At 72.0% G+C, this 49,588-nt stretch carries 45 protein-coding genes, 1 pseudogene and 1 riboswitch; of the genes and pseudogenes, 35 read left to right on the top strand and 11 right to left on the bottom strand.

Annotated features, from left to right (window positions below; genetic code table 11):
• Positions 1-184 precede the first annotated feature (184 nt).
• Positions 185-847, bottom strand: a complete 663-nt coding sequence (locus tag ACFV9M_RS36415; RefSeq protein ID WP_385073344.1) for a bifunctional DNA primase/polymerase — start codon at positions 845-847, stop codon at positions 185-187.
• Between the two features lie 449 nt (positions 848-1,296).
• On the opposite strand from ACFV9M_RS36415, the gene ACFV9M_RS36410 reads away from it, so the two are divergent.
• From ACFV9M_RS36410 to ftsH, 6 genes are all read left to right on the top strand, one after another.
• The gene (locus ACFV9M_RS36410) at positions 1,297-2,790 is read left to right on the top strand and encodes a hypothetical protein (protein ID WP_385073347.1); all 1,494 of its coding nucleotides are present in this window, start codon (positions 1,297-1,299) and stop codon (positions 2,788-2,790) included.
• A 325-nt stretch (positions 2,791-3,115) separates the two neighbouring features.
• Positions 3,116-4,459: an ammonium transporter gene (locus tag ACFV9M_RS36405; RefSeq protein ID WP_385073350.1), complete on the top strand. Its 1,344-nt coding sequence runs from the start codon at positions 3,116-3,118 to the stop codon at positions 4,457-4,459.
• Positions 4,456-4,794, top strand: coding sequence for a P-II family nitrogen regulator (locus ACFV9M_RS36400; protein ID WP_003997576.1), 339 nt, complete (start codon positions 4,456-4,458; stop codon positions 4,792-4,794). Before ACFV9M_RS36405 ends, ACFV9M_RS36400 begins: the two co-directional genes overlap by 4 nt.
• 26 nt (positions 4,795-4,820) lie before the next feature.
• Positions 4,821-7,331 carry a [protein-PII] uridylyltransferase gene (locus tag ACFV9M_RS36395; protein WP_385073353.1) on the top strand — a complete coding sequence of 837 codons (2,511 nt, stop codon included), beginning with the start codon at positions 4,821-4,823 and terminating at the stop codon, positions 7,329-7,331.
• Between the two features lie 244 nt (positions 7,332-7,575).
• Positions 7,576-9,138, top strand: a complete 1,563-nt coding sequence (gene ffh / locus ACFV9M_RS36390) for a signal recognition particle protein (RefSeq protein ID WP_385073356.1) — start codon at positions 7,576-7,578, stop codon at positions 9,136-9,138.
• A 95-nt stretch (positions 9,139-9,233) separates the two neighbouring features.
• The gene (gene ftsH, locus ACFV9M_RS36385) at positions 9,234-11,180 is read left to right on the top strand and encodes an ATP-dependent zinc metalloprotease FtsH (protein WP_385073359.1); all 1,947 of its coding nucleotides are present in this window, start codon (positions 9,234-9,236) and stop codon (positions 11,178-11,180) included.
• 19 nt (positions 11,181-11,199) lie between these two features.
• Here the strand turns inward: ftsH and ACFV9M_RS36380 are convergent, their stop codons facing one another.
• A complete protein-coding gene (locus ACFV9M_RS36380) occupies positions 11,200-12,066 on the bottom strand; it encodes an SAM-dependent methyltransferase (RefSeq protein ID WP_385073362.1) in 867 nt (288 codons plus the stop codon).
• Between the two features lie 200 nt (positions 12,067-12,266).
• Here ACFV9M_RS36380 and proS point away from each other — a divergent pair, with 200 nt between their 5' ends.
• The 18 genes from proS to ACFV9M_RS36290 all read left to right on the top strand — a co-directional run bounded on the left by proS (position 12,267) and on the right by ACFV9M_RS36290 (position 27,431).
• Positions 12,267-13,682 carry a proline--tRNA ligase gene (proS, locus tag ACFV9M_RS36375; protein WP_385073365.1) on the top strand — a complete coding sequence of 472 codons (1,416 nt, stop codon included), beginning with the start codon at positions 12,267-12,269 and terminating at the stop codon, positions 13,680-13,682.
• A 315-nt stretch (positions 13,683-13,997) separates the two neighbouring features.
• Positions 13,998-14,594, top strand: coding sequence for a hypothetical protein (locus tag ACFV9M_RS36370; RefSeq protein WP_385073368.1), 597 nt, complete (start codon positions 13,998-14,000; stop codon positions 14,592-14,594).
• A 465-nt stretch (positions 14,595-15,059) separates the two neighbouring features.
• Positions 15,060-15,479, top strand: a complete 420-nt coding sequence (rpsP, locus tag ACFV9M_RS36365) for a 30S ribosomal protein S16 (protein ID WP_272120086.1) — start codon at positions 15,060-15,062, stop codon at positions 15,477-15,479.
• 5 nt (positions 15,480-15,484) lie between these two features.
• Positions 15,485-15,724, top strand: a complete 240-nt coding sequence (locus tag ACFV9M_RS36360; protein WP_252426112.1) for an RNA-binding protein — start codon at positions 15,485-15,487, stop codon at positions 15,722-15,724.
• An 85-nt stretch (positions 15,725-15,809) separates the two neighbouring features.
• Positions 15,810-16,364 carry a ribosome maturation factor RimM gene (gene rimM, locus ACFV9M_RS36355; RefSeq protein WP_385073372.1) on the top strand — a complete coding sequence of 185 codons (555 nt, stop codon included), beginning with the start codon at positions 15,810-15,812 and terminating at the stop codon, positions 16,362-16,364.
• Positions 16,364-17,197, top strand: coding sequence for a tRNA (guanosine(37)-N1)-methyltransferase TrmD (gene trmD / locus ACFV9M_RS36350; protein ID WP_385073375.1), 834 nt, complete (start codon positions 16,364-16,366; stop codon positions 17,195-17,197). Before rimM ends, trmD begins: the two co-directional genes overlap by 1 nt.
• A 134-nt stretch (positions 17,198-17,331) precedes the next feature.
• Complete coding sequence (gene rplS, locus ACFV9M_RS36345; protein WP_264936867.1) at positions 17,332-17,682, top strand: 50S ribosomal protein L19; 351 nt, start codon at positions 17,332-17,334, stop codon at positions 17,680-17,682.
• Positions 17,683-17,727: 45 nt separating this feature from the next.
• Positions 17,728-18,594, top strand: coding sequence for a signal peptidase I (lepB, locus tag ACFV9M_RS36340; protein WP_385073378.1), 867 nt, complete (start codon positions 17,728-17,730; stop codon positions 18,592-18,594).
• Positions 18,587-19,681 carry a signal peptidase I gene (gene lepB / locus ACFV9M_RS36335; RefSeq protein ID WP_385073381.1) on the top strand — a complete coding sequence of 365 codons (1,095 nt, stop codon included), beginning with the start codon at positions 18,587-18,589 and terminating at the stop codon, positions 19,679-19,681. Before lepB (ACFV9M_RS36340) ends, lepB (ACFV9M_RS36335) begins: the two co-directional genes overlap by 8 nt.
• Complete coding sequence (gene lepB / locus ACFV9M_RS36330; RefSeq protein WP_385073384.1) at positions 19,569-20,549, top strand: signal peptidase I; 981 nt, start codon at positions 19,569-19,571, stop codon at positions 20,547-20,549. Before lepB (ACFV9M_RS36335) ends, lepB (ACFV9M_RS36330) begins: the two co-directional genes overlap by 113 nt.
• A gap of 109 nt (positions 20,550-20,658) precedes the next feature.
• Positions 20,659-21,435 (top strand): signal peptidase I, encoded by a 777-nt coding sequence (lepB, locus tag ACFV9M_RS36325; protein ID WP_385073386.1) that lies wholly within the window; start codon positions 20,659-20,661, stop codon positions 21,433-21,435.
• A complete protein-coding gene (locus ACFV9M_RS36320; RefSeq protein ID WP_385073388.1) occupies positions 21,425-21,949 on the top strand; it encodes an NUDIX hydrolase in 525 nt (174 codons plus the stop codon). Before lepB (ACFV9M_RS36325) ends, ACFV9M_RS36320 begins: the two co-directional genes overlap by 11 nt.
• Positions 21,950-22,005: 56 nt before the next feature.
• The gene (locus ACFV9M_RS36315; protein WP_003965949.1) at positions 22,006-22,314 is read left to right on the top strand and encodes a DUF2469 domain-containing protein; all 309 of its coding nucleotides are present in this window, start codon (positions 22,006-22,008) and stop codon (positions 22,312-22,314) included.
• A 100-nt stretch (positions 22,315-22,414) separates the two neighbouring features.
• Positions 22,415-22,816 (top strand): YraN family protein, encoded by a 402-nt coding sequence (locus tag ACFV9M_RS36310; protein ID WP_385073391.1) that lies wholly within the window; start codon positions 22,415-22,417, stop codon positions 22,814-22,816.
• A gap of 1 nt (position 22,817) precedes the next feature.
• Positions 22,818-24,437: a YifB family Mg chelatase-like AAA ATPase gene (locus ACFV9M_RS36305; RefSeq protein ID WP_385073394.1), complete on the top strand. Its 1,620-nt coding sequence runs from the start codon at positions 22,818-22,820 to the stop codon at positions 24,435-24,437.
• Complete coding sequence (dprA, locus tag ACFV9M_RS36300) at positions 24,434-25,594, top strand: DNA-processing protein DprA (protein WP_385073397.1); 1,161 nt, start codon at positions 24,434-24,436, stop codon at positions 25,592-25,594. Before ACFV9M_RS36305 ends, dprA begins: the two co-directional genes overlap by 4 nt.
• Positions 25,595-25,927: 333 nt before the next feature.
• Positions 25,928-26,770: an RNA polymerase sigma factor WhiG gene (gene whiG / locus ACFV9M_RS36295; protein ID WP_385073400.1), complete on the top strand. Its 843-nt coding sequence runs from the start codon at positions 25,928-25,930 to the stop codon at positions 26,768-26,770.
• Between the two features lie 94 nt (positions 26,771-26,864).
• A complete protein-coding gene (locus tag ACFV9M_RS36290; RefSeq protein WP_385073457.1) occupies positions 26,865-27,431 on the top strand; it encodes a TetR/AcrR family transcriptional regulator in 567 nt (188 codons plus the stop codon).
• A 104-nt stretch (positions 27,432-27,535) separates the two neighbouring features.
• Here the strand turns inward: ACFV9M_RS36290 and ACFV9M_RS36285 are convergent, their stop codons facing one another.
• The gene (locus ACFV9M_RS36285) at positions 27,536-28,102 is read right to left on the bottom strand and encodes a murein hydrolase activator EnvC family protein (RefSeq protein ID WP_385073403.1); all 567 of its coding nucleotides are present in this window, start codon (positions 28,100-28,102) and stop codon (positions 27,536-27,538) included.
• A 279-nt stretch (positions 28,103-28,381) separates the two neighbouring features.
• Between ACFV9M_RS36285 and rpsB the strand changes: the two genes are divergently transcribed.
• From rpsB to ACFV9M_RS36240, 9 genes are all read left to right on the top strand, one after another.
• Entirely contained in the window at positions 28,382-29,290 is a 909-nt protein-coding gene (gene rpsB, locus ACFV9M_RS36280) for a 30S ribosomal protein S2 (RefSeq protein WP_385073405.1), read from the top strand.
• Positions 29,291-29,446: 156 nt separating this feature from the next.
• Complete coding sequence (gene tsf, locus ACFV9M_RS36275; RefSeq protein ID WP_385073408.1) at positions 29,447-30,283, top strand: translation elongation factor Ts; 837 nt, start codon at positions 29,447-29,449, stop codon at positions 30,281-30,283.
• Positions 30,284-30,472: 189 nt separating this feature from the next.
• The gene (pyrH, locus tag ACFV9M_RS36270) at positions 30,473-31,231 is read left to right on the top strand and encodes a UMP kinase (RefSeq protein ID WP_385073410.1); all 759 of its coding nucleotides are present in this window, start codon (positions 30,473-30,475) and stop codon (positions 31,229-31,231) included.
• Between the two features lie 195 nt (positions 31,232-31,426).
• Positions 31,427-31,984, top strand: a complete 558-nt coding sequence (frr, locus tag ACFV9M_RS36265; RefSeq protein ID WP_385073413.1) for a ribosome recycling factor — start codon at positions 31,427-31,429, stop codon at positions 31,982-31,984.
• Complete coding sequence (locus tag ACFV9M_RS36260; RefSeq protein ID WP_385073415.1) at positions 31,984-33,297, top strand: phosphatidate cytidylyltransferase; 1,314 nt, start codon at positions 31,984-31,986, stop codon at positions 33,295-33,297. Before frr ends, ACFV9M_RS36260 begins: the two co-directional genes overlap by 1 nt.
• A gap of 254 nt (positions 33,298-33,551) precedes the next feature.
• Positions 33,552-34,658: a 23S rRNA (adenine(2503)-C(2))-methyltransferase RlmN gene (rlmN, locus tag ACFV9M_RS36255; RefSeq protein WP_385073418.1), complete on the top strand. Its 1,107-nt coding sequence runs from the start codon at positions 33,552-33,554 to the stop codon at positions 34,656-34,658.
• Positions 34,659-34,681: 23 nt separating this feature from the next.
• A riboswitch (TPP riboswitch) is annotated at positions 34,682-34,788 on the top strand.
• Between the two features lie 70 nt (positions 34,789-34,858).
• Positions 34,859-35,935, top strand: coding sequence for a thiamine ABC transporter substrate binding subunit (locus ACFV9M_RS36250; protein WP_385073421.1), 1,077 nt, complete (start codon positions 34,859-34,861; stop codon positions 35,933-35,935).
• 53 nt (positions 35,936-35,988) lie between these two features.
• Positions 35,989-37,590 carry an ABC transporter permease gene (locus tag ACFV9M_RS36245; RefSeq protein WP_385073424.1) on the top strand — a complete coding sequence of 534 codons (1,602 nt, stop codon included), beginning with the start codon at positions 35,989-35,991 and terminating at the stop codon, positions 37,588-37,590.
• Entirely contained in the window at positions 37,591-38,616 is a 1,026-nt protein-coding gene (locus tag ACFV9M_RS36240) for an ABC transporter ATP-binding protein (RefSeq protein WP_385073427.1), read from the top strand.
• A gap of 130 nt (positions 38,617-38,746) precedes the next feature.
• Here ACFV9M_RS36240 and ACFV9M_RS36235 read toward each other — a convergent pair whose 3' ends face one another.
• The 6 genes from ACFV9M_RS36235 to ACFV9M_RS36210 form a co-directional block, all read right to left on the bottom strand.
• Positions 38,747-39,466, bottom strand: a complete 720-nt coding sequence (locus ACFV9M_RS36235) for an LAETG motif-containing sortase-dependent surface protein (RefSeq protein ID WP_385073430.1) — start codon at positions 39,464-39,466, stop codon at positions 38,747-38,749.
• A gap of 258 nt (positions 39,467-39,724) precedes the next feature.
• The gene (locus ACFV9M_RS36230) at positions 39,725-40,144 is read right to left on the bottom strand and encodes a VOC family protein (RefSeq protein WP_385073433.1); all 420 of its coding nucleotides are present in this window, start codon (positions 40,142-40,144) and stop codon (positions 39,725-39,727) included.
• 141 nt (positions 40,145-40,285) lie between these two features.
• A complete protein-coding gene (locus tag ACFV9M_RS36225; protein WP_385073436.1) occupies positions 40,286-41,836 on the bottom strand; it encodes a hypothetical protein in 1,551 nt (516 codons plus the stop codon).
• A complete protein-coding gene (locus ACFV9M_RS36220) occupies positions 41,818-42,561 on the bottom strand; it encodes an ABC transporter ATP-binding protein (RefSeq protein WP_385073438.1) in 744 nt (247 codons plus the stop codon). The genes ACFV9M_RS36225 and ACFV9M_RS36220 overlap by 19 nt, the downstream gene beginning before the upstream one ends.
• A gap of 217 nt (positions 42,562-42,778) precedes the next feature.
• Positions 42,779-44,143, bottom strand: a complete 1,365-nt coding sequence (locus ACFV9M_RS36215) for an aspartate aminotransferase family protein (protein ID WP_385073440.1) — start codon at positions 44,141-44,143, stop codon at positions 42,779-42,781.
• A gap of 19 nt (positions 44,144-44,162) precedes the next feature.
• The gene (locus tag ACFV9M_RS36210; protein WP_385073442.1) at positions 44,163-44,678 is read right to left on the bottom strand and encodes an Lrp/AsnC family transcriptional regulator; all 516 of its coding nucleotides are present in this window, start codon (positions 44,676-44,678) and stop codon (positions 44,163-44,165) included.
• A 169-nt stretch (positions 44,679-44,847) separates the two neighbouring features.
• Here ACFV9M_RS36210 and ACFV9M_RS36205 point away from each other — a divergent pair, with 169 nt between their 5' ends.
• Both ACFV9M_RS36205 and ACFV9M_RS36200 read left to right on the top strand, forming a co-directional pair.
• Entirely contained in the window at positions 44,848-46,296 is a 1,449-nt protein-coding gene (locus ACFV9M_RS36205) for a gamma-aminobutyraldehyde dehydrogenase (protein WP_385073445.1), read from the top strand.
• A gap of 288 nt (positions 46,297-46,584) precedes the next feature.
• A pseudogene (locus ACFV9M_RS36200) lies at positions 46,585-46,773 on the top strand (spermidine/putrescine ABC transporter substrate-binding protein); the annotation flags it as partial.
• Positions 46,774-46,865: 92 nt separating this feature from the next.
• Here ACFV9M_RS36200 and ACFV9M_RS36195 read toward each other — a convergent pair.
• The gene (locus ACFV9M_RS36195; RefSeq protein WP_385073448.1) at positions 46,866-48,083 is read right to left on the bottom strand and encodes an MFS transporter; all 1,218 of its coding nucleotides are present in this window, start codon (positions 48,081-48,083) and stop codon (positions 46,866-46,868) included.
• Positions 48,084-48,360: 277 nt separating this feature from the next.
• Complete coding sequence (locus ACFV9M_RS36190; RefSeq protein ID WP_385073451.1) at positions 48,361-49,248, bottom strand: helix-turn-helix domain-containing protein; 888 nt, start codon at positions 49,246-49,248, stop codon at positions 48,361-48,363.
• Between the last annotated feature and the right edge of the window lie 340 nt (positions 49,249-49,588).

Genomic DNA, 49,588 nt, shown 5'->3' with positions numbered 1-49,588 from the left:
CTTCTCGGCGTACGGCACCCGGAAATCCCAGCGCGACGCACGCGGCGGCAGGCTCATGGCGGCGTTACGCGGCGGCAGATTCAGCGCGGCACACGCGGCGGCAGGCTCAGTACCGCGTACCGGGCGGCAGGCTCAGCGCGGCGCACGCGGCGGCAGGTACAGCGTGCAGTACCGGGCGGCAGGCTCAGTGCGGGGCGCGGGAGCGGTGTGCCACGTACGCCAGCGTCCCCAGCAGCAGCCGGGCCTCCGGCGGGCGGGTCGCCGCGTCCAGGGCGGGCGGACGCAGCCAGCGCACCGGACCGAGCCCGCCCCGGTCGGAGGGCGGAGCCGTGATGTGGGCGCCCGGGCCGAGGCCGCGCAGGTCCAGGGAGGCCGGGTCGTCCCAGCCCATGCGGTAGAGCAGACCGGTGAGGTCGTGGGCGGCGCCGGGAGCGACGAGGAACTGGGCGCGGCCCTCGGGGGTCGCGGTCACCGGACCGACCGGCAGCCCCATCCGCTCCAGCCGGACCAGGGCGCGGTGCCCGGCCGGCTCGGCCACCTCGATCACGTCGAAGGCGCGCCCCACCGGCAGCATCACCGCGGCACCCGGGAACTCCGCCCACGTCCGCATGACGTCGTCGAGCGTGGCGCCCGCCCGGACCCGGGGGGCGAACTGCACGGGGTGCGCGCCCGGCGCGCGGCAGTCGCCGCGTCCGCACGAGCAGGCGCCCGCCGTGGCGCGCGCGCCCGGCACCACGTCCCAGCCCCACAGGCCGGTGAACTCGGCGACGGCGGTGCACTCCGGCGAGCGACCGCGCCTGCGCGCCCCGGAGCGGATGTCGCGAATGCCGCCGATCGTGAAGCCCATGCCCCCTCCAACGGGTCCGACGCACCGGTGGTTACGTAACGGACGCACGCCGTCACTCTGTGTACTGACGCCCTTCCCCGTGTCGCCGAAATCAGGCAGCGCTCTGAAGCGTCGCGGGTGGTGTGGTCGGCTGTGCGCGCCCCTGGGTGCATCGCTCCGCCCGCTCCCAGCCGTCCTCTGTCAAGTGAATCGCGTACGGGCCATCGCGAGTTCATTCGAAGGGGTGGCGAATGGTGGCGATTCCGGGATCGCCATGGCTGCAAGCGTGATCGTGGGACTACGTTGAGTGTGCGAGACCCGGGGGCACATGCCCCTGTGGGTATGCCGGGGGCAAGTCGGCCCTCCGTTCGAAGGGTGGCAACCGACGGACGGCGAGCGGCGATCACCGGCATTCTGATAAGGCTTGGCGCACTCGGGCGACAAGTGGTCTCAGGGATGGGGGCGTTCCAGTGAGCGGCAACGGCGGAAGCGGGACGGGTGCTGGAAGCGCTGCGCACGCTGACAGGCGCCCCAACGAGCTGCTCACCTCCTGGTTCGTGCGCAGCGGCTGGTCCAAGGGCGAGCTCGCCCGTCAAGTGAACCGCCGGGCCCGCCAGTTGGGCGCCAATCACATCTCCACGGACACCTCCCGCGTCCGCCGCTGGCTGGACGGCGAGAACCCCCGCGAACCGATCCCGAAGATCCTGTCCGAGCTGTTCTCCGAGCGGTTCGGCTGCGTCGTCTCCGTCGAGGACCTCGGTCTGCGCACCATGCGGCAGGCACCCGCCGCGACCGGCGTGGACCTGCCCTGGACGGGCCCGCAGACGGTGGCCCAACTCAGCGAGTTCTCGCGCAGCGACCTGATGCTGGCGCGGCGCGGCTTCCTCGGAACCTCGCTGGCCCTGTCCGCGGGCCCGTCCCTCATCGAGCCCATGCAGCGCTGGCTCGTCCCCTCCCCGCCCGCCCCGCAGGAGGACGCGGCCTCCGTCCCGACCAGCCGCGCCCGCGGCCGGCTCTCCCGGCCCGAGCTGGAGCTGCTGGAGTCCACCACCGTGATGTTCCGGCAGTGGGACGCCCAGTGCGGTGGCGGCCTGCGCCGCAAGGCGGTCGTCGGACAGCTGCACGAGGTGACCGACCTCCTTCAGGAGCCCCAGCCCGAGGAGACCGCCCGCAAGCTCTTCAAGGTCGCCGCCGAGCTGGCCGAGCTGGCCGGCTGGATGTCGTACGACGTGGGGCTCCAGCCGACCGCGCAGAAGTACTTCGTGCTCGCCCTGCACGCCGCCAAGGAGGCCGGGGACCGGCCGCTCGGGTCGTACGTCCTGTCCAGCATGAGCCGCCAGATGATCCACCTCGGGCGGCCCGAGGACGCCCTGGAGCTGATCCACCTCGCCCAGTACGGCAGCCGTGACTGCGCGAGCCCGCGCACCCAGTCCATGCTGTATGCGATGGAGGCCCGCGCCTACGCCAACATGGGACAGCCCGGCCGGTGCAAGCGGGCGGTCCGGATGGCCGAGGACACCTTCGCCGACGCGGAGGAGTGGGACGAGCCCGACCCCGACTGGATCCGCTTCTTCTCCGAGGCCGAACTCCACGGCGAGAACTCCCACTCCTACCGCGACCTCGCCTATGTCGCCGGCCGCAGCCCCACCTACGCCTCGCTGGCCCAGCCCCTGATGCAGCGGGCCGTCGACCTGTTCGCCGAGGACCCCGACCACCAGCGGTCGTACGTGCTGAACCTGATCGGCATGGCCACCGTCCACCTGCTGCGGCGCGAGCCCGAGCAGAGCGCGGTCCTCGCGGCGCAGGCGATGAAAGAAGCCAAGAAGGTCCGTTCCGAACGCGTCAACACTCGTATCCGAAAGACCGTCGACACGGCCGTACGCGACTTCGGGGACCTCAGCGAGGTCGTCGATCTCACCGACCGGCTCGCCGTCGAGCTGCCGGAGACCGCGGAGGCGGTCTGACCCGGCGGGCGTCCCCCCGAACCCCGGCCGCGGCCGGCCCTCCCGAACTGCCCGACTCGGCTCCCCCATGCCAGGTCACCGGAAGGCCGACCGCGGCCGGTTCCTTTCCCCCGGGTGAAGGTTGCGCCACGATAACGATCGGCGCGGGCGAAATCCGCCAGTTCATCGACGCGTAACACACACGGCGCCTTCGTCACGGCCGCGAAACAACGAGGGGCTTCGACCGAAACCGCGCTGCGCCAATCTCATGGCGCATAACCGGCCCACCCCTCAATCCGCTCAGGCTTCGCCCGCACGGGGCCGTACCTACGACGAGGAGACGCCGATGGCAGCTGCCATCACGCTTGCGGCGGACGCACCCACGCTGTCGTCCGCCAACACAGGCTTCATGCTCATCTGTTCCGCCCTGGTGATGCTCATGACACCGGCGCTGGCCTTCTTCTACGGAGGCATGGTCCGCGTCAAGAGCACCCTCAACATGCTGATGATGAGCTTCATCAGCCTGGGCATCGTCACCATCCTGTGGGTGCTGTACGGCTTCTCCCTGGCCTTCGGTACGGACTCCGGCAGCCTCATCGGATGGAACTCCGACTGGGTCGGCCTCAGCGACATCGGCCTGACGGAACTGTGGGACGGCTACACCATCCCCGTCTTCGTCTTCCTGGTCTTCCAGCTGATGTTCGCGATCCTGACGCCCGCCCTGATCAGCGGCGCCCTCGCGGACCGGGTGAAGTTCAGCGCCTGGGCGCTGTTCATCACCCTGTGGGCCACCGTCGTCTACTTCCCCGTCGCCCACTGGGTCTGGGGCGCCGGCGGCTGGGCCTTCGAGCTCGGCGTCATCGACTTCGCCGGCGGTACGGCCGTCCACATCAACGCCGGTGCCGCCGCCCTCGGCGTCATCCTGGTCATCGGCAAGCGCGTCGGCTTCAAGAAGGACCCGATGCGCCCGCACAGCCTCCCGCTGGTCATGCTCGGCGCGGGCCTGCTGTGGTTCGGCTGGTTCGGCTTCAACGCCGGCTCGTGGCTCGGCAACGACGACGGCGTCGGCGCGCTGATGTTCGTCAACACGCAGGTCGCCACCGCCGCCGCCATGCTCGCCTGGCTCGTCTACGAGAAGATCCGCCACGGCGCGTTCACCACGCTGGGCGCCGCCTCCGGCGCGGTCGCCGGTCTGGTCGCCATCACCCCCGCGGGCGGCGCGGTCTCCCCGCTCGGCGCGATCGCCGTCGGCGCCATCGCCGGCCTGCTGTGCGCCATGGCCGTCGGCCTCAAGTACAGGTTCGACTACGACGACTCGCTCGACGTCATCGGCGTCCACCTCGTCGGCGGTGTCGTCGGCTCCCTGCTGATCGGCTTCTTCGCCACCGGCAAGGGCCAGTCCGACGTCGCGGGCCTCTTCTACGGCGGCGGCCTCGACCAGTTCTGGAAGCAGTGCGCCGGCGTCTTCGCGGTCCTCGGCTACTCGCTGGTGGTCTCCGCGATCCTCGCCTTCGTCCTCCACAAGACGATCGGGATGCGCGTCTCCGAGGACGAGGAAGTGGCCGGCATCGACCAGGCCGAGCACGCCGAGACCGCATACGACTTCAGCGGTGCCGGCGGCGGAGCCGCCCGCACCACCGCCGTCCCGGCCCCGGTCGCCGACACTGCGAGCAAGAAGGTGGACGCATGAAGCTCATCACCGCCGTCGTCAAGCCCCACCGGCTCGACGAGATCAAGGAGGCCCTTCAGGCCTTCGGCGTCCACGGCCTGACGGTCACGGAGGCCAGCGGTTACGGTCGTCAGCGGGGACACACCGAGGTCTACCGCGGAGCCGAGTACACGGTCGACCTGGTCCCCAAGATCCGCATCGAGGTGCTGGCCGAGGACGACGACGCCGAGCAGCTGATCGACGTCATCGTCAAGGCCGCCCGCACCGGCAAGATCGGCGACGGCAAGGTCTGGTCCCTGCCGGTCGAGACGGCCGTACGCGTCCGCACCGGCGAGCGCGGCCCGGACGCGCTCTGACCGAAGAAGAGAACAGGAGTCGCTGGGTGACGAGTACGGACGTGCGCAACGAAGCAGAGGACTCGGGACCCAGCGGCTACGCGGCGGCCCGGCTGCGCCTCCTCACCGAGGGGGCGCGGTCCGGGCCGCCGCGCCGTGCGGCCCTCGCCGAACTGACCGACGACTGGCTCGCGGGCCTGTTCACCGCCGGTGCCCGGGACGAGGAGGGAACCGACCGGTTCCCCCACAAGGGCGAAGGCGGGCGACGGGAGGTCCCCCAGGGCGTGTCCCTGGTCGCCGTCGGCGGCTACGGCCGCGCCGAGCTGTCCCCGCGCAGCGACCTCGACCTCCTGCTGCTGCACGACGGCACCGACCCCAAGGCGGTCGCCGCCCTCGCCGACCGCCTCTGGTACCCGGTGTGGGACCTCGGCCTCGCACTCGACCACTCCGTGCGCACCCCGGCGGAGGCCCGCAGAACGGCCGGCGAGGACCTCAAGGTCCAGCTCGGTCTGCTGGACGCCCGCCACCTCGCCGGCGACCTCGCACTGACCGCCGGACTGCGTACGGCCGTCCTGGCCGACTGGCGCAACCAGGCGCCCAAGCGCCTGCCCGAACTCCAGGAGCTCTGCGCCGACCGCGCCGAACGCCAGGGCGAACTGCAGTACCTGCTGGAACCCGACCTCAAGGAGGCCCGCGGCGGCCTGCGCGACGCCACCGCCCTGCGCGCCGTCGCCGCCTCCTGGCTCGCCGACGCCCCGCGCGAGGGCCTCGACGACGCCCGCCGCCGGCTGCTCGACGTCCGCGACGCCCTGCACCTGGCCACCGGCCGCGCCACCGACCGCCTGGCCCTCCAGGAGCAGGACCAGGTCGCGGCCGAGCTGGGCCTCCTGGACGCCGACACCCTCCTGCGCCAGGTCTACGAGGCCGCCCGCGTCATCTCCTACGCCAGTGACGTCACCTGGCGCGAGGTGGGGCGGGTGCTCCGCTCGCGCGCCGTGCGGCCGCGACTGCGCGCCATGCTGGGCGGCGGAAAGCCGGTCGCCGAACGCTCCCCGCTGGCCGAAGGCGTGGTGGAGCAGGACGGCGAGGTGGTGCTCGCCCGCGCCGCACGCCCCGAACGCGACCCCGTGCTCCCCCTGCGTGCCGCGGCCGCCGCCGCCCAGGCCGGCCTCCCGCTCTCCCTGTACGCCGTACGGCGCCTCGCGGCCACCGTGCGCCCCCTGCCCACCCCCTGGCCCGCCGAGGCCCGCGAACAACTCGTCACCCTGCTCGGCTCCGGCCGGCCCACCATCGAGGTCTGGGAGGCCCTGGAGGCCGAGGGCCTGATCACCCGGCTGCTGCCCGACTGGGAGCGGGTCCGCTGCCGGCCGCAGCGCAACGCCGTGCACATCTGGACCGTCGACCGGCACCTCATCGAGACCGCCGTGCGCGCCTCCGAGTTCACCCGCCGCGTCAGCCGTCCCGACCTCCTCCTGGTCGCCGCCCTGCTGCACGACATCGGCAAGGGCTGGCCCGGCGACCACTCCGTGGCCGGCGAGATCATCGCCAAGGACGTGGCCGCCCGCATCGGCTTCGACCGCGCGGACGTCGCCGTCCTCGCCACCCTCGTACGCCACCATCTGCTGCTCATCGAGACGGCCACCCGGCGCGACCTGGAGGACCCGGCCACCGTGCGGTCGGTCGCCGAGGCGGTCGGCTCGCAGGGGACGCTGGAGCTGCTGCACGCGCTCACCGAGGCGGACGCCCAGGCCACCGGTCCGGCCGCCTGGTCCTCCTGGCGCGGCTCGCTCGTCGCCGACCTGGTCAGACGGGTCTCGGCGGTGCTCGCCGGGGAGACCCCCGAGGAGCCGGAGGCCGCCGCGGCCACCGCCGAACAGGAGCGGCTGGCGATCGAGGCGGTCGCGACCGGCAGCCCGGTGCTGGCGCTGCGCGCGCAGGCCGAGCCGCCGGCCGACCCCGCGGCGGAGCAGCCGCCCGGCGGCCCCGAGCCGCTCGGCGTGGAACTCCTCATCGCCGTACCCGACCAGGCGGGCGTGCTGCCCGCGGTGGCCGGCGTCCTCGCCATGCACCGGCTGACCGTGCGCACCGCCGAACTGCGGGCCCTGGACCTGCCGGCCGGCGTGGAGGGCTCCGTCCTGCTGCTGAACTGGCGGGTCGCCGCCGAGTACGGCTCACTGCCCCAGGCCGCCCGGCTCCGCGCCGACCTCGTCCGCGCCCTGGACGGCACCCTGGACATCGCGAACCGGCTGGCGGAGCGCGACGCGGCCTATCCGCGGCGCCGCGGCGTGGTCGCGCCCCCGCCCCGCGTGACGGTGGCCCCGGCGGCCTCCCGCCTGGCCACCGTGATCGAGGTCCGCGCCCAGGACGCGCCGGGGCTGCTGTTCCGGATCGGGGCGGCGCTGGAGGACGCGACGGTCCGGGTGCGCAGCATGCACGTCAGCACGCTCGGCGCCAACGCCGTCGACGCCTTCTACGTCACCGGGCCGGAGGGCGCGCCGCTGCCGGGGGACGAGGCCACGGCGGTGGCGCGGAAGCTGGAGGAGATGCTGCGGGCGTGACCGCGCCCCGTGTGACACGTGCCGCAACCGGCTGTCGTCCCCGCGGCAGCGGGGGTGACCCGGCCGCCGGGCGTGCCGTGTCACCGGGCCCGGCCGCTCCCCGGCGACGCGGGGTTCCACCGCGCCCGCCCCGGGTTCCACCGCGCCCGCCCGCCGAAATCAGCAGGCGGGGACGAATGTCTTGCGCGGCCGGATACCCTGGAAGACGCTCAGACTGCTCCCGACCCCGAGGACCGACGCCGCCGTGTTCGATACTCTCTCCGATCGCCTCTCAGCGACTTTCAAGAACCTGCGCGGCAAGGGACGGCTCTCCGAGGCGGACATCGACGCCACCGCGCGCGAGATCCGCATCGCCCTCCTCGAGGCGGACGTCGCCCTGCCGGTCGTGCGGACGTTCATCAAGAACGTCAAGGAACGCGCCCTCGGCGCCGAGGTCTCCCGGGCGCTGAACCCCGCCCAGCAGGTCCTGAAGATCGTCAACGACGAGCTCGTCACGATCCTCGGCGGCGAGACCCGGCGCCTGCGCTTCGCCAAGCAGCCGCCGACCGTGATCATGCTGGCCGGTCTGCAGGGCGCCGGTAAGACCACCCTCGCGGGCAAGCTGGGCCGCTGGCTGAAGGAGCAGGGCCACTCGCCGCTGCTCGTCGCCTGTGACCTCCAGCGCCCCAACGCCGTCAACCAGCTCAGCGTCGTCGCCGAGCGCGCCGGCGTGGCCGTGTACGCGCCGCAGCCGGGCAACGGCGTCGGTGACCCGGTGCAGGTCGCCAAGGACTCCATCGAGTACGCGAAGTCCCGCGTCCACGACATCGTCGTCGTCGACACCGCCGGCCGCCTCGGCATCGACCAGGAGATGATGCAGCAGGCCGCGGACATCAGGGACGCGACCCGGCCCGACGAGATCCTCTTCGTCGTCGACGCGATGATCGGCCAGGACGCGGTCAACACCGCCGAGGCCTTCCGCGACGGCGTCGGCTTCGACGGCGTGGTGCTCTCCAAGCTCGACGGCGACGCCCGCGGTGGCGCGGCCCTGTCGATCCGGCAGATCACCGGCAAGCCGATCATGTTCGCGTCGAACGGCGAGAAGCTCGACGACTTCGACGCCTTCCATCCCGACCGGATGGCCTCCCGCATCCTCGACATGGGTGACCTGCTCACCCTGATCGAGCAGGCGGAGAAGACGTTCAGCCAGGAAGAGGCCGAGAAGATGGCCTCCAAGCTGGCGTCCAAGAAGGGCCAGGACTTCACCCTGGACGACTTCCTGTCCCAGATGGAGCAGGTCAGGAAGATGGGGTCGATCTCCAAGCTGCTCGGCATGCTGCCGGGCATGGGGCAGATCAAGGACCAGATCAACAACCTCGACGAGCGGGACGTCGACCGCACCGCCGCGATCATCAAGTCGATGACCCCGGCCGAGCGCCAGGACCCCACGATCATCAACGGCTCGCGCCGCGCCCGTATCGCCAAGGGCTCCGGTGTCGAGGTCAGCGCGGTCAAGGGTCTGGTCGAGCGGTTCTTCGAGGCCCGCAAGATGATGTCCCGCATGGCCCAGGGCGGCGGCATGCCGGGGATGCCGGGCGTGCCGGGCATGGGCGGCGGCCCCGGCCGCAGCAAGAAGCAGCCGAAGAAGGCCAAGGGCAAGCAGCGCTCCGGCAACCCCATGAAGCGCAAGCAGCAGGAGCAGGAGGAGGCCGCCCGCCGCGCGGCCGCCGCCCAGGGCGGCGCTCCCGGCGGCGCCTTCGGCCTGCCGGGCCAGCAGGCCGGCCAGGACTTCGAGCTGCCGGACGAGTTCAAGAAGTTCATGGGCTGACCCGCTGCGAGCCGTACGGCGCCGAGGGCGCCCACCCGCACGGGTGGGCGCCCTCAGCGCGTGCCGAGGCCCGTGGGGTGCCGTAACGTCCAGATATGAGCGATTCCGCTCCCCGGCGCAGGGCTCCCGACCAGCCGTGGCGCACCGAGGGCACCCCGGACGAGGCGCCACGACCGCCCGGCGGCAGAAGACCGCGCGGCCGATGGTGGGCGCTCGCCGTCACCGCCGTGATCGTCTTCCTGCTGGCCTACGGCGGGCTGCACTTCTACGGCCGGGGCGACGAGCCGACGATCTCGTACACGGAGTTCAGCCGGCAGGTCGACCGGGGCAACGTCGACACCATCTACTCCAAGGGCGACGCCATCCAGGGCCGGCTCAAACAGGCCCGGGACAATCCCGAGGGCGGCGGCGAGTACACCCGGTTCAGGACGCAGCGCCCGGCCTTCGCCGACGACGCCCTCTGGCAGAACCTGAGCAGGCACGACGTCACGGTGACCGCGCGGCCGGTCGTCCAGGAGCGCGGTCTGCTGGCCAACCTGCTGATCTCGCTGGTGCCGATCGTCGTCCTGGTCGCGGTGTGGATCTTCTTCGCCCGGCGGCTGCGCGGCGGCCTGGGCGGCGCGGGCGGCATGCTCGGCCGCAAAGCGCCGCCCCGGCCGGTCGAGCTGCGGACGGGCACCGGGCGCACCACGTTCGCCGACGTGGCCGGCATCGACGAGGTCAAGGGGGAGCTCGACGACGTGGTCGACTTCCTGGAGCACCCGGACGTCTACCGCAGGATGGGCGCGAAGATGCCCCGCGGCGTGCTGCTGGCGGGCTCGCCCGGCACCGGCAAGACGCTGCTGGCGCGCGCGGTGGCGGGCGAGGCGGGCGTGCCGTTCTTCTCGGCCTCCGCCTCCGAGTTCATCGAGATGATCGTCGGCGTCGGCGCGTCCCGGGTCCGCGAGCTGTTCGCCGAGGCCCGCAAGGTCGCGCCGTCGATCATCTTCATCGACGAGATCGACACCATCGGGCGGGCCCGCGGCGCCGGCGCGTCGGTGAGCGGTCACGACGAGCGCGAGCAGACCCTGAACCAGATCCTCACCGAGATGGACGGCTTCACCGGCTCGGAGGGCGTCGTCGTCATCGCGGCGACGAACCGCGCCGACATCCTCGACCCGGCACTGACCCGGCCCGGCCGCTTCGACCGGGTGGTCAACGTCTCCCCGCCGGACCGCGCCGGCCGTGAGGCGATCCTGCGCATCCACACGCGTGACATCCCCCTCGCCCCGGACGTGGACCTGGCCCGGGTGGCCCGCACGACCCCGGGGATGACGGGCGCGGATCTGGCCAACCTCGCCAACGAGGCCGCCCTGCTCGCCGTCAAGCGCAAGCAGGACCGGGTCACCCCGGCGAACCTGTCGGAGGCGCTGGAGAAGGTGCAGCTGGGGGCGGAGCGCACGCTCGTGATGCCCGAGGAGGACCGCCGTCGCACCGCCTACCACGAGAGCGGGCACGCCCTCCTCGGCATGCTGCAACCCGGCGCCGACCCCGTCCGCAAGGTCACCATCGTGCCGCGCGGCCGGGCGCTCGGGGTGACCATGTCGACGCCCGAGGTGGAGCGGTACGCGCTCTCCGAGGAGTACCTGCGCGGCCGCATCATCGGCGCCCTCGGCGGGATGGCGGCCGAGCAGGTGATCTACGGGGTCGTCACGACCGGCGCCGAGAACGACCTCGAACAGGTCACCAACATCGCGCGCGGGATGGTCGCGCGGTGGGGCATGAGCGAGCGCGTGGGCCGCCTCTCCGCGCTGCCCGGCGACGCCCAGCAGGCCTACGGCCTCGCCGCCGCCCCGCGGACCCTCGACGTCATCGACGACGAGATGCGCCGCGTCGTCGAGGAGTGCTACGAGGAGGCGTGCCGCAAACTCCGCGACCACCGCGGACAGTTGGAGGCGCTCGCCGAGGCGCTGCTGGAGCACGAGACCCTGGAGGAGGCGGACGCGTACCGCGTCGCGGGGATCACCCGGCTGACCAAGGGCGAGGCGGGGAAGGAGACGTAGCCCTGCTCAGGGCTCGTACTCAGGGCGTCCGGGCGATCAGGTACCGGAACACGTTCGGCATCCAGACCGTGCCGTCCTCGCGCCGGTACGGGTGCAGCGCCTCGGTCACCTCCTTCTCCACCTGCACCTGGTCGGTCGCGGCGATCGCCGCGTCGAACAGGCCGGTGGACAGCAGGCCCCTGAGGGCGCTGTCGATCCCCGCGTACCCGAAGGGGCAGGCCACCCGTCCGGAACCGTCCGGCCTCAGCCCGGCCCGCTGGGCGACGTCCTCCAGGTCGTCACGCAGGGCGGGGCGCCAACTGCCGCCGGCGCGTGAGGGATCGGCCAGCCTGGTGGCGACCCGCAGCACGGCGGAGGTGGCGCAGCGCTCCGGCGGACCCCAGCCGACCAGCACCACGGGCGCGCCCCGCTCGGCCAGCGGCGTGGCGGTCGCGAGCAGGTCGCCGAGGCCCTCCGCGTCGCCGGCGAGGCAGCCGATGGGTTCGAACGCGGTCACCAGGGTGAACGCGGGTGCCTCCGCGTCGGCCGGGCCGGCCGCGTCCTCGGGCGGGACGTCGACGAGCCGGATCCCGGTGGGCGCGGGTCCGCCCGGTGTCTGCGGCAGCAGCCGCCGGCGGGCGAGGGCCAGCCGCTCGGGGTGGCGGGTCTCGACGCCGGTCAGGGCGGCGCCTCTGGAGGCCGCCATCAGCAGGGCCAGCCCGGAACCGCAGCCGAGGCCCAGCAGCCGTGTGCCCGGGCCCACTTCCAGTCGCTCGTGGACGGCCTCGTAGAGCGGGACCAGCATCCGCTCCTGGATCTCGGACCAGTCACGCGCGCGTGCACCCGGGTCAGCGCGGGGCACCGGCCCCGTGTGAGGAAGGTGCTGCCGCACGAGCGTAGGTGTCATGGAAAAGCGCCCCAATCCGCCGAGAGTTGCCGCTGTGCCCGTTCTTCATGTGGCCCCCGCCAGTCGTCCGCACTCCCCCCGTATGTCAGGTAACTCCCCACTCGACCCCGCGTCCAGGGGGTGCGGCGCCCGGAGTGAGGTCCACCCGTGCGAGTGGCGAGATTTCACATCCCGGCAACCTGGGGCCGTACCATCGCGCCATGGCAAAGGCACCCGTTCTCGCCTCGCGGGCGGACGACTTCCCCCGCTGGTACCAGGATCTGATCGCCAAGGCCGAGCTGGCCGACAACGGGCCGGTGCGCGGCACCATGGTGATCCGACCGTACGGGTACGGGCTGTGGGAGCGGATGCAGGCCGAGATGGACGCCCGCATCAAGGAGACCGGCACCCAGAACGCGTACTTCCCCCTGCTGATCCCGCAGTCCTACCTCACCCGCGAGGCCGACCACGTCGAGGGGTTCGCGCCCGAGCTGGCGGTGGTCACGCACGGCGGCGGCAAGGAGCTGGAGGAGCCGGCGGTGGTCCGCCCCACCTCCGAGATGATCATCAACGCCTCCTTCTCGAAGTGGGTGCAGAGCTACCGCGACCTGCCGCTGCTCATCAACCAGTGGGCGAACGTGGTGCGCTGGGAGCTGCGGCCGCGGCTCTTCCTGCGCACGACCGAGTTCCTCTGGCAGGAGGGCCACACCGCGCACGCCACCCGCGAGGAAGCGCGCGACTTCGCCTCCCGCATCCACCGCCGCGTCTACGAGGACTTCATGGTGAACGTCCTCGCCATGGACGTCGTCGCCGGCCGCAAGACCGCCAGGGAGCGGTTCGCCGGAGCGGTCAACACCCTCACCCTCGAAGGGATGATGGGCGACGGCAAGGCCCTCCAGCTGGCCACCAGCCATGAGCTGGGGCAGAACTTCGCCCGGGCCTTCAACACCTCGTACCTGTCGAAGGACGGCACGCGGGAGCTGGTCTGGCAGACCTCCTGGGGCTCGACCACGCGCATGATCGGCGCGCTGGTGATGATGCACGGCGACGACGACGGCCTGCGGGTGCCGCCGCGGCTGGCGCAGGTCCAGGCCGTCGTCCTCGCGATCAAGGGCGACGAGGCGGTTCGGGCCAAGGTCCACGAGCTGGGCGACGTACTGGAGGCGGCCGGGATCCGCGTACAGGTCGACGACCGCACCGACGTGCCCTTCGGGCGGCGCGCGGTCGACTGGGAGCTCAAGGGCGTGCCCGTCCGTATCGAGATCGGCCCCCGCGACCTGGAGAACGGCACCGCGATGCTGGCGCGCCGGATCCCGGGAGGCAAGGAGCCGGTGGCCCTGGACGCGCTGGCCGATCTGCTGCCCAAGGTCCTCGAGGACGACCAGGCCCTGCTGCTGCGGCAGGCCCGCGAGCGCCGGGAGTCCCGTACGGCGGACGTGTCCACGTTCGAGGAGGCCGTCGAGGCGGCCACCGCCGGCGGCTGGGCGCGCATCCCGTGGGCGACGCTCGGCGAGGAGGGCGAGGCCAGGCTCGCCGACCACGCGGTGACCGTGCGGTGTCTGGTCGCCGAGGACGGGTCGGTGCCCGAGGACGGTGACGCGCCCGGTAACGTCGCGATCGTCGCGCGCGCTTACTGACATGACGGCATTCGGCGGGGCGGCGGCCGAAACACCTCTTGCGTCTCCGTCGCACATCTGTACCCCCCGGCGCGCGGACCTCGTCCACGCGCCGACGCGGGAGGGGCGGACCCAAGGGCGCGGCAGAGGGCGATGCGGGGAGACGGGTGGGCGTATGCGGACTACGCACCACCTTGGCACGAGCTGTGAGGCTTCTCCGCAGATCAGCGCACCCGCCCTCGTCAGGACGCATCAGCGGCAACTGACGGGTACGTGCAAATTATTTGGGATGCCCCGGAATAGGAACACAGGGGCACCCCCGCTCGTTGTCATTACGTGAGCACGACACAGACACCACCTGTTCTCGCCGCAGAGCTGGCGCAGGCGTGGGCCGACATTCAGCGGTACCACCCCGAGCTGCCGGACCTTGCCGCGCCAGAGTCCCTGATCGGGGAGTCGTCGTCCGCCTGCGGTCACGAGCTCTCCTTCGAGCGACTGCTCCATGAGGCAGTCCACGGGATCGCCGCCGCGCGCGGCGTCCGCGACACCTCCCGCGCCGGCCGATACCACAACCGCAGATTCCTCACGATCGCCGAGGAACTGGGCCTGGACCACCCCGAGGAACCGCATCCCAGCAGCGGCTTCTCGCTGGTCACGCTCAATCCCGAGGCCAAGCGACGCTACCGTCCGACGATCGAGCGCCTCCAGCGGGCCCTCAAGGCCCACACCGCGGCCACCTCCGCCGACACCACCCGCTCCTTCCGCGGCCCGGCCGCCCGCCACGGCTCCTCCGGCGGCGGCGTCCGCGTCAAGGCGGTCTGCGACTGCGGCCGCAACGTCCGGGTGGTGCCGTCGGTCCTCGCCCAGGCCCCCATCGTGTGCGGAGGCTGCGGAAAGCCGTTCCGCATCCCCGAGGTGGCCGGCGCGGCATGACCCGAGGGCCGTCGCGGCCCGCCCGTCGTGCACCGGCATCTCGTGGCTGCCGGGTGCGCGGGGCAGAGGGCCGAGACCGGCCGCGGGCGCGCGGGGCAGGGGGCCGAGACCGGCCGCGGGTGCGCGGGGCAGAGGGCCGAGACCGGCCGCGGGTGCGCGGGGCAGAGGGCCGAGACCGGCCGCGGGCGCGCGGGGACTGATCGCACGGTTCCCCGCGCCCCGCCGCCGGGCACGCCTGTGGGGCACCCGAACCGCCGGGTGCCCCACAGGCGTGCCGGGGCGGACCTCCCCGCACCCTCGGCCGGAAGCGGCCCGGAGCGTGTGGCAGAATGGCTGGCTGTACTCGACAGCCGCACAGGACCCCTCTCTCCTCCGGCTGACGCGTCCGTCGGGCACTCGGGTACCGCAACCCCACGCGGCGTTCCGCCGTGCCCAACCCACGTCAATCCAGGAGAACCCACTCCCGTGGCAGTCAAGATCAAGCTGAAGCGTCTGGGCAAGATCCGTTCGCCTCACTACCGCATCGTCGTCGCCGACTCCCGCACCCGTCGTGACGGTCGTGCGATCGAGGAGATCGGCAAGTACCACCCGACGTACAACCCGTCGGTCATCGAGGTCGACGCCGACCGCGTGGCCTACTGGCTCGGCGTCGGCGCCCAGCCGACCGAGCCCGTGCTCGCCATCCTGAAGAAGACCGGCGACTGGCAGAAGTTCAAGGGCGAGCCCGCCCCGGCTCCGCTGCTCGTCGCCGAGCCGAAGAAGGCGCGTCCGTCGTTCGAGGCCCTCGGCGGCGACGACGAGGGCAAGGGTGAGGCCATCACCCAGAAGAAGAAGGCTGAGAAGAAGGACGAGGCCGCTGCCGAGTCCGAGTCGACCGAGGCCTGAGCAGCATGCTCGAAGAGGCGCTTGAGCACCTCGTGAAGGGCATCGTCGACAACCCCGACGATGTGCAGGTCGCCTCGCGCGACCTGCGCCGCGGGCGGGTGCTCGAGGTCCGGGTCCACCCCGACGACCTCGGCAAGGTGATCGGCCGCAACGGCCGCACCGCACGTGCCCTGCGCACCGTCGTGGGCGCCATCGGCGGCCGTGGTGTCCGCGTCGACCTCGTCGACGTCGACCACATCCGCTGACGCAATTCGCAGCACCGGCTCGGGCCGGGGAGGGCCACTGGGCCGTCCCCGGCCCGACGTCGTGACGACAGGAGATCTTCGAACAGTGCAGCTCGTAGTCGCACGGATCGGCCGCGCCCACGGCATCAAGGGCGAGGTCACCGTGGAGGTCCGCACCGACGAGCCGGAACTGCGGCTCGCCCCCGGCGCCGTACTGTCCACGGACCCCGCCACGGCGGGGCCGCTCACGATCGAGACCGGCCGGGTGCACAGCGGCCGCCTCCTCCTGCGCTTCGCCGGCGTCACCGACCGCACCGCGGCCGAGGCCCTGCGCAACACCCTCCTGATCGCCGAGGTGGATCCCGAGGAACTCCCCGAGGACGAGGACGAGTACTACGACCACCAACTCATCGACCTCGACGTGGTGACCGCGGACGGCGTGGAGGTCGGCCGGATCACCGAGATCTCCCACCTGCCCTCCCAGGACCTCTTCATCGTCGAGCGGGCCGACGGCAGCGAGGTGATGATCCCCTTCGTCGCGGAGATCGTCACCGAGATCGACCTGGAGGAGCAGCGCGCGGTCATCGACCCGCCGCCCGGCCTCATCGACGACCGCGCGGAGATCGCCTCGCCGCGCGACACGTCCGGGGACGAGGCCTGATGCGCCTCGACGTCGTCACGATCTTCCCCGAGTACCTCGACCCCCTGCACCTCTCCCTGGTCGGCAAGGCACGCGCGCGCGGACAGCTCGACGTCCACGTGCACGACCTGCGGCAGTGGACGTACGACCGGCACAACACCGTCGACGACACCCCCTACGGCGGCGGCCCCGGCATGGTGATGAAGACCGAGCCGTGGGGCGACGCCCTGGACTCGGTCCTGGCCGACGGCTACGAGACCGGCGCGCACGCCCCCGCGCTCGTCGTCCCCACCCCCAGCGGCCGCCCCTTCACCCAGGAACTCGCCGTCGAACTCTCCGAGCGCCCCTGGCTGATCTTCACACCGGCCCGCTACGAGGGCATCGACCGCCGTGTCGTCGACGAGTACGCCACCCGGATGCCCGTCCACGAGGTCTCCATCGGCGACTACGTCCTCGCCGGCGGCGAGGCGGCCGTCCTGGTCGTCACCGAGGCCGTGGCCCGGCTGCTGCCCGGCGTGCTCGGCAACGCCGAGTCCCACCGCGACGACTCCTTCGCGCCCGGCACCATGGCCAACCTCCTCGAAGGCCCCGTCTACACCAAGCCGCCCGCCTGGCGCGGCCGGGACATCCCCGAGGTGCTGCTCAGCGGCCACCACGGGAAGATCGCCCGCTGGCGCCGCGACGAGGCACTGCGGCGGACCACGGCCCACCGGCCCGACCTGATCGAGCGCTGCGACCCCGGGGCCTTCGACAAGAAGGACCGCGAGATGCTCTCTATCCTGGGCTGGGCACCGGACCCCGAGGGCGCGCCGTACGGCCGATTTTGGCGCAGGACCAAGAGCGTGGAAGAATAGGCCGCTGCTGTGCGCCGTCCGGTATGCGCCCCTGCCACAGGGGGACACGACGCCCGCCCCGACGCGCACACCCCTCATCCAGAACACCTAGTTCCCGTTGATGACCTGTGGCATCAGCGAAGAAAGCAGACGACATGTCCCACCTGCTCGACTCCCTCGACGCCGCGTCGCTGCGCAGCGACGTCCCGGCCTTCCGCCCGGGCGACACCGTCAACGTCCACGTCCGCGTCATCGAGGGCAACCGCTCCCGTGTGCAGCAGTTCAAGGGCGTCGTCATCCGCCGCCAGGGCGCCGGTGTCCGCGAGACCTTCACGGTCCGCAAGGTCTCCTTCTCCGTCGGCGTCGAGCGCACCTTCCCCGTGCACACCCCGATCGTCGAGAAGATCGAGCTCGTGACCCGCGGTGACGTGCGCCGCGCCAAGCTGTACTACCTGCGCGAGCTGCGCGGCAAGGCCGCGAAGATCAAGGAGAAGCGCGACAACTGAGCGCGCTCGGGGGTTCAGAGCGGGGCCGGATAGCATCTGGCCCCGATGGACACCGAAGCACAGCCGACGGAGCGCGACCGCTCCTCCCGCCCTTCCGACACCACGGACGCCTCGCAGCAGGCCGTGGAACCGGACAGGCCGGAGGGACGGTCGCGTTTCGCGTTGGTGGCGCGGATCACGGACCTGCTCCCGGGCGGCCGGATCAGCCTCACCCTGCTGATCTGCCTGCTCTTCCTGCTGCTCCTGAACGCGTTCGTGGTCAAGCCGTTCCAGATACCCAGCGGATCCATGGAGAACGGATTGAGGATCGGCGACCGCGTTCTCGTAAATAGGTTGGCGTACCGTTTCGGTGCGGAGCCGCGCCGCGGTGACGTGGTGGTGTTCGACGGCACCGGGTATTTCGGGGACGCCGACTACGTGAAGCGCGTTGTGGGTGTGGGGGGAGACCACGTGGTCTGCTGCGACGAGGAGGGCAGGATCCGGGTGAACGGCCGGCCGGTCGACGAGTCGACATACCTGTATCCGGGCGACAGCCCGTCCACGGTGCCCTTCGACGTGGAGGTGCCCGACGGCACCCTGTTCGTCCTCGGCGACCACCGCAGCGCCTCCAGCGACTCCCGCGACCACCTGGGCTCACCGGGCGGCGGCATGATCCCCGTCGACGACGTGATCGGCCGCGCCGACTGGATCGTCCGCTCCCTCGCCGACGTCACCCGCCTGCACCGCCCGGACGCCTACGCGCGCGTGCCCGCGGCGGGTGCGGGTGCGTCGACGGACGCGGCGGGGACCCGTTCGACCCGTTCGGGTACAGCGGTCACCACTTCGGGCGCGGTGGGTACTCCTGCGGGCGCGGCGGGCACCGGTACGGTCGTGGCGGGCACGCCGACGGACGTGGCGGGCGCCCATGGGTAACCGCGGCCGCCCCCGCGGCGTCCCCAGCAGCCCCGCGGACAACCTCCTGCCCACCGGAGCGCGGCGCGCCTCCGGCCCCGCACCCGGCCGCACCCGCGCGGAGCGGCGCAAGCTCCAGCGCAAGGTCAAGCGCAAGCGCAGGCGCGGCGCCGTCCGGGAGATCCCGCTCCTCGTCGGGGTCGCCGTCCTCATAGCCCTGGTGCTGAAGACGTTCCTCGTGCAGGCGTTCGTGATCCCGTCCGGCTCGATGGAGCAGACCATCCGGATCGGCGACCGCGTCCTGGTCGACAAGTTCACGCCGTGGTTCGGCTCCAAGCCGGAGCGCGGCGACGTCGTCGTCTTCAAGGACCCCGGCGGCTGGCTCAACGACGAGCAGACCACCACGAAGAAGGACGACCCCGTCGGCGTCAAACAGGTCAAGGAGGCCCTCACCTTCATCGGCCTGCTGCCGTCCGACGACGAGAAGGACCTCATCAAGCGGGTCGTCGGCGTCGGCGGCGACCGCGTCACGTGCTGTGACACGCAAGGACGGGTCACCGTCAACGGCGTTCCCCTGAACGAGGGGGACTACCTCTACCCCGGCAACGCCCCCTCCAGCACCTCGTTCGACATCACCGTCCCCCAGGGACGGCTGTGGGTGATGGGCGACCACCGGGACAACTCCGCGGACTCCCGCGCCCACCAGAACACCGACTACGGCGGCACCGTCTCCGAGGACGAGGTGGTCGGGCGGGCCATGGTCATCGCCTGGCCGCTGGGCCACTGGAACACCCTCAAGGAACCGCAAACCTTTTCTTCGGTGACCGACGCGGTCGCCGGGACGGCCGCGTCCTCCAAGACGTCGCATAGGGTTGATGCCGACGATCCGAACGGAACGATCCGACTCCCGAGCCCTGCGGAACTCCCGCTCGTTATGGGAGTGGTGGGCCTGCGTCGTACCTGGGGCAGGCAGCGGCACAGAGTAAGGAGTTGGCGTGGGGGATGTGGCGGTTGGCGCACGGTCCGGGCACGACGGCGAGGAGCACCGCGGACGTCCCGTGGACGCGGCCGACCCGGCGTCGGACGACATCGTGACCTCAGACAATGACGGCCCGGCGGCCGGCGGCGACGGATCCGGCGACGGGCCGCCCCCCACGACCGGACCGGGGCCGGACGACGGGGCGCCCCAGGCGAAGAAACCGCGCTCCTTCTGGAAGGAACTGCCGATCCTCATCGGCATCGCCCTCGTCCTCGCCCTGCTGATCAAGACGTTCCTGGTCCAGGCGTTCTCCATCCCCTCCGACTCGATGCAGAACACCCTCCAGGAAGGCGACCGCGTCCTCGTCGACAAGCTGACGCCGTGGTTCGGCTCCGAGCCCGAGCGCGGCGAGGTCGTGGTCTTCCACGACCCGGACAACTGGCTGGCGGGCGAGCCCACCCTCGAACCGAACGCCGTGCAGACCTTCCTCAGCTGGATCGGCCTGATGCCGTCCGCGGAGGAGAAGGACCTGATCAAGCGGGTGGTCGGCGTCGGCGGCGACACCGTCTCCTGCACCAAGACCGGCCCGCTGAAGGTCAACGGCAAGGCGCTGGACGAGCCGTACGTGTACCCCGGCAACACGCCGTGCAGCCTGGACGACCAGGGCGGCCAGTTCACGGTGAAGGTCCCGGAGGGCTACATCTGGGTCATGGGCGACCACCGCCAGAACTCGCGGGACTCCCGCTACAACCAGTCCGACGAGCACCACGGCATGGTCCCCGTCGACGAGGTCGTCGGCCGCGCCGTCGTCAAGGCCTGGCCCATCAACCGCTGGGGCACGCTGCCCGTGCCGGACACCTTCGACCAGAGCGGCCTGGACGCCCGGTCGGCCGCCTCCACCGCCCTGACGGTCGCCCCGGAGGGCCTCGCCCTCGCCGGCGTCGTCCCGCTGGCGCTGTGGCGGCGCCGGCGCGCGCAGACGTCCGGGACCCGCTGACCCGCCGCCCCCCGCCGCACCCGCTCGGCAAACCCTTTCCCAAGCTTGCGACCACGGCCGGGGGCGAAGGGCTGACCCGGCTCGGTACCGCCGGGTAGGGTGCGGATCCATGGGCGGCGAGAGCACGACACGTACGGCCCCGCACAGCGGCGGCACCAGCAGTGGCCCGGTGGGCGGCCGGACCGGACAGCGTCTGCGTCTGTCCGGTGCGGCGGTCGCGCTGGGCCTCGTGCTGTTCCTCGCCGGATTCGGCTGGGCCGCGCTGACCTACCGGCCGTACACCGTGCCCACCGGCTCCATGGCCCCCACGATCGACGCCGGGGCCCGGGTGCTGGCCCAGGTGGTGGACGGCGACGAGGTGCGGCGCGGGGACGTCGTGGTCTTCACCGACAAGACGTGGGCGGACAACGCGCCCGTGGTCAAGCGGGTCGTCGCGGTCGGCGGTGACACGGTCTCCTGCTGCACCGACGGCAGGCTGACCGTCAACGGCCGGCAGATCGAGGAGTCCTATCTGCCCGAGGGCAGCCCCGCGGAACTCAAGAACTTCGCCACCGTGGAGGTCCCCGAGGGCCGGCTGTTCCTGCTCGGCGACGAGCGCCAGGGCTCGCTGGACTCCACCGCCCACCTCACCGACGCGGCCGGCGGCACGGTCGCGCTCGGCGCCGTCACGGCCCGCGTCGACGCCGTCGTCTGGCCCATGGAGGGCATGCTCGAGCGCCCGACCGGCTTCGAGCCGCTCGGCGCCCTCTCCCGGCCCGGCCCGCTGAGCACGATCGGCTGGCTGATCGTCGCCGGCGCGGCCCTCGTCCTCGGCGGCGGCGCGTACGGCCCGATCGCCCAGCGCGTCCCCCGTCGTTCCCGCCAGGAGTCCGCCGGTGTCCGCTGAGACGACCCGCGCGAGCACCGACTCGTACGAGGGCGGACTGCGCAGGGTCGCCCGGGTGGTCCTCCTCGACCCCGAGGACCGCATCCTGCTGCTGCACGGCCACGAGCCGGACGATCCGGCCGACGACTGGTGGTTCACGCCCGGCGGTGGCGTGGAGGGCGACGAGACCCGTGAAGAGGCCGCGGTGAGGGAACTCGCCGAGGAGACGGGCATCACCGACGTCGACCTCGGCCCGGTGGTGTGGCGGCGCAGATGCTCCTTCCCGTTCGCGGGCCGCCGCTGGGACCAGGACGAGTGGTACTACCTGGCCCGTACGGCCGTGACGGCGACCGGGGCCACCGCCCTGACCGAACTGGAACGGCGCAGCGTCGCCGGAGCACGCTGGTGGACGTGTCAGGAACTCGCCCGGACACATGAGACGGTGTATCCGACCAGACTCGCCGAGCTGCTGCACCGGCTGCTCGACGAAGGTCCCCCGGCCCGCCCCGAAACCCTCGACACGGAAATCGTCTAGCGGCTCACGGGACTGGCGCACAATGGGGAGATCGCACGGCTGAAGGGGAACATGCCATGAGCGCCGAGGACCTCGAGAAGTACGAGACCGAGATGGAGCTGAAGCTCTACCGGGAGTACCGCGATGTCGTCGGTCTGTTCAAATACGTGATCGAGACCGAACGGCGCTTCTACCTGACCAACGACTACGAGATGCAGGTGCACTCGGTCCAGGGTGAGGTGTTCTTCGAGGTGTCGATGGCGGACGCCTGGGTGTGGGACATGTACCGGCCGGCCCGCTTCGTGAAGCAGGTACGCGTCCTCACGTTCAAGGACGTGAACATCGAGGAGCTGAACAAGAGCGACCTGGAGCTTCCGGGCGGGTGACGGGCTCCCCCGTACGGGTCGGCCGCTCACCCATGTGGGTGACGGAGTTTTCCACAATCCCGGAATTGCGCACCAAGATCCTTCTCGCCGCCGCGGATGCGTGAACGTGGGCACCGGAGGTGGTGCCCACATGACCACGGATCAGGCACGAGGAGCGCTCGGCAGGTACGGCGAGGAACTCGCCGCCCGACGGCTGGCCAAGGCCGGCATGACAGTCCTGGAGCGCAACTGGCGCTCCGGCAGGACCGGAGAGATCGACATCGTCGCACGGGACGGCGACGTCCTGGTCGTCTGCGAGGTCAAGACCCGCAGGGACGGCGGCTTCCAGCACCCCATGGCCGCGGTGACACCCGCGAAGGCCCGGCGCCTGCGCGGCCTCGCCGAACGCTGGATCCAGGCGCACGGAGGAGCGCCGCCGGGCGGCGTCCGCATCGACCTCGTCGGCGTCGTCCTGCCGAGCCGCGGGGCCCCCGTCGTCGAGCACGCCCGGGGGGTGGCCTGACATGGGATTCGCACGGACGTGCTCGGTCGCCCTGGTGGGCGTCGAAGGAGTCGTCGTCGAGGTCCAGGCGGACCTCGAGCCCGGAGTCGCGGCCTTCACCCTGGTCGGGCTGCCGGACAAGAGCCTGAGCGAGAGCCGGGACCGGGTGCGGGCAGCGGTGGTGAACTCGGGCGCCGAATGGCCGCAGAAGAAACTCACCGTCGGACTCAGCCCCGCCTCGGTACCGAAAGCCGGCAGCGGATTCGACCTCGCCATCGCCAGCGCCGTGCTCGGCGCGGCCGAGCGGATCGACCCCCGCGTGCTCGCCGACATCGTGATGATCGGAGAACTCGGTCTCGACGGACGCGTACGACCGGTCCGGGGCGTACTGCCCGCCGTGCTGGCCGCCGCCGAGGCCGGCTACGAGCAGGTGGTCGTGCCCGAGTGCGCCGCCGCCGAAGCATCGCTCGTACCGGGCGTCGCCGTGCTCGGAGTACGCAGCCTGCGGCAACTGATCGCCGTCCTCGCCGACGAGCCCGTGCCGGACGAGGAACGCGACGACCCCGACCGGCCGGACCCGCTCCTGGCCGGCCTGTGGATGCCCGGCACGGCAGCGGCCACCGGCATGCTCGGCACAGGCCGGCACGACCAGGGCCACGACCTCGTCGACGTCGTCGGCCAGCGCTCGGCGCGGACGGCCGTCGAGGTCGCCGCAGCGGGCGGACACCACCTGTTCCTCCAAGGACCCCCCGGCGCCGGCAAGACGATGCTCGCCGAACGCCTCCCCGCCGTCCTGCCCCGGCTCACCCGCGAGGAATCCCTGGAAGTCACGGCGGTCCACTCGGTGGCCGGGCTCCTGCCGCCGGGCAAACCCCTCATCGACGTCGCCCCCTACTGCGCCCCGCACCACTCCGCCACCATGCAGGCCCTCGTCGGGGGTGGCGCGAACATCGCCCGCCCGGGCGCCGTCTCCATGGCACACCGCGGGGTGCTCTTCCTGGACGAGACCCCGGAATTCAGCAGCCGGGCCCTCGACGCCCTGCGCCAGCCCCTCGAGGCGGGCCACGTCGTGATCGCGCGCAGCGCCGGCGTGGTGCGGTTCCCCGCGCGGTTCCTGATGGTCCTCGCGGCCAACCCCTGCCCGTGCGGACGCTTCTCCCAGCGGGACACCCTGTGCGAATGCCCGCCCTCGGCGGTCCGCCGCTACCAGGCCCGGCTCTCCGGACCACTGCTCGACCGGGTCGACCTGCGCGTCGAGGTCGACCCGGTCGGCCGGGCGGAACTCGCCCACCGAGGGCCCGGGGGCGAACCCACGGCGACCGTCGCCGACCGCGTGCGGGCCGCCCGGCAGCGGGCGACGGCCCGGCTCGCCGACACCCCCTGGCGAACCAACAGCGAAGTGCCCGGACGGGAACTGCGCAGCCGGTTCCGCCCCGCGGCCGGGGCGATGGACGAAGCCGAACGCAACCTGGAACGCGGCGTGCTCACCGCCCGCGGCCTCGACCGGGTCCTGCGCGTGGCCTGGACCGTCGCCGACCTCGTCGGCCACGACCGACCCGACGCCTCCGACGTCGCCCTGGCACTGCAACTGCGCACGGGCGTGCCGCGCGGCGTACCGATGGCGCTCGGAGCCCTGACATGACCGGCGCCACCGACCCGGACGAGGAGCGACTCGCCCGGGTCTTCCTGGCCCGGGTCGTCGAACCCGGGGACGCAACCGGCGGGCGGTGGGTGCGAGAGCGCGGAGCCGCCGAGGTGGTCCGACGGCTGCAAGACGGCGGAGAGCCCCTGCCCGGGGTCACGGCACGCAAGTGGGCCGCACTCCTGGCACGGGCCGCGCGGACCGAACCGGAGCGCGACCTGGCCGTCGCACGGGACGCGGGCGTGCGCTTCGTGTGCCCGGGCGACGTCGAGTGGCCCCGCCCCCTGGACGACCTCGGGGACACCCGTCCCCTGGGCCTGTGGGTCCGCGGCGGGCCCAGCCTGCGGATGTGGGCGCTGCGCTCGGTCGCGGTCGTCGGCGCCCGCGCCTGCACCGAGTACGGCGCCCACATGGCGGCCACCCTCGCCGCCGGCCTCGCCGAACGCGGCTGGGTGGTGGTCTCCGGCGGCGCGTACGGCGTCGACGGCGCCGCCCACCGGGGCGCCCTCGGCGCGGGCGGCGCCACCGTGGCCGTCCTCGCCTGCGGAGTCGACCGGCCCTACCCGCGCGGCCACACGGAACTGATCGGCAGAATCGCGGAACAGGGGCTGGTCGTGGGAGAACTGCCGCCGGGCGACCACCCGACACCGAGCAGGTTCGTCCAGCGCAACCGGGTGATCGCCGCGCTCACCCGCGGCACGGTCGTGGTCGAGGCCGCCCACCGCAGCGGCTCGCTGGTCACCGCACGGGCCGCCGTGCGGCTCGGCCGGCACACGATGGGGGTACCCGGCCCCGCCACCAGCGCCCTGTCCGCGGGGGTGCACGAACTCCTGCGGCAGGAAGCGTCGCTGGTCACCGACGCCGCGGAGGTCGTCGAGCTGGTCGGCGACATGGGGGAGCTGGCCCCCGAGCGGCACGGGCCGGTGCTCCCGCGCGACCTCCTGCACCCCGGCGCCCGGCGAGTCCTGGCCGCCCTCCCCGGCCGCCGTGCCGCGGCGGCCGACGAGATCGCCCGCGAGGCCTGGACCACCCCGGACGACGCGATCGCGAGACTGTACGAACTCAGGGCACTCGGCTACGTCGAACGACACGGCGACGGCTGGAAGTTGACACGCCAGGCGATGCTCTCCGTCCGAGAAGGACGACACCCGTGTTGACCGACGGGTTCGGCCGTCCGGGGGAACGTCGAACCCCTTGGAAACGACCGCAGTTGACGCGTCCCGGCCGTCACCCGCCGCGACCGTCCCGCCCCGGCGCGCCGCCCCGGGGGACGCCTTCACGGACAGGTCCGGCCCGGTTCTTCGCGCACCGCGACACTCCAGTCACGCTACGCTCACAAGGATTCCGGTACAGAACGGCACCCACCGCCCCACTCCCCGCAGGACGGCACCTCCCGACACCAGACGGCAGCAGACGGAGCAAGCACGACAGCGCACCCGCACCCCTTCGACCCCCCCCGTACGTCACGGCAGAACGGCACAAGGCGACGAATGCCCCAGCACACCTCCGGGTCCGACCGGGCGGCGATCCCCCCAGCCGCCCGCGACGGTGGCAGCGTGCGGCCGCCCGCTCCCTCGACGCTCGAGGAGCTGTGGCGCTCGTACAAGGCGACGGGGGACGACCGGCTGCGGGAACAGCTGATCCTGCACTACTCGCCACTGGTGAAATACGTCGCCGGCCGGGTCAGCGTGGGCCTGCCGCCCAACGTGGAGCAGGCCGACTTCGTGTCGTCCGGCGTGTTCGGACTGATCGACGCGATCGAGAAGTTCGACATCGACCGGGAGATCAAGTTCGAGACGTACGCGATCACCCGGATCCGGGGCGCGATGATCGACGAGCTGCGGGCACTGGACTGGATCCCGAGGTCCGTGCGGCAGAAGGCCCGCAACGTGGAGCGGGCCTACGCGACGCTGGAGGCCCGGCTGCGGCGGACGCCGACCGAGTGCGAGGTCGCCGCCGAGATGGGCATCGCGGTCGATGAACTGCACACCGTGTTCAGCCAGCTGTCGCTGGCCAACGTGGTGGCGCTGGAGGAACTGCTGCACGTCGGAGGCGAGAGCGGGGACGGGCTCAGCGTCATGGACACGCTGGAGGACACCGCCGCGGACAACCCCGTGGAAGTGGCCGAGGACCGGGAACTGCGCAGATTCCTGGCACGGGCGATCAACACGCTGCCCGACCGTGAGAAGACCGTGGTGACGCTCTACTACTACGAAGGGCTGACCCTGGCCGAGATCGGCAACGTCCTGGGGGTGACCGAGAGCCGGGTCAGCCAGATCCACACCAAATCGGTGTTGCAGCTGCGCGCGAAACTGGCGAGCTTCGGCCGTTGACCTGGCCGGATGACAGAAGTGGGAGCGGAGTCACTCCCGTCGGCGATGCGGCGTCCGTAAAGTGGTCGACGTGCCAAGGATTCGAGCGGCCTCCGTGGCCGAGCACCGGTCGATGCAGCGAGCCGCCCTGCTGGACGCGGCCCGCTCGCTGCTGTCCGAAGGCGGGACGGAGGCACTGACCTTCCCCGCCCTAGCCGAGCGGACGGGACTCGCCCGTTCGTCCGTGTACGAGTACTTCCGGTCCCGCGCCGCCGTGGTCGAGGAACTGTGCGAGGTCGACTTCCCCGTGTGGGCGGCCGAGGTCGAGGCGGCGATGGCCGCGGCCGACGCGCCGGCGGACAAGGTCGAGGCGTATGTGCGGCGCCAGCTGGCGCTGGTCGGCGACCGGCGGCACCGGGCCGTCGTCGCCATCTCGGCGAGCGAGCTGGACACGGGGGCACGGGAGAAGATCCGCGCCGCCCACGGCGGACTCGTCGCGATGATCGTCGAGGCGCTCGGCGACATGGGGCACACGGAGCCCCGGCTGGCGGCGATGCTGCTGCAGGGCATCGTCGACGCGGCCGTACGGCGGATCGAGCTGGGAGCCGCCGAAGACCCCGCGGTGATCACGGACGCGGCGGTCGGGATGGTGTTGCGGGGGGTCACCGGCCGAGCCGGCTGAGATCGGCCGGGCGGGCTGCCCTCCCCCCTCCCCCCGCCCCCCGCCCCACCCCCTCCGCCCCCTCCGCCCAAAGACCCGCAACCGGTCCGCTCAGCACTCCGCCCCTACGGAAGCGGTACCCCCAGTACCGGCAGCAGCCGCGCCGGGCCCTTTCTCAGCAGCCACGGCGGCAGCAGTGTGAGCGGGTTCAGGTAGGTCAGGCCCCTCAGTAGCCCCCAGTGCAGGCAGGGCGTCGCGCAGTGGGAGCCGGCGGGCTCCACGGTGCCGATCACTTCGCCTGCCGTGACCTCGTCGCCTCTGGCGACCGATGCCTGTACCGGCTCGTACGTGGTGCGCAGGTCTGTGCCTGCCAGTTCCACGGACACCACGCCCCGTCCCGCGACCCGGCCCGCGTACGACACCCGGCCGGTCGCCGCCGCGCGCACCGGTGCGCCGGGTGCCGTCGCGAGGTCCACGCCCCGGTGGCCGCGGGTGTACGCCGTCGCCGGGGGTTCCCAGCCGCGTACCACCGTCGGGCGTGTGCCCACCGGCCAGGACCGGCCGACGGCGGGGGCCGGGGTCGGCGGGGGAGGGGCGGCGCGCGGCGGAGGGGGCGGATTCGCCCGCGCCACCGAGGCCGACACGGTGATCAGGAGCCCTAGGAGCAGGGCCGTACATGGCTTCGGGTGCATGTGGAAAGGGTCCCGTGAACGCGCCGGTCACGGCTGGAACCTGTGGACAACCCTCCGCTTGTGGACAGCGGCGTCACCCGGCGCCCCGCCGGTCCCGTACACTTCTTCTGGCGATCCGGGTCACCGGGTCGACTTCGCACGCCCCGGTACCAGGGCCGACACGCTCGGTCCGCCGGTACCCGCGCCCCTCGGTCCTTCGTGGCTCGGCGCACCGCGGGCGTCAGGCGCGGGAGCCGTCCGGCTCTCGCGGCACAACCGAGAAACTCAAGGAGAACGGCCATGGCCGTCGTCACGATGCGGGAGCTGCTGGAGAGCGGCGTCCACTTCGGTCACCAGACCCGTCGCTGGAACCCGAAGATGAAGCGCTTCATCTTCACCGAGCGCAACGGCATCTACATCATCGACCTGCTCCAGTCGCTGTCGTACATCGACCGCGCCTACGAGTTCGTCAAGGAGACCGTCGCCCACGGCGGCACGGTCATGTTCGTCGGCACGAAGAAGCAGGCGCAGGAGGCCATCGCCGAGCAGGCCACCCGCGTCGGCATGCCCTACGTCAACCAGCGCTGGCTGGGCGGCATGCTCACCAACTTCTCGACCGTCTACAAGCGTCTGCAGCGCCTCAAGGAGCTCGAGCAGATCGACTTCGAGGACGTCGCCGCGTCCGGTCTGACGAAGAAGGAGCTCCTGGTCCTCTCCCGCGAGAAGGCCAAGCTGGAGAAGACCCTCGGCGGTATCCGCGAGATGTCCAAGGTCCCGAGCGCCGTCTGGATCGTGGACACCAAGAAGGAGCACATCGCGGTCGGTGAGGCCCGGAAGCTGAACATTCCGGTCGTCGCCATCCTCGACACCAACTGCGACCCCGACGAGGTCGACTACAAGATCCCGGGCAACGACGACGCGATCCGCTCCGTCACCCTGCTCACCCGTGTGATCGCCGACGCCGTCGCCGAGGGCCTCATCGCCCGCTCCGGCGTCGCCACCGGCGACAAGGGTGAGAAGGCCGCGGGCGAGCCGCTCGCCGAGTGGGAGCGCGACCTGCTCGAGGGTGAGAAGAAGGCCGACGAGGCTCCGGCCGCCGCTGAGGCGCCCGCCGCCGAGGCCCCGGCCGTTGAGGCTCCGGCCGCTGAGGCGCCCGCCGCCGAGGCTCCGGCTGCCGAGGCTCCGGCTGCCGAGGGCGAGCAGGCCTGACCGTCCCGTCAGCGTCGACGGCGGGAGTGGTGACATGAGATCCGCTCCCGCCGTTCACCCGTAGGTCAGCGCGGGGTCGGAGATCTACATCTCCATGTAGATCGCAGACCGTGCAGATCTCCGATCTTCCAGACTTCGAGAAAGATTCACAGACTCATGGCGAACTACACCGCCGCCGACGTCAAGAAGCTCCGTGAGCTCACCGGCGCCGGCATGATGGACTGCAAGAAGGCGCTGGACGAGGCCGAGGGCATCGTCGAGAAGGCCGTCGAGGCGCTCCGCATCAAGGGCCAGAAGGGCGTCGCCAAGCGCGAGGGCCGCTCCGCCGAGAACGGCGCCGTGGTCTCGATCATCGCTGACGACAACTCCTCCGGTGTCCTCGTCGAGCTGAAGTGCGAGACGGACTTCGTCGCCAAGGGCGAGAAGTTCCAGAGCGTCGCCACCGCGATCGCCGAGCACGTCGCCAAGACCTCCCCGGCCGACATCGAGGCCCTGCTCGCCTCGGAGATCGAGGCCGGCAAGACCGTCCAGGCGTTCGTGGACGAGGCCAACGCCAACCTCGGTGAGAAGATCGTCCTGGACCGCTTCGCGCAGTTCACCGACGGCTTCGTGATCGCGTACATGCACCGCACGATGCCCGACCTGCCCCCGCAGATCGGTGTCCTCGTCGAGCTGGACAAGCCGAACTCCGAGGTCGCCAAGGGCGTCGCCCAGCACATCGCCGCCTTCGCGCCGAAGTACCTCGCCAAGGAGGACGTGCCGGCCGAGGTCGTCGAGTCCGAGCGCCGCATCGCCGAGGAGACCACCCGCGCCGAGGGCAAGCCCGAGGCCGCGATCGCCAAGATCGTCGAGGGTCGTCTCAACGGCTTCTTCAAGGACGCCACGCTGCTCGGCCAGCCGTACGCGCTGGACAACAAGAAGTCGGTCCAGAAGGTCCTGGACGAGGCCGGTGTCACCCTGAAGCGCTTCGCGCGCATCAAGGTCGGCATCTGAGTCCGTACCGCGACGGACGCCCGGCCCCGATAGGGTCGGCAGCAGTCGTCCGCGTACGTCGTCACGGGACGTGTGACGGACGACAGCAGATCTGACGAGGAGGCCATTGCCGCGCACGGGTTGCGAACGACACCCCACCGGCAATGGCCTTCTTCGTATGTGCACCACGTGAAAGAGGCGGGATCTCCCATGACCACCAAGGCCCAGAAGAGCGACGACGGCAAGGTACGCGGCCGGTTCCTGCTGAAGCTGTCCGGAGAGGCATTCTCCGGCGGTGGCGGCCTGGGCGTGGATCCCGATGTGGTGCACAAGATCGCCCGCGAGATCGCCGCCGTCGTGCGCGACGGAGCGCAGATCGCGGTCGTCATCGGCGGCGGCAACTTCTTCCGTGGCGCCGAGCTCCAGGTGCGCGGCATGGACCGGGCCCGTTCGGACTACATGGGCATGCTCGGCACCGTGATGAACTGCCTCGCCCTCCAGGACTTCCTGGAGAAGGAGGGCATCGACAGCCGGGTCCAGACCGCGATCACGATGGGCCAGGTCGCCGAGCCGTACATCCCGCTGCGGGCCGTGCGCCACCTGGAGAAGGGCCGCGTGGTCATCTTCGGCGCGGGCATGGGCATGCCGTACTTCTCCACCGACACCACCGCCGCGCAGCGCGCCCTGGAGATCGACGCCGAGGCGCTGCTGATGGGCAAGAACGGCGTGGACGGCGTCTACGACTCCGACCCGAAGACCAACCCGGAGGCGGTCAAGTTCGACGCCCTCGGGTACGGCGAGGTCATCACCCGCGAGCTGAAGGTCGCCGACGCCACCGCCGTCACGCTGTGCCGCGACAACAAGCTCCCGATCGTCGTCTTCGAGCTTCTCGCCGAGGGCAATATCGCGCGGGCCGTCAAGGGTGAGAAGATCGGCACGCTGGTGGGTGACGAAGGCAGCCGGGCCTGACCGCAGGACCCCCCGGTCCCACGGTCGAGGACCCCGGTTCGTACGACAACACCTGACCGGGGGACGGAGCCTGGTCGGGGGATGGACAATGTCCTGCCGGTCGGGAACCGTGCAGGAAGAAGACGCGACGCAGCCGGCCGCCGCCACCGACAGGGAACCGCAGCCGGGCCTACTCAAGACACGCAGGAGCAAGTGGTGATCGAAGAGACCCTCCTCGAGGCCGAGGAGAAGATGGAGAAGGCCGTCGTGGTCGCCAAGGAGGACTTCGCCGCGATCCGCACCGGCCGTGCGCACCCGGCGATGTTCAACAAGATCGTGGCCGACTACTACGGCGCGCCGACGCCGATCAACCAGCTGGCTTCGTTCTCCGTGCCGGAGCCGCGCATGGCGGTCGTGACCCCGTTCGACAAGAGCGCGCTGCGCAACATCGAGCAGGCGATCCGCGACTCCGACCTGGGCGTCAACCCCAGCAACGACGGCAACATCATCCGGGTGGTGTTCCCCGAGCTCACCGAGGAGCGCCGCCGCGAGTACATCAAGGTCGCCAAGGGCAAGGGCGAGGACGCCAAGGTGTCCATCCGCTCCGTCCGCCGCAAGGCCAAGGACGCGATCGACAAGCTCGTCAAGGACGGCGAGGTCGGCGAGGACGAGGGCCGCCGTGCGGAGAAGGAGCTCGACGACACCACCGCGAAGTACGTCGCCCAGGTGGACGAACTCCTGAAGCACAAGGAATCGGAGCTGCTCGAGGTCTGATGAACGACTCTTCCTGGGGCGCTCCGCCACACGCCGGTTCACCGACCGGGTACTGGGGGCCCACTGACCAGGGGCCTGTCCAGGGGGCTTCCCCGGCGGGTCCCGCGTACGATGCGCCTGAGGCGCAGCAGACTCGCCCCATGCCCATCGTCCCCGATGTACCCGCCGACGGCGGACACCAGGATGACGACCGGGGGGCCGCTCGCAGGGGTGGCCCCCTGTTCCGAGACGAGGCGTTCCGAGACGACGCGTTCCGAGACGACGCGTTCCGAGACGACGCGTTCCGAGACGGGGCGTTCCACGGCGGGGCGGCTCCCGGTGAGGCGACTCACGGTGAGCCGTACCGCGGGGGGATGTCCCCCGGCGGGGCGTTCCCCGGCGGGATGCCCCGCAACGAGCCGTTCCGCGACGAGACCCCGTCGGCGCAGCCCCCTGCGGCGGTGCCGCAGAATCCGGATCCCATGCCCGACGCCCCGCAGCCGGCGCCCGCACCGAAGAAGAGCGCGGGCCGGGACCTGGGGGCGGCGATAGGGGTGGGCGTCGGGCTCGGCGCGGTGATCGTCGCCTCGCTGTTCGTGGTGAAGGCCGTCTTCATCGGCGTGATAGCGATCGCCGTCGTGGTGGGTCTGTGGGAGCTCACCAGCCGGCTCCAGGAGCGCAAGGGCATCAAGGCGCCCCTGGTGCCGCTGGCGCTCGGCGGCGCGGCGATGGTCGTCGCCGGGTACGTCCGGGGCGCCGAAGGCGCTTGGCTTGCCATGGCCCTGACCGCGCTCGCGGTGCTCGTCTGGCGGATGACGGAACCGCCGGAGGGCTACCTCAGGGACGTCACGGCCGGTGTCTTCGCGGCCTTCTACGTCCCGTTCCTGGCCACCTTCGTCGCCATGATGCTCACGGCCGAGGACGGGGCGCAGCGCGTGCTGACGTTCCTGCTCCTGACGGTGGTCAGCGACACCGGCGCGTACGCCGTCGGCTGGCGCTTCGGCAGGCACAAGCTCGCCCCGCGCATCAGCCCCGGCAAGACCCGTGAGGGCCTGCTCGGCGCGGTGTCGTTCGCGATGGTCGCGGGCGCGCTGTGCATGCAGTTCCTCATCGACGACGGCACGTGGTGGCAGGGCCTGCTGCTCGGTTTCGCGGTCGCCGCCAGCGCCACGCTCGGCGACCTCGGCGAGTCCATGATCAAGCGGGACCTCGGCATCAAGGACATGGGCACCCTGCTCCCGGGCCACGGCGGCATCATGGACCGTCTCGACTCCCTGCTGCCCACGGCTCCGGTGGTGTGGCTGCTGCTGGTGCTCTTCGTGGGATCGGCCTGACCGGGACCCACCCCACCCGGTGTCGAGCGAGCCCCTGTCCCCGGCGGACGGGGGCTCGCCGTCGTGACGGCCCGGTGCGGGGCCGCCCGATGCACCGGTCCTGTGCCGGTCCGCCGCGGGCGGGCCGTCCCATTCCCACCGGTCCTGTGCCGGTTCCCGGGCGGGCCGTCCCATCCCCACCGGTCCTGTGCCCGTCCCCGTGCGGTTCCCGGCCGACCGGGGCACCCGAGTCGATCTGCGACACTGGTAAGGCCATGCCTAAGCCCGGAGAACTCACTTTCGTCGCCCCCCGCGGAGCCAAGAAGCCGCCGCGGCATCTCGCCGACCTCTCGCCCGCCGAGCGGAAGGAGGCGGTGGCGGGGATCGGGGAGAAGCCGTTCCGGGCGAAGCAGTTGTCGCAGCACTACTTCGCGCGGTACGCGCACGACCCGGCGGAGTGGACCGACATCCCCGCGGGGGCCCGCGAGAAGCTCCGTGAGGCGCTGCTGCCGGAGCTGATGACCGTCGTGCGGCATCTGTCGACCGACCAGGGCACCACCCGCAAGACCCTGTGGCGGCTGTTCGACGGCACGCTCGTGGAGTCCGTGCTGATGCGCTACCCGGACCGGGTGACCATGTGCATCAGTTCGCAGGCGGGGTGCGGGATGAACTGCCCGTTCTGCGCGACCGGGCAGGCGGGACTGGACCGGAACCTGTCGACCGCCGAGATCGTGCACCAGATCGTCGACGGGATGCGGGCCCTGCGGGACGGGGAGGTCCCCGGAGGACCGGCCCGGCTGTCCAACATCGTCTTCATGGGCATGGGTGAACCCCTCGCCAACTACAAGCGGGTCGTCGGCGCCATCCGCGCCCTGACCGACCCCGCACCGGACGGTCTCGGGCTGTCGCAGCGCGGGATCACCGTGTCGACCGTCGGGCTGGTGCCGGCCATCCACCGGTTCGCCGACGAGGGCTTCAAGTGCCGGCTCGCCATCTCGCTGCACGCCCCGGACGACGAGCTGCGCGACACCCTCGTCCCGGTGAACACCCGGTGGAAGGTGCGCGAGGTGCTCGACGCCGGATTCGAGTACGCCGAGAAGTCCGGCCGGCGGCTGTCCATCGAGTACGCCCTGATCCGTGACATCAACGACCAGGCCTGGCGCGGCGACCGCCTCGGTCGCCTCCTCAAGGGCCGACCGGTGCACGTCAACCTGATCCCCCTCAACCCGACCCCCGGCTCGAAGTGGACGGCCTCCCGGCCCGAGGACGAGAAGGCGTTCGTCGAGGCCATCGCCGCGCACGGGGTGCCGGTGACCGTCCGGGACACCCGCGGCCAGGAGATCGACGGGGCCTGCGGTCAGCTCGCAGCCACCGAGCGGTAGTCTGAGCGCCGTACGACATCTTCATATTCCGACAGGGGAGCGCCACAGCGCTGAGAGTGCGGCACCAGGCCGCAGACCCTCTGAACCTCGCCCAGGTCATTCTGGGTAGGAAGTTCGGTCACCGCTCAAGCTGTTGTGCCCCGCCCGGGTCCGCCGGGCGGGGCCGCGTCTCTTCCTGGTCAACCCCAGGAGGAAAACCAGTGCACACCAGGACGTTCGTGGCCGCGGCCGTCGGCCTCGGCCTCGTCACGCTGTCGGCGTGCGGCTCGTCGGACGATTCCGCGTCCGGCTCCGGCTCCACCACCGTCACCCTGATCAGTCACGACTCGTGGGCCGTCTCCAAGGACGTGCTGGCGGAGTTCGAGGAGCAGTCCGGCTACCGGGTGAAGGTCCTCACGGACGGCGACGCCGGGCAGGCCGTGAACAAGGCCGTCCTCACCAAGGACAACCCGCAGGGCGACGTCTTCTTCGGCGTCGACAACACGCTCCTGTCCCGCGCCCTCGACAACGGCCTCTTCCAGTCGTACGAGGCGAAGGGCATCGACCAGGTCGACGCCGCCTACCGGCTCGACGGGGACAGGAACCGGGTCACGCCCGTCGACTACGGCGACATCTGCGTCAACTACGACAAGGAGTACTTCGCCGACCACGAGCTGGCCCCGCCCACCTCCTTCGACGACCTCGTCAAGCCCGCCTACAAGAACCTCCTCGTCACCGAGAACGCCTCCACCTCCTCGCCCGGCCTCGGCTTCCTCCTCGGCACCGCCGCCCGGTACGGCGACGACAGCTGGCAGGCCTACTGGAAGAAGCTGAAGGCCAACGGGGTGAAGGTGGTCGACGGCTGGGAGCAGGCCTACAACGAGGAGTTCTCCGGTTCGGCCGGCGGGAAGAAGGCCGGCGGCGACCGGCCGCTCGTCGTCTCCTACGCCTCCTCGCCGCCCGCCGAGGTGATCTACGCGGACCCCAAGCCGACCACCGCCCCGACCGGCGTCGCGACCGGAACCTGCTTCCGGCAGGTCGAGTTCGCGGGGCTGCTGAGCAACGCGGGCAACGGCGCGGGCGGCAAGGCGCTGATCGACTTCCTGATCTCCAAGCGCTTCCAGGAGGACATGCCGCTCAACATGTTCGTCTACCCGGTGCTGAAGGGCGCGGCCGTGCCCGCCGAGTTCACCGCGTACGGGCCCGCCGCCGAGGACCCCGAGACCATGGATCCGGCGGACATCGCCGACCACCGCGACCAGTGGGTCAAGTCGTGGACCTCACTCGTACTGAAGTAGCCCCCCGCAAGCCGGCCGGGAGGCGTACGGCGAGCGCGGCGCGGCTCGGGCTCATGGCCCTGCCCGTCGCGTTCTTCGGGGTCTTCTTCGCCTACCCCGTCGCCGCGATCGTCGCGCGCGGGCTCGGCTCCGACGGGACGTGGCACGCCGGGCGCCTGCTCGACGTGATCGGGGACCCCGGCATCCGGCACGTGCTGTGGTTCACCACCTGGCAGGCGCTCGCCTCCACCGCGCTCACCCTGCTGGTCGCCCTGCCCGCCGCCTACGTCTTCGCCCGCCTCTCCTTCCCCGGCAAGCAGATCCTGCGGGCCGTCGTCACCGTCCCGTTCGTGCTGCCGACGGTCGTCGTCGGAACGGCCTTCCTGGCGCTCGTCGGGCGCGGCGGACTGCTCGACGAGCTGTGGGGCGTACGGCTGGACACCACGGTGTGGGCGATCCTCGCCGCGCACGTCTTCTTCAACTACGCGGTCGTCGTGCGGACGGTGGGCGGGCTGTGGGCGCAGCTCGACCCGCGGCAGGAGGAGGCGGCGCGGATGCTGGGCGCGTCGCCGTGGCGGGCGTGGCGCCAGGTGACCCTCCCGGCCCTCGCGCCGGCCGTGGCGGCGGCCGCGCTCATGGTGTTCCTGTTCACCTTCACCTCCTTCGGCGTGGTCCAGATCCTCGGCGGGCCCACCTTCTCGACCCTGGAGGTCGAGATCTACCGGCAGACGTCGGAACTGCTCGACCTGTCCACGGCGGCCGTCCTCACGATCGTCCAGTTCACCGCCGTCGGCGCGGTCCTCGCCGTGCACGCCTGGACCGTACGGCGGCGCGAGAGCGCGCTGCGGCTGGTGGACGCCTCCCTGACGGCGCGGCGGCCCCGCGGGGCCGGGCAGTGGACGCTGCTGGCCGGCGTCCTGGCCACCGTCGTCACGCTGATCCTGCTGCCACTCGCGGTCCTGGTCCAGCGCTCGCTGGACGCACCGGACTTCGCCTACTACCGGGCGCTGACCGGCGACGACAACAACGTCTTCCTCGTCCCGCCGATCGACGCGATCGGCAACTCCCTCCAGTACGCGCTCGCCGCCACCGCGATCGCCGTGGTGATCGGCGGGCTGGCGGCCGCCGCGCTGACCCGCCGGGACGCCGGACGCCTCGTCCGGGGGTTCGACGCGCTGCTGATGCTGCCGCTGGGCGTCTCCGCGGTGACCGTCGGCTTCGGGTTCCTGATCGCGCTGGACGAGCCCCCGCTGGACCTGCGCGGCACCTGGATCCTGGTACCGCTCGCGCAGGCGCTGGTCGGCGTCCCCTTCGTCGTACGGACCATGCTGCCGGTGCTGCGCGCGGTGGACGTACGGCTGCGGGAGGCGGCGGCGGTGCTGGGCGCGTCGCCGTGGCGGGTGTGGCGGGAGGTGGACCTGCCGATGGTGCGGCGGGCGCTGCTCGTCGCGGCCGGGTTCGCCTTCGCCGTGTCGCTCGGGGAGTTCGGGGCGACGGTGTTCATCGCGCGGCCCGACAACCCGACGCTGCCGGTCGCCGTGGCACGGCTGCTGGGCCGGGCCGGCGAACTCAACTACGGCCAGGCGATGGCCCTTTCGACGATTCTGATGCTGGTGTGCGCGGTGGCCCTGCTGGTGCTGGAGCGGCTGCGGACCGACCGGACGGGGGAGTTCTAGATGCTGCTGCGGCTCGAGGGTGCGACCGTGCGGTTCGGCGGCGGACGGCCGGTGCTGGACGCCGTCGACCTCGCCGTCGCCGAGCACGAGGTGGTGTGCGTGCTCGGGCCCAGCGGCAGCGGCAAGTCGACCCTGCTGCGGGCGGTGGCCGGGCTCCAGCCCCTCGACGCGGGCCGGGTGCTGCTCGACGGGCGCGACCAGGCGGGCGTGCCCGCGCACCGGCGGGAGCTCGGGCTGATGTTCCAGGACCACCAGCTCTTCCCGCAGCGGGACGTGGGCGGCAACGTGGCCTTCGGGCTGCGGATGCACGGCGTCCCCGGGCGGGAGCGGCGGGAGCGGGTGGCGGAACTGCTCGATCTCGTGGGGCTGCCGGGGGCCGCCCGCCGGGCCGTCGCCGCGCTCTCCGGCGGTGAGCAGCAGCGGGTCGCGCTGGCCCGGGCGCTCGCGCCCCGGCCCCGGCTGCTGATGCTGGACGAGCCGCTCGGGCAGCTCGACCGGTCGCTGCGGGAGCGGCTGGTCGTCGAACTGCGGGAGCTGTTCGGGCGGCTGGGCACCACCGTGCTGGCGGTCACCCACGACCAGGGCGAGGCGTTCGCGCTGGCCGACCGGGTCGTGGTGATGCGGGAGGGGCGCATCGCCCAGTCCGGTACGCCGCTGGAGGTGTGGCAGCGGCCGGCGGACGCGTTCGTCGCCCGCTTCCTCGGCTTCGACAACGTGGTGGAGGCGGGCGTCGCCGGGGAGGCCGCGGTCACCCCGTGGGGCAAGGTGCCGGTGCCGGCCGGCTCCCCGCAGGGGACGCGCACCCTGCTGGTCCGGCCGGCCGGGGTGCGGCTGGTCGGCGCGGACGAGGGCGGCCTGCGCTGCACGGTCGCCGCCCGCACCTTCAAGGGCACCCATGTCGCCGTCCACCTCCAGCCGGAGGACGCGCCGCGCCTGGAGGCGGCGTGCGCGCTGCGACTGGCGCCGGAGGCCGGGGACGTGGTCGGGGTGGTGTTCGACCCGGCCGACGTCGTCGTCCTCGACTGACCGGACCGGACCGGACCGGACCGGACCGGTCTCCGGGCCCGTCGTCCTCGGCTGACCGGACCGGTCTCCGGGGCCGCGGACGCCGACGGCCCGCCTCCGCCGGGGTCCGGTGGAGGCGGGCCGTGCGGGTTCAGCGGCTCGTGCCCCGGCGGCGCATGCCGAGGAACACGGCGCCGCCGCCCACGGCGACCAGGACGACGGCGAGGCCGATGATCAGCCCGGTGTGGGAGTCGGCGCCGGTCTCGGCGAGGTGGGACTCGCCGACGGCGGGCGAGGGGGCGTTGCTCGCGCCGGAGTCCGCGGCCGCGGTGCTCTCGCTCCCCGAGGCCGGGGCCGACGGGGACGACGGAGCCGGCGTGGCGGACGGGGAAGCGGACTCGTCCGGGGCGGGGGAGGAGTCCGACGGCGACGCCGAGGACGACGGGGTGGTGCCGGGAGTGGCGGTGTCGTCGGCCGCGCAGGCCTTGGCCGGGGTCGTCAGCGTCGGGATGTCGGCGTTGACGTCGTCGCCGGCCGTGACGTGGATCCGGTACTTGGTGTTCGGCTTCCAGTCCTCGGGGAAGGCGATGGTGACGCCCTCGGCCGAGCCGGTGACCTTCTGTTCGCCGACCTGCCTCAGGTCGGCGTTGTTGTTCTGGAGGTGGACGGTGACGACGGCGGGGGTCGCCGTCGGGTCCTTGTCGACGACCGTGATGACGCCCTTGGCGCCGTCGCAGGAGGCCGCGGCGGAGAAGTCCGCGATGTCGCAGGCCGACGCCGAGGCGGACGCCCCGAGGACGAGGGCGGCCGAGGCGGCGGCGACACCGAGCATGCGCACCGGACGGGCGGCGGTACGGCGGGATGGGGACACGTTTGTCCTTACGTGATGCGCAACTGAGGGGGGTGGGCGGGGAGATGACGCCCCGACACGGTGGGCGACAGCATCCCCGGGAGGCTCACAGGTCTATAAGCGTTCCATAAGCACTGTCAACGTTCAGCCGCTTCAGCACTCCTGGCTTTGCCCGCTCATTAACCGGCGATACGTTTCAGCGCCTCCGGTTCCCCCTCGTTCCCCTTCCCCTTCCCCTTCCCCTTCCCCGCGGACCCGTGCCCGCCGTCCGACGGGCGGTCAGCCCTCGATCGACGCCGGGTCCATCCAGACGACCTCCCAGGTGTGGCCGTCCAGGTCGTCGAAGGAACGGCCGTACATGAAGCCGAGGTCCTGGGTGTCACCGGCGGGTGCGCCGCCCGACGCCAGCGCGCGGTCGACCAGTTCGTCGACCTTCTCGCGGCTCTCGGCGCTCAGCGCGACCAGGACCTCGCTGGTCCTCGTGGCGTCCGCGATCTCCTTCTTGGTGAACGTCGCGTAGAACGGCTTGGTGAGCAGCATCGCGACGATCGTGTCGCTGATCACCACCGAGGCCGCGTTCTCGTCGCTGAACTGGGGGTTGATCGAGTAGCCCAGCCCGGTGAAGAACGTCTTCGAGGCCTCGAGGTCGTTCACGGGCAGGTTGACGAAGATCATCTGCTGGTAGGCGGAGGCGGTCATCGGTCTCTCCCATCGGTGCGTGCGCGGCCCGTGCGTGCGGCCCGTGCGGGGTGTGCGTGCTGTTCGTGGGGGTAGACCGGGGGGCCGCGCGGAACTCATCGGAGCCCGGGGATTTCCCTCGCGCGCGGTCCGCGGGAGGGCTCAGCCGCCCAGGGGGAGGGACGCGAGCGCGGCCACGAGCAGGGTGAGGGGGACGAAGAGCACGGCGAGCGCGCCGGCGCGCAGGGCCGCCGCGCCGCGCAGCACCGTCGTCGGGGCGCCGAGGCGGAGCAGGGCCGCGGTGGTGTCGGCGCGCGCCTGGCGTGCCTCCACGGCCGCGGTGAGCAGGGTGGCGAGAGTGCAGCCGGCGACCAGGAGCGCGCCCAGCGTGGTGAGCGGTCCGGCGGCCGGGTCGGCCGGGTCGTCCAGGGCGGCCATGGCATACGCGCCCGAGACCACCGCGCTGACGATGCCCAGCGGGCGGCCGATGCGGGAGGCCTCCTGCATCAGACCGCGGCCGGCCAGCAGGCGCAGGGCGCCGGGGCGGACGGCTTGCAGGAGACGGCCGCAGAGGTGGGTGAGGCCGGGGCCGGCGAGGGCGAGGCCGAAGGCGGTGAGGGTCCAGCCGACCAGGATCGCGGCGGGGCCGGTGGGGCCGCCGGGGAGGGTGAGGCGGGTGCCGTCCGTGGTGTGGGTGGCGTAGGCCTCCACGGCGAGGCCGGCGGCGAGGAGGGCCGCGCCCCAGGGGAGGGCGGTGGGGTGGGGAGCCGGGGGCTCGGGTACCCGGACGGGCGCTTCGGGCGCCTCGGGCGGTGTGGTTCGGTCGTCGGCTCCGTCCGGGGCGTGGGTGGTCCCGTCCGGTGCCGAAGGGGCGTTGCCCGGTGCCGAGGGGGTGTTGCCCGGTGCCGAGGGGGTGTTGCCAGGCGCCGAGAGGGTGTTGTCCGGGCCGACCGTCCTCGCCGGCGTCCGCTTCAGCCGGAGCGGGGGGATCGCCGTTGCCGTCACGGCGGGGGCGCGGCCGCCGGTGGTGACCGTGGCGGCGTGGGTGGCCGGGCGGGAGGGCCGGCCGTCGGCGGCGGGGCGGACCGTCGCCCCCGCCCGGAACCGTCCGTAGGCCCCGAACGTCTCCCGCGGCCGGCGCGTGCCTGTCGTGAACCGGCGCAGCGCCCGGACCGTGCCCCGGGCGTTCGCCGCCGGCCGGGCGTCCCGGGGACGCAGGGACCACGCCACCGACCCGGAGGCCGCCGCCGGGACCAAAGCCAGCAGGGTCAGGGCCGCCGGGAGCGGCAGGGGGACCCCCGCGGCCAGGAACCCCGCGGCCGCTCCGTCGAAGGGCATGCCGGTGAGGTCGCCGCGGAGGTGGAGGAAGACCAGCAGGGCCAGCAGCGAGCCGGTGGTGGTGGACAGGGCGGTCGTCGTCGCGGAGACGGCCATCAGCCGGGCGGGACCGAGACCGGCGGCCGCCAGACCGGGGCGGGGACGGGTGCCGGGGTCCGTGCGGGCCACCGCCAGGGCGAGCTGGACCGTCGCCGCGAGGGGGACCACGCACCAGGCCAGGCGGAGGGTGGAGGCGGCCGGGGAGCCGGGGTGGACGAGGGCGTTGCCGAGGGTGCACAGAAGGAGGAAGCCGGTGCCCGCCGAGGCCGTCGCCACCAGGAGGCGGCGCAGGTGGACGGCGGGGTGGGCGCTGCGGGTCAGGCGGAGAGCGAGCACGCCGCCCGGCCTTCCGTCTCGGCGGTGACGGGCGGCAGATGGACCGTGTTCACCCGCCGGCCGTCCAGGAGGGGCACCGTGCGGTCGGCGAGGGCCGCCGTGTCCGCGTCGTGGGTGGCCAGGACGACGGTGATGCCGTGCGAGCGGGCCGCCGTCGTCAGGGTGCGCAGGACGTGGGAGCGGTCCGCGCGGTGCAGCGGGGCCGTCGGCTCGTCGGCGAAGAGGACCGAGGGGGCCGGGGCCAGGGCGCGGGTGATGCAGACGCGCTGGCGTTCGGCCTGGGTCAGTTCGTGCGGCCGGCAGCGGGCCCGGTCGCCCACGTCGAGTCGGTCCAGCCACTCCAGGGCGGCTGCCTTGGCGCGGCGTCGGCTGGTGCCGCGCAGCATCAGCGGGAGGGCCGCGTTCTCCCAGACGGTGAGCTCGGGGACGAGCAGGGGCGCCGGGTCGATCCAGGCGAACCGGTCGCGGCGCAGCCGTTCCCGGGCCATCGGGCCCATCGTGTGCACCGGGACGCTGTTGAACCAGACCTCGCCGCGCTGGGCGGGTGCGAGGCCGGACAGGCAGTGCAGCAGGGTCGTCTTGCCGCTGCCGCGCGGGCCGGTCACGGCGAGGATCTCGCCCTCCCGCACACCGAGCGAGACACCGCCCAGCGCGGGGGAGCCGTCGTGGTGCGTGAAGTGCAGGGACCGTGCCCACAGCACGTCGTTGTCCGGCGGGGCCTCCATGGGCGTACACCTCGGTTCAGATCTGTGGTTCCCGTGCGCTTTCCCCCGTCCGGGGGAACGAAGGCAGGGCCGATCGGTCACTGGCACGCTAGGCAGCTCATGACGGGCATCCGGACAGCACACGGCCCCGGGCGCCCGTTTCTCACTCGAACGGGCGGCGCCGGGGCCGGTGTCGGTCACTGCGGGGGGCGGGCCGCGGGAGGGGTCCGCCCGGAGGTCACAGCCTCGTCCACGCCTCCGTCAGGGTCGCGCGCAGGATCTGCTCGATCTCGTCGAAGGTCCCCTGGTCGGAGATCAGCGGCGGGGCGAGCTGGACGACCGGGTCACCCCTGTCATCCGCACGGCAGTACAGGCCGTTGTCGAAGAGGGCCTTGGACAGGAAGCCGTACAGGACGCGCTCGGTCTCCTCGGCGTCGAAGGACTCCTTCGTCGCCTTGTCCTTGACCAGCTCGATGCCGTAGAAGAAGCCGCTGCCGCGGACGTCGCCGACGATCGGCAGGTCGTGCAGCTTCTGCAGGGTCCGCAGGAACGCGCCCTCGTTGTCCAGGACGTGCTGGGTGAGGTTCTCGCGCTCGAACAGGTCGAGGTTGGCGAGGCCCACGGCCGCGGAGACCGGGTGGCCGCCGAAGGTGTAGCCGTGCAGGAAGGTGTTGTCGCCCTTGTAGAACGGCTCGGCCAGGCGGTCGGAGACGATGCAGGCGCCGATCGGGGAGTAGCCCGAGGTCATGCCCTTGGCGCAGGTGATCATGTCCGGCACGTAGTCGAACTTGTCGCAGGCGAACATCGTGCCGAGGCGGCCGAAGGCGCAGATGACCTCGTCCGACACGAGCAGCACGTCGTACTGGTCGCAGATCTCGCGGACCCGCTGGAAGTAGCCGGGCGGGGGCGGGAAGCAGCCGCCGGCGTTCTGCACCGGCTCCAGGAAGACCGCGGCGACCGTGTCCGGGCCCTCGAAGAGGATCTGCTGCTCGATCTGGTCGGCGGCCCAGCGGCCGAAGGCCTCGGGGTCGTCGCCGTGGATCGGGGCGCGGTAGATGTTGGTGTTCGGGACCTTGTGGGCGCCCGGGACCAGCGGCTCGAAGGGGGCCTTCAGCGCCGGCAGGCCGGTGATGGACAGGGCGCCCTGCGGGGTGCCGTGGTAGGCGACCGCGCGGGAGATGACCTTGTACTTGGTCGGCTTGCCGGTGAGCTTGAAGTACTGCTTGGCGAGCTTCCAGGCGGTCTCGACCGCCTCGCCGCCGCCGGTGGTGAAGAAGACCTTGTTCAGGTCGCCCGGCGCGTGGTGCGCGAGGCGCTCCGCCAGCTCCACGGCCTTGGGGTGGGCGTAGGACCAGACCGGGAAGAACGCCAGCTCCTGAGCCTGCTTGAACGCGGTCTCCGCCAGTTCCGTGCGGCCGTGACCGGCCTGGACCACGAACAGGCCGGCGAGACCGTCGAGGTAGCGCTTGCCCTTGTCGTCGAATATGTAGGTGCCCTCGCCCCGGACGATCGTGGGGACCGGGGAGTTCTCGTACGACGACATGCGGGTGAAGTGCATCCACAGGTGGTCGTACGCGGTGCGGCTGAGGTCCTTGGTGCTCACGGTTATCGGGTCCTCACGGTTATCGGGTTCCCCACATGTAGGTCTGCTTCTTCAGCTTCAGGTAGACGAAGCTCTCGGTGGAGCGCACGCCGGGCAGGGCACGGATGCGTTTGTTGATGACGTCCAGCAGGTGGTCGTCGTCCTCGCAGACGATCTCGGCGAGGATGTCGAACGAGCCCGCGGTCATCACCACGTACTCGACCTCCGGCATGTCGGTCAGCGCGTCCGCTATGGACTCCACATCGCCCTCGACGTTGATCCCGACCATCGCCTGCCGGCGGAAGCCCACGGTGAGCGGGTCCGTGACGGCGACGATCTGCATCACGCCCTGGTCGAGCAGCTTCTGGACGCGCTGGCGCACGGCCGCCTCGGACAGGCCGACGGCCTTGCCGATCGCGGCGTACGGCCGGCGGCCGTCCTGCTGGAGCTGCTCGATGATGGCGAGGCTGACGGCATCCAGGTGCGGGGTGCCGTTCTTGGACTCGCGGGAGTCCCGGTGCTCTGCGCTTCGACTGGCCACGGCCTCACTGTGCACGACGTATCGATGGTTCCGCAAGGCCGGGGCGATGAAATCCGTTGTTTCCGTGACCGGAGTCTGCGGATTTCGCAGTAACGGCCCGACCGGGGGTGTTGAAAACGTCGCGCCGCCGATTAGGGTGGGTGTCTCAGCGACTGGACAGTTCGACCTTGACAGGAGGCCGGCAGTGAGCACCGAGCAGGGGCGGCTGCGTACGCTCCGCAACTACATCGACGGTGAGTTCCGGGACGCCGCCGACGGACGGACCACCGAGGTGGTCAACCCCGTGACCGGCGAGGCGTACGCCACCGCGCCGCTGTCCGGGCAGGCGGACGTCGACGCCGCCATGCGGGCCGCCGCCGCGGCCTTCCCGGGCTGGCGGGACACCACCCCGGCCGAGCGCCAGAAGGCCCTGCTGAAGATCGCGGACGCGTTCGAGGAGCGCGCCGAGGACCTCATCGCCGCGGAGGTGGAGAACACGGGCAAGCCGGTCGGGCTGACCCGCACCGAGGAGATCCCTCCGATGGTCGACCAGGTCCGCTTCTTCGCGGGCGCCGCCCGGATGCTGGAGGGGCGCAGCGCCGGCGAGTACATGGAGGGGCTGACCTCGATCGTGCGCCGTGAGCCGGTCGGCGTCTGCGCCCAGGTCGCGCCGTGGAACTACCCGATGATGATGGCCGTGTGGAAGTTCGCCCCGGCGATCGCGGCGGGCAACACGGTGGTCCTCAAGCCGTCGGACACCACCCCGGCCTCCACGGTCCTGATCGCCGAGATCATCGGCTCGATCCTGCCCAAGGGCGTCTTCAACGTCGTCACCGGCGACCGCGACACCGGCCGCCTGATGGTCGAGCACCCGATCCCGGCGATGGCCTCCATCACCGGATCCGTGCGCGCCGGCATGTCGGTCGCCGAGTCGGCGTCCAAGGACCTCAAGCGGGTCCACCTGGAGCTCGGCGGCAAGGCCCCGGTCGTCGTGTTCGACGACACCGACATCCCCAAGGCCGTCGAGGACATCTCCGTCGCGGGCTTCTTCAACGCCGGCCAGGACTGTACGGCCGCCACCCGCGTCCTCGTCCAGGAGGCCATCCACGACGAGTTCGTGGCGGCGCTCGCCAAGGCCGCGTCCGAGACGAAGACGGGCCGGCCGGACGACGAGGACGTGCTGTTCGGCCCCCTGAACAACCCGAACCAGCTCCAGCAGGTCTCCGGCTTCATCGAGCGCCTCCCCGCCCACGCCAAGGTCGAGGCGGGCGGCCACCGGGTCGGCGACCAGGGCTACTTCTACGCCCCGACCGTCGTCTCCGGCCTGAAGCAGGACGACGAGATCATCCAGAAGGAGGTCTTCGGCCCGGTCATCACCGTGCAGTCCTTCACCGACGAGGACCAGGCCGTGGAGTGGGCCAACGGCGTCGAGTACGCCCTCGCCTCCTCGGTGTGGACCAAGGACCACGGCCGCGCGATGCGCCTGTCCAAGAAGCTCGACTTCGGCTGCGTGTGGATCAACACCCACATCCCGCTGGTCGCCGAGATGCCCCACGGCGGCTTCAAGAAGTCCGGCTACGGCAAGGACCTCTCGGCGTACGGCTTCGACGACTACACGCGGATCAAGCACGTGATGACGTCACTGGACGCGTAACCACGCCGTGTGCGCGGACGGTCGACGCCGGCGGACCCGCCGCCCGTCCGCGCGGCGGTCGACAGGGTGGCGCGCGGCGGTCGACAGGGTGGCGCGGGCGGTGTCCAGCCCGGCGACCGCGCCGCCACCGACCTCTCCGCCACCGACCTCTCCGCCTCCGACAAGCGGCTGACCTGGGCGAACTGGCCGCTCTACAGCGACACGGACGACGACCCGACGCGGCGGCCGACGCCGGAGGCCTTCGCGAAGAGCACCGGCATCTCCGTCGGCTACACCGAGGAGATCAACGTCCGCCCGGTGCCCGCCGCGCAGGCCGTCCTCGCCGACTCCGACGACGAGGAGACCGCCGCGCTCGCGCAGAACCCGCTGATCTTCCCCGACGCCGGCATGCGGCGACGGCTGGCGGTCGCGCGGGACATCACGTCGACGGAGCGGCTGGGGTTCGCCGGGCGGTGGAACGGGATCGCGGGGCTGTGAGGGAAGGGGCGCCGTCCCGGTGACGAGGGTCCTCGGCCGGCACGGGTCCTCGGCCTGGCACGGGTCCTCGGCCGGCATGGGCGAGGGCCGCTTCACGGAGCACCGTCGAGGGCCTCTTCGGCGCGGGCGGGTGCCGGCAGTGGGTCCGGCCGGGGGGCGGTGCGGTTCTGCCGGGACTCCAGGCGGCCGGACACGACGGCGACGAGCAGCGCGGCCGCGGCCATGACCGCGCCGACCGCGCTGGAGGACGCGTACCCGAAGCCGGCGGAGATGGTGAGGCCGCCGAGCCAGGCGGCGATGGCGTTGCCGAGGTTGAAGGCGCCGATGTTGAGGGAGGACGCCAGGGTGGGTGCCCCCGCCGCGTTGTCCAGCACCCGCTTCTGCAGGGGCGGGACGGTGGCGAAGCCGAACACGCCGATCAGGAACGTGAGGATCACCGCGGCGGCCTGGTGGGAGGCGGCGAGGCTGAAGCAGAGCAGTGTCGCGGAGAGCAGGGACAGCGAGGTGTAGAGCATCGGCATGAGCCGCCTGTCGGCGAGCCTGCCGCCGACGATGTTGCCGAGCACCAGCCCGCATCCGAACACGACGAGGAGCCAGGAGACCGAGGAGTCGGGGAAGGACGCCACGTCGGTCAGGATCGGCGCGAGGTAGGTGACGGCGGCGAACACCCCGCCGAATCCCAGGACGGTCATGAGCATCGCGAGGACGACCTGCGGGTTGCGGAGCGCGGCCGCCTCCCCGGCGACACCGCCCGCCTCGGGACGGCGGTCGGCGGGGACGAAGCAGAGGACCCCGGTGACGCCCAGGATCCCCAGGAGGGCGATGAGGACGAAGGTGACGCGCCAGCCGGCCGTCTGTCCGACCAGCGTTCCCAGCGGGACTCCCGCGACGTTGGCGACCGTGAGTCCGCTGAACATCAGGGAGATCGCCGAGGCGCGGCGGTGCGGTGCCACGAGGCCGGCCGCCACGACTGATCCGATGCCGAAGAAGGCACCGTGGGCGAAGGAGGCGAGGACCCGGCCGAGGAGCAGGAGGGTGAAGTCCGGCGCGGCCGCGCAGAGCGCGTTGCCGGCCACGAAGACCGCCATGAGCAGCGCGAGCATCGATTTCCTGGACATCCGGGTGCCCAGCAGGGTCATGACGGGTGCGCCGACGACCACACCGACGGCGTAGCTCGTGACCAGGTAGCCGGCCGACGGGATCGACACGCCGTAGGTGTCCGCCACCTGCGGCAGGATGCCGGTGGCGACGAACTCCGTGGTGCCGATGCCGAAGGCACCCATGGCGAGGGCCAGAAGCGCCAGTGGCATACGTTCTCCTCGACCTCGGCGCACCGGGTCGATGCGCGAACTGGAACTGGCGATGGGGAGCCGGCCGGGCCGCGCGGTGGGGCGCGGGCCGGCCGGTCGTGACCGGTGCGACCCCGCCCGCCGACGGAGGGGGACGGCCGTCGGGCGGGCGGAGTGCCACCGCGCAGTGACGTTAGCCCGGCCGGGCGCGCCGGCCCGAGGAGTCGATGCGGACGGCGGGCGTCTTCGGCAAGTCGCCGGTGTCGTTACCGGCCCGTGCCGCGCCGCCGCCGGGGCGTCAGTCGACGGTCGTCGCGATGCCCGTGTTCGGCACGCGGAGGGTGGAGGAGAGGAGCCGCAGACCCGCCTCCGAACTCGTACCGACCCGGGCCGTGTAGGCGATCATGCGCTGTCCGGCCGCCCCGGGCACCAGCAGGCTCTGAAAGGAGAGCTCCATGGCACCGACGAGGGGATGGTCGATCTCCTTGGTGCCGGCGACACAGGTCCGCACCGGGTGCCGGGCCCAGCGTGCGGCGAACTCCTCGCTGTTCATGGTCAGTTCGCCGACCAGTGAGGCGAGCTGCTTGTCGTGCGGGTAGCGGCCGGCGACCAGCCGCAGCGATGCCACCGCGAGCTGGGCCTCGTCGTGCCAGCGCGGGTAGAGGTCGCGGTTGCGCTCGTCCAGGAAGAGCATCCGGGTCAGGTTCGGCCGGCGCGCGGGATGCTCGGGCGCGTCGAAGTCCAGGTGCATGGCCAGCAGGAGATGGCCCATGGCGTTCCAGGCGAGGACGTCGTTGCGCCGGTCCAGGACCAGGGCGGGGGTGTCCGTGAAGGTGTCGATGAGCTGGCGGACACCGTGGTCGGCGCAGGGGGTTCGCGGGGCGTGGGCCCGACGGGAGGTGACCGCCTCGGGCCGGGCGAGATCCATGAGGTGGCTGTACTCGTCCGGGGTCAGGCGCAGCGTGCGGGCGATCGCGTCGAGGACGGAGTCGGACACCTGGTGGGTGCGGCCCTGCTCGAGCCGCGTGTAGTGGGTGACGCTCAGGCCGGCCGCCAGCGCCACCTCCTCGCGTCGCAGACCGGGTACCCGGCGTCGTTCCGCCAGCTGCGGAAGCCCGATCTCCTCGGGGGTCAGGGCGGCTCGGCGGCTGCGCAGGAAGTCGCTCAACTCGGAGAAGTCAGGCATGAGGTGCCCTTCCAGTGAATCCGGTGACGTGAACCGTGCTTTCCGTCCAACGGGGCCGGGGCCCGGGTGCTTCCCGCGCTGGGTGGTCATGTTCTGACCACCCGGCGCACGCCCCGTCAGCGGCCGAGGAGTCGCAACCGGGGTCTGGGTAGGTGCCGGTCCGGGGCGCAGCATTCCTTCGGTCGAAGCTTCTCGAAGGGAGATCTCATGTCTGTTGTTGATGGTGTGGTGGAGGGGGCGGTCGCGGCGGGGCCGGGTGGTTCCGGGCCTGAGCGGTTGTCGTCGCGGATGCGGTTGACGCTGGTGGTGCTGCTGGTGGCGCAGTTCATGCTGGCGGTGG

The organism is Streptomyces sp. NPDC059895 (assembly GCF_042731035.1).
In the GTDB taxonomy this organism is placed as follows: Bacteria; Actinomycetota; Actinomycetes; order Streptomycetales; family Streptomycetaceae; genus Streptomyces.
The sequence above is the reverse complement of the archived record's forward strand: the minus strand, read 5'-3'. Positions and strand labels throughout refer to the sequence as shown.

Bases quoted from the DNA above. Each gene is read 5' to 3' on its own strand.
- ACFV9M_RS36400 (WP_003997576.1), top strand. From the start codon at position 4,456: ATGAAGCTCATCACCGCCGTCGTCAAGCCCCACCGGCTCGACGAGATC.
- pyrH (WP_385073410.1), top strand. From the start codon at position 30,473: ATGACCACCAAGGCCCAGAAGAGCGACGACGGCAAGGTACGCGGCCGG.
- ACFV9M_RS36360 (WP_252426112.1), top strand. From the start codon at position 15,485: ATGCTCGAAGAGGCGCTTGAGCACCTCGTGAAGGGCATCGTCGACAAC.
- rplS (WP_264936867.1), top strand. From the start codon at position 17,332: ATGTCCCACCTGCTCGACTCCCTCGACGCCGCGTCGCTGCGCAGCGAC.
- lepB (WP_385073381.1), top strand. From the start codon at position 18,587: ATGGGTAACCGCGGCCGCCCCCGCGGCGTCCCCAGCAGCCCCGCGGAC.
- ftsH (WP_385073359.1), top strand. From the start codon at position 9,234: ATGAGCGATTCCGCTCCCCGGCGCAGGGCTCCCGACCAGCCGTGGCGC.
- rlmN (WP_385073418.1), top strand. From the start codon at position 33,552: ATGCCTAAGCCCGGAGAACTCACTTTCGTCGCCCCCCGCGGAGCCAAG.
- rpsB (WP_385073405.1), top strand. From the start codon at position 28,382: ATGGCCGTCGTCACGATGCGGGAGCTGCTGGAGAGCGGCGTCCACTTC.
- ACFV9M_RS36195 (WP_385073448.1), bottom strand. From the start codon at position 48,083: ATGCCACTGGCGCTTCTGGCCCTCGCCATGGGTGCCTTCGGCATCGGC.
- ACFV9M_RS36230 (WP_385073433.1), bottom strand. From the start codon at position 40,144: ATGACCGCCTCCGCCTACCAGCAGATGATCTTCGTCAACCTGCCCGTG.
- whiG (WP_385073400.1), top strand. From the start codon at position 25,928: ATGCCCCAGCACACCTCCGGGTCCGACCGGGCGGCGATCCCCCCAGCC.
- ACFV9M_RS36260 (WP_385073415.1), top strand. From the start codon at position 31,984: ATGAACGACTCTTCCTGGGGCGCTCCGCCACACGCCGGTTCACCGACC.
- ACFV9M_RS36220 (WP_385073438.1), bottom strand. From the start codon at position 42,561: ATGGAGGCCCCGCCGGACAACGACGTGCTGTGGGCACGGTCCCTGCAC.
- lepB (WP_385073386.1), top strand. From the start codon at position 20,659: ATGGGCGGCGAGAGCACGACACGTACGGCCCCGCACAGCGGCGGCACC.
- trmD (WP_385073375.1), top strand. From the start codon at position 16,364: ATGCGCCTCGACGTCGTCACGATCTTCCCCGAGTACCTCGACCCCCTG.
- ACFV9M_RS36245 (WP_385073424.1), top strand. From the start codon at position 35,989: ATGGCCCTGCCCGTCGCGTTCTTCGGGGTCTTCTTCGCCTACCCCGTC.
- dprA (WP_385073397.1), top strand. From the start codon at position 24,434: ATGACCGGCGCCACCGACCCGGACGAGGAGCGACTCGCCCGGGTCTTC.
- lepB (WP_385073378.1), top strand. From the start codon at position 17,728: ATGGACACCGAAGCACAGCCGACGGAGCGCGACCGCTCCTCCCGCCCT.
- ACFV9M_RS36240 (WP_385073427.1), top strand. From the start codon at position 37,591: ATGCTGCTGCGGCTCGAGGGTGCGACCGTGCGGTTCGGCGGCGGACGG.
- tsf (WP_385073408.1), top strand. From the start codon at position 29,447: ATGGCGAACTACACCGCCGCCGACGTCAAGAAGCTCCGTGAGCTCACC.
- ACFV9M_RS36415 (WP_385073344.1), bottom strand. From the start codon at position 847: ATGGGCTTCACGATCGGCGGCATTCGCGACATCCGCTCCGGGGCGCGC.
- proS (WP_385073365.1), top strand. From the start codon at position 12,267: ATGGCAAAGGCACCCGTTCTCGCCTCGCGGGCGGACGACTTCCCCCGC.
- ACFV9M_RS36190 (WP_385073451.1), bottom strand. From the start codon at position 49,248: ATGCCTGACTTCTCCGAGTTGAGCGACTTCCTGCGCAGCCGCCGAGCC.
- ACFV9M_RS36315 (WP_003965949.1), top strand. From the start codon at position 22,006: ATGAGCGCCGAGGACCTCGAGAAGTACGAGACCGAGATGGAGCTGAAG.
- ACFV9M_RS36405 (WP_385073350.1), top strand. From the start codon at position 3,116: ATGGCAGCTGCCATCACGCTTGCGGCGGACGCACCCACGCTGTCGTCC.
- ACFV9M_RS36305 (WP_385073394.1), top strand. From the start codon at position 22,818: ATGGGATTCGCACGGACGTGCTCGGTCGCCCTGGTGGGCGTCGAAGGA.
- ACFV9M_RS36285 (WP_385073403.1), bottom strand. From the start codon at position 28,102: ATGCACCCGAAGCCATGTACGGCCCTGCTCCTAGGGCTCCTGATCACC.
- ACFV9M_RS36380 (WP_385073362.1), bottom strand. From the start codon at position 12,066: ATGACACCTACGCTCGTGCGGCAGCACCTTCCTCACACGGGGCCGGTG.